Raw genomic sequence first — 57,671 nt, 5'->3', positions numbered from 1 at the left:
GATGAGTAAGTTCTGTTTATGCTCCTAAAGAAATGGAATAACAACGTTCGGTCTTTAGTCCATTTTTGGCGTACTTAAAGTTACTCATTCTTTTCGCGTTGTTCGCTGTTAATCCCCGTGATGTATTACGAGACAAATTCCACCATATCTCAAAGGTCTGATGAAATTATGTTTAGATTGAAATAAGCAATTAGAATATATGCAATTTATTTATCTTATTGAAACTATAAAGTTTATCTATTGAGGTGAGTGAGAAGAAACGGCACAATGTTCTGATAAAAAATGCAAGTAGCAGAACAGCAAACGTTAGTTTCACAATTAAATTTGAGAGAAACAATTGAGTAATGACAATCAACTTATAGTACGGCTATCGAGGGTCTACACACCAATTTCGTAAAAGACAATATTTTGTCTGTTGGATGCATAATCACCAAGATTTAGTTGCATAAAGTTAGAACAGTCGATAAAGCAATACTTTTTGCTTTAGAGCTTAGTTCCAATCTGACTGGTATTAAACTGAGCTATTTTGGGTCGAGAACTGATGAACCTATCAATCGAATGCTAGGTGTACCGCCTTTGTTACTTAAAGAGATTAAGGTCAAATTCAAAGGCGAGAAAACAAGCTCTGGAAGAGTGTTACAGGCCGATATATAAGTAAAAGTAACAATCTGTTTAATAGGAATTCGCAACGTGCGGCGTTTTTACTGTGCGTTGGTTTTAGCGATTAAAGGGGTATGCGGCGACTTTGGTATTCTGCTGCTCACTCCTTTACGGACGTTATATTTACGAAGCAAAAGGAGAGTCCAGATGGGGTTTTTAGATAATGTAGGAAAAGTGTTAGGTATTGTTGCGGATACTGCGGGAAAAGTCGCAGAAAGAGAGCGCAAGAAACAAAGCGCTATTAACCGAGGAAGAATGAGGAAAACAGACCAAATTAAGGGGTCTTCCTCTAACATTCCGCAAGAACCAGGAATGTATCGCCACGTTAATAAACAGACGGGTGAGATTGATTATGTTGGTCAAACTGACAATTTGAGAGTTCGTCAACAACAGCATGCCCGAGATGGAAAACTAAACACATCTACACACGACGTTCATTATTCTGTCGCAAGGAATTCAGCTACTAAAGACGATTTATGTGAAACAGAAAAAGACCATATCAAAAGAAATAAACCATCTGGAAACAAAACCAAAGGCGGTAATGGGAAAAGGTAAAATATAACAAACGCTTCAAGACTAATTCGAAACGCGTAGTATATTTTTCATGCATTGACTTTAGCGGCTAAATGGGAGTGGGTAGCGTCAGTATTGAGTTGCTCACTCCTCAATAGGGTGTTGAGCGATTTTAATTTTACATTCGGAGGTGGCTTTAATGAAAGAAAGAAAAGCTAGTCTAAAGATAGGGGCGAGGTTAACTCTATTTCTAGTGTCCTACATGCCTTTGTTTGTAATTATGGTTTTTGGTCAGTTTTATAAATATAGCAACTACCTTAATTGGGGAGGGTTCAATTGGGATTCATTGTATGTTTTTATAAAATACTTTGGAGCTGCGACTATACTAATAATGCTATCTTTATATGGCTCTATAGGTCTGAAGGTATTGCTGACAAACATTGAACGTCGAGCTAAAGTCAATGGTAATTTAGTTAATATCGATGATATAGAAAACAAAAATAGTGATTCAATATCATATTTGTTTACATATATTATACCTTTTGTATTCCAAGATTTATCAAGTTTGATAAATGTTGTTTCTGTAACTATTTTATTAGTCGTTACCTTTTTAATTTATTCAAACTCTTCAATGTTACTGATAAACCCAACAATAAGCATGAGGTATTCACTTTATATGATTGAATACACTGACTCTGATGAAGGTAAGAAGAAAAAAGGAATGATTATTTCAAGGAATAAGTACCTTGAAGAAGATGACCAAGTGAAAATAAAAAAGATCGGTCATAAGTTATTTTTTGCAGTTGATATAGGAGGCAATGATGCCAGCTAAAAAGAAAATAAATGATATCTTAGATATTATTGGTGATCAGAACGTAACGTTCAGGTTGTTCTTTATCACTCGACATATTAAAGATGGCGTCAAAAAGTCAACAAAAGTCATAGATAAGTTCCAATTCAAAGCAAATAGCATAGACATGTCTCCCGATGTTAGCTCTTTTTTCTCAAAAAATGCGCGAACTCAACTTAAAAAGTTGACCGAGAAGGAAGGATATGAACTTGAATCATACAATGTCATTACAGATGATCTGGGGGATAAGCTTTATACCTACGCACTAAATAACACTCTATCATTTTCTGATGTTGTGTTTAATCAATTGCTTAAAAATAAGGTTGGTGCAATTGCCTCATTAAAGGATGTGAAAAGTGACCTTTGGGCATATTGTTTACAAATCAATACTGTAAACGATGCAGCCTATCTGTTTCGTAAAATGAGTTCAGGAAAAGTAACCACTGACGAAGCTCAAACGAAAATGGAAAAATTATCATCCTGGTTCGATTCAACTGACTCCGAATTGAAAACTGTCAACAGTGAGACCGTCAGTTTTGATGACAAAATAGATTGCATATACTTTAAGTCGGAATTCCTAGTTTTAAGAAAGTCTGGATTTGAACAAATAGTAGGTTTGGAAGAAGAGTTCAAAAATGTTGCTAACGATGTTATTTCTGTTATTGAGTCAACCAACCTAGTAGAAGGTTTAGAACATATTAAGGTCAACCTAAGCAAAAGTAGAGCGTTGCTCAAAACTTTGGCAAATATTGGCAAAAAAGGAAATCACTCTGGTTTCAATAAAGAAGAAATTGAAAAGATGAAAAATGCTCTGAAGCTCTTTGAAGGTAAAGAGCTCAAATTCTCATCAGAAGGGAAGTTAGTATTAGAGAACAGTATAGACGTTGGCTACTTTGTTAAACTTCTAAATGACTATTATAAAGTGGGTGTCATTACCGGGAAGTATTATGGAACAAATAGCGGTAATGTGATCGAACCTGCATAAAATTGCTTAACTAAATGTTTAAGTTTGAATCGCTACTCGTTTCATTTTTGAGATGTGTTGCGTTTAGTGTTTAAGGTTGTATGCGGCGGCTACGGTATTGCGTTGCTCACATCTTAATGTAATAGCGTTGGAAAAATGGCATTTGTAATAGCAAATACAGCAACTAAAAATCAGGTGCTTTACGCATTTGAACCCAATATTTCAGTGGACAATGTAGTTTTTAAGACTGTCCGACTTGAGCACGTGGAGTATGATCACGCTGGTCACATATTGGTTGACTCGAAAACCCTTAACGAATTTGAAGCTTTGGGTGTTCCAATATTTGAAAAAAAATCATCGGCTAAACAGTTTTTAGTAGGTCTAAATTTAGTGGGTAAGGCAAAGTATGTTGGTATCCGCTATAAACGCGCTTTTGAACATCAGCACACATATCTAAACTCATTCTCAAGTTGGACAGAACTTAACCGCTAAACTTGAGTTTCGCTATAGCAAAGCGTTTAACAGTTATCCACAACGCATGGCATTTTTACAACGTGTTGACTCAAGCGTTAAGGGTATCCCGCGGCGGTATTGGTATTATGTTACTCACCCTTTAACAGGGAATTTTAGTGAAAATGGGCTTTGCCGAGAGTGTCTCCAATTGCGACTCTCAAATACCAAGAGATAAGTACCTCGTTATAACTAATAAAGCACCTGATCAGCGATTGTCCAAAACTAAGTTTGACAGGTCTAACCCAAAAACAAAGGCGAACCAATCGGTTCGCCTTTTTCTATTTAGATTCTACAAAAATTAATCTTCGTAGTTATCGATGCTTGGGCACGAGCAGATTAGGTTACGGTCGCCGTATACGTTATCTACACGGTTTACTGTTGGCCAGTACTTCCAAGATTTGGTTGCTTTAGAAGGGAAGCAGCCAAGTTCACGAGAGTAAGGGCGATCCCATTCATCTTTCGCTAGGTCAACTTGAGTGTGTGGCGCGTTAACAAGTGGGTTGTTATCTAGCGGCCATTCACCGTTCTTAACCTTCGTCATCTCTTCACGGATTGCGATCATCGCATCACAGAAGCGGTCTAGCTCTTCTAGGTCTTCCGATTCTGTTGGCTCAACCATTAGCGTGCCAGCTACAGGGAACGACATAGTTGGTGCGTGGAAACCGTAGTCCATTAGACGCTTCGCGATGTCTTCTTCGCTGATGCCTGTTTCTTCTTTTAGTGGACGAATGTCGATAATACATTCGTGCGCTACACGGCCGTTTGAGCCACGGTAAAGAACAGGGTAGTGAGGGCGCAGTTGCTCCATCACGTAGTTCGCGTTCAGAATCGCTACTTTCGTTGCGTCTGTTAGGCCGGCTTCGCCCATCATTGCGATGTAAGCCCAAGAGATAGGCAGGATAGACGCGCTACCCATATCCGCTGCGGATACTGCGAAGTTTTCGCCGTCTGCGCCGTTTTCAATGTGACCCGGTAGGAAAGGCGCTAGGTGCGATTTCACACCGATAGGACCCATACCCGGACCGCCACCACCGTGTGGGATACAGAAGGTTTTGTGTAGGTTTAGGTGAGAAACGTCAGAGCCAATAAAGCCCGGCGTTGTTAGACCAACCTGTGCGTTCATGTTTGCGCCGTCTAGGTAAACCTGACCGCCTGCTGCATGAACCATTTCACATACTTCTTTCACTTGCTCTTCGTATACGCCGTGCGTAGAAGGGTAAGTGATCATGATGCTTGATAGGTTGTCTTTGTGCTTCTCGATTTTCGCTGCTAGGTCGTCGATGTCGATGTTACCTTCTTCATCACACTTAACCACAACCACTTTCATTGACACCATAGACGCTGTGGCAGGGTTAGTACCGTGCGCAGAGCTTGGGATCAAACATACGTTGCGGTGACCTTCGCCACGGCTTTCGTGGTAGCGTTGAATCGCGATAAGACCTGCGTACTCACCCGATGCACCAGAGTTTGGTTGTAGTGAGAATGCGTCGTAGCCTGTGATTTCACATAGCTTCTCTTTAAGATCTTTTGCTAGCGCTGCGTAACCGGCTGCTTGTTCTGCTGGTGCGAACGGGTGGATCGAACCAAACTCAGGCCATGTTACTGGAATCATCTCTGCTGCTGCGTTCAGCTTCATCGTACAGCTGCCCAGTGGGATCATGCCGTGCGTTAGCGAGAAGTCTTTATTCTCTAGCTGTTTTAGGTAACGCATCATCTGTGTTTCGCTGTGGTGCGTGTTAAACACAGGGTGCGTTAGGTATTCTGTTGTGCGGCGCAGTGCTTCTGGAATCGCAGCAAACTCGTTGCCTGCAATTTCCGTTGATAGTGCTGCCACTTCTTCTTTCACACCGAATACTGCAAATAGGGCTTCTACGTCTGCCACTGTTGTGGTTTCGTCGAAGCTTACACCTAGCTGAGTACCCAACTTACGTAGGTTGATGTCTGCGGCTAGTGCTTTCGCGTATAGGTCTTCAGTTTGAGCACCAGTATTGATGGTAATGGTGTCGAAGAAGCTGTTGTGAGCAAGCTCGAAGCCGCCTTTCGTTAGGCCGGCAGCTAGGATGGTTGTCATGTGGTGCGTACGACGAGCAATCGTGCGTAGACCTTCCGCGCCGTGGTAAACCGCGTAGAAAGACGCCATGTTCGCTAGTAGAGCTTGAGCGGTACAGATGTTTGATGTCGCTTTTTCACGACGGATGTGCTGCTCACGGGTTTGCATTGCCATGCGAAGAGCTTGGTTGCCGTTGGTATCGATAGAAACACCGATAACACGACCTGGCATGGTACGCTTGTGCTTGTCACGCGTTGCCATGAAGGCTGCGTGTGGACCGCCGTAACCCATAGGAACGCCGAAACGTTGTGCTGAGCCGATTGCAACGTCTGCGCCCATTTCACCTGCAGGTTTCAGTAGGGCAGAAGCCAATAGGTCAGTCGCTACGGTTACTAGCGTTTTGTTCGCTTGCGCTTTTGCGATGATGTCCGTTAGGTCACGAACTTCACCCGTTGTGCCTGGGTATTGAACTAGCGCGCCGAATACGTCTTGCTCTGGTAGTGATTCTAGAGAACCAACTAGGACTTCAAAGCCGATGAATTTCGCACGAGTTTTTACTACTTCGATGGTTTGTGGGTGAACGTCGTCAGCAACGAAGAATACGTTACTCTTGCTCTTACCCGCACGCTTACAAAGTGTCATCGCTTCTGCGGCTGCCGTTGCTTCATCGAGCAAGGACGCGTTCGCGATTTCCATACCAGTAAGATCCATCACCATTTGTTGGTAGTTTAGAAGTGCTTCTAGACGACCTTGTGAGATCTCTGGTTGGTAAGGGGTGTAAGCGGTGTACCAGCCCGGGTTTTCCATCACGTTACGTAGAATTACGTTTGGCGTGAAGGTGTTGTAGTAACCCTGACCAATGAATGTACGTTTAACTTGGTTTTGATCGGCGAACTTACGCATTGCTGCCAGCATGTCTGCTTCGCTTTTCGCTTCTGCCAAGCTCATTGGCTGCTCTAGGCGGATTTGTGCTGGTACGGTTTCGTCGATAAGCGAATCTAGGCTAACTGCGTTGATCGCTTCCAACATTTTCTGTTGGTCAGATTTGTTTGGTCCGTTGTGGCGAGCAACGAACTCGTTTTGTGTGCTGAGGCTTTGAAGTAATTCAGTCATTGTCCTTTACCTACTCCTTGGCTCGGGTAACGGATTTGCGTTACTGATAAATTAAATTATACGTCCGAACCTAGAAAAAAAGCTGTCCACTAATCGTTATGCTAGGGGACAGCTTTCGTCTCATCCTAATTACTCTTCTTCGATAGAGCTTAGGTATTCTTCCGCATCTTTTAAGTCATCCAACTCAGATGGGTTTGAAAGCTTCACTTTCACAATCCAACCACCTTCGTATGGTTCTTCGTTGATTAGCTCTGGGCTGTCTTCTAGCTCTTCGTTGATTTCAACTACTTCGCCAGTGATTGGTGAGTAGATGTCTGAAGCTGCTTTTACTGACTCAACCAAAGAAAAGCTTTCGCCCGCTTCGACTTCATCTTCCACGTCTGGTAGGTCAACGAAAACTACGTCACCTAGCATCTCTTGAGCGTGCTCTGAAATACCGATAGTTACTGTGCCGTCACCGTTGTCACGTACCCACTCGTGGCTATCTGTAAACTTCAGTGTTTTGTCCATTGCTTAATCTCCAAATAACTTGTCAGGATAGTTTCTGATTTAATAAATCTTTTATTGGTAAAGAGGGTAACGACTGCAAAGCTCTTTCACTTGCTTGCGTACGCGTTTTTCTACTTCTGCGTCACCTTCAGGGTTGTTCACCAAACCGTCCAGTACGTCACCAATCCAATTACCGATGAGTTTGAATTCTTCAGCGCCAAAGCCGCGGCTTGTACCCGCAGGCGTTCCTAAACGGATGCCCGATGTAATCATAGGCTTCTCTGTGTCGAATGGGATGCCATTTTTGTTACACGTGATACCTGCACGCTCTAGTGCTTCTTCTGCTTTGTTACCTTTCAAGCCTTTAGGGCGAAGGTCAACCAGCATTAGGTGCGTGTCTGTACCACCGGTTACGATGTCGCAACCGCGAGTTTGCAATACTTCCGCCAGAACTTTTGCGTTGTTGATCACTGAATCAATATAAGTTTTGAATTCAGGACCAAGCGCCTCACCGAACGCCACTGCTTTAGAAGCAATCACGTGCATCAGTGGGCCGCCTTGTAGACCTGGGAATACCGCTGAGTTGATTTTCTTAATGATGTCTTCGTGGTTGGTCAGAATCATACCGCCACGTGGACCACGCAATGTTTTGTGCGTTGTGGTTGTAACAACGTGTGCGTGAGGAAGCGGGCTAGGGTGCGCGCCTGTCGCGATAAGACCGGCGATGTGTGCCATGTCGACCATAAGAATCGCATTTACTTCATCTGCGATTTCACGGAATTTTGCGAAGTCGATAGTACGTGGAATAGCACTACCACCTGCGATGATCATTTTAGGTTGGTGCTCAATTGCCAGTTGGCGAACGTCTTCGTAGTTGATTTCTAGTGTTTCGCGGTCAACGCCGTATTGAACTGCATTAAACCATTTACCAGAAAGTGCAGGGCGAGCACCGTGTGTTAGGTGGCCACCTGCGTCTAGAGACATACCAAGAATGGTGTCGCCAGGCTGAAGTAGCGCCAGTTTTACTGCGCCGTTTGCTTGTGCGCCTGAGTGTGGTTGAACGTTTGCGTATTCACAATTGAAAAGTTTTTTTGCGCGTTCGATAGCAATGGCTTCCACTGTATCTACGTGCTCACAACCACCATAGTAACGGCGACCTGGGTAACCTTCAGCGTATTTGTTTGTTAGGCATGTGCCTTGAGCTTGCATTACCGCTTTAGAAACGATGTTCTCAGAAGCGATAAGTTCGATTTGTTCGTTTTGGCGAGCGAATTCTGCCTGAATTCCAGCAAAGACAGCGTCATCTGTCGCAGAGAGGTTGGTAGAGAAAAAGTTTTCCAAGCTGTGGTTAGGGTAACTCTTGTTCATGGTAGTTGACCTTCCAAATCTGAAAATGAACCCGCAGTAGAAATAGTTGTTTGATTGCGATGGTGGCTCATTTGTCCTCAAAACAGCTGAACTGCATAGCAGAACAGAGTGAACTTTCGGCCCGAATAAGTGGGCAAAACTCCGTCGGATTGTGGTTTCTCTTGTCCAATCTCTTACGGAAATGTGCATCTCTACATCTAACAAGTTGGTAACATAGCGCTTGCGGCACGAACAATCAACCAAAAATTTCCTATAGGAAACGAGATTTCTGGTTTTGTTAACAAGAGCACGCTTTAATTAACTCGGTGGACTTTTATCCACTATAGGGTTCATGCACAATGCTAATAGGAAGGAATAAAGGATATTTACAGAGGGATTTATGGCAGAAAGTATTTACGATGAATACCCGTCAATGACGTTGGCGAAAGAGCAGCAAGACCAGAATATTGAACCGCTTAAGCTCGGTCAGCGCATTAAAGATATCCGCTCTAAACTTGGTATTACGTTAGAAGAGGCGAGCCAACGAACTGGCCTTGCGCGTTCTACGCTAAGTAAGATCGAGAACGAACAGATTTCTCCAACGTTCCAAGCGATGCAAAAATTAGCGCATGGCTTACAAATTGATATGCCACAACTGTTTGAACCGCCTAGAAAAAAGGTAGCGACAGGGCGTAGAGATGTGACCAAGAAAAAAGAGGGTAAACCACACCCAACCCAAACCTACGAACACGAGCTGTTGGCGACTCAACTTTCCAATAAGAAAATGATGCCTTTTAAGAGCCAAATCCGTGCCCGTAGTTTTGACGAATACAAAGACTGGGTTCGTCATGATGGGGAAGAGTTTTTACTCATCTTATCAGGTGAGGTGATGTTTTATTCTGAGTTCTATGAGCCTGTTGTATTAAGCGAAGGCGACAGTGTGTATTACGATGCGAACATGGGGCATATGTTGACCAGTGTGAGTGAGGAAGACGCGCACATTTTGTGGGTGACTGCCAAATAGTGATAAATAGTTGTAAATTTCCTATAGTGAAAGCAAACGTTTGCTATCGGTTTTGAATGCGTTATGATGGCGCTCTGTTGATGATATCTCACTCAACAGAGCGCCTTTTTTGTGCGTTTTGTTGTGATTGAAATGTTAAAAGTCACACTTTTGAAAGTCGAGCGATGTCTTGTTCGTGCAAAATTGAATCAAGCGTGTTTATTATTGGAAACATTATTCGATGCGAATGCCGACAGCATTCTCGGGTCTATCTAAATGGAGACGAAAATGACTCAAGAACTTCTGAAAACACCACTGCATGCACTTCATGTTGAAGTAGGCGCAAAGATGGTCCCGTTCGCGGGTTACGACATGCCAGTTCAATACCCACTAGGCGTAAAGAAAGAACACTTACACACTCGTGATGCAGCAGGTCTGTTCGATGTTTCTCACATGGGTCAACTTCGTTTGATTGGTGATGGCGCAGCAGCGTTCTTAGAGACACTGGTTCCGGTTGATATTGTTGACCTAGGTGCGGGCAAGCAACGTTATGCTTTCTTTACTAATGAGCAGGGCGGCATCATGGACGACTTGATGGTGGCTAACCTTGGCGATCACCTGTTTGTTGTCGTGAACGCAGCATGTAAAGAGCAAGACATTGCACACCTTCAGGCGCATCTTCCTTCTGGCATCGAGCTAGAGATCATTGATGACCGTGCACTGCTTGCGATTCAAGGCCCTAAAGCGGCAGAAGTACTGGCGCGTTTCGCACCAGAAGTAGCAGAGATGCTGTTTATGGATGTCCGCAAAGTTGAACTGCTAGGCGTTGAGTGCATTGTTTCTCGTAGCGGTTACACTGGCGAAGACGGTTACGAAATCTCTGTTCCTGCGGACAAAGCAGAAGAGCTAGCTCGTAAACTCACAGGTGAAGAAGAAGTAGAGTGGATTGGCCTTGGTGCTCGTGACTCACTTCGTCTTGAATGTGGCCTGTGTCTGTACGGTCATGACCTAGACACAACAACAACGCCTGTTGAAGCAAGCCTACTATGGGGCATCCAAAAAGTACGTCGCGCTGATGGCGAGCGTGCAGGTGGTTTCCCTGGTGCAGATATCATTCTTAAGCAAATCGAAACGAAAGATGTTGCACGTAAGCGTATTGGCTTGGTTGGTCAAACTAAAGCGCCAGTTCGTGAAGGTGCTGAGCTGTTTGATGCAGACGGCAACAAGATTGGCGTGGTAACCAGTGGTACAGCAGGCCCTAACGCAGGTAAGCCAGTATCAATGGGTTACGTACGTGCCGATCTAGCGGCTATCGGTACAGAGCTGTTTGCAGAAGTACGCGGTAAGATGCTACCAATGACGGTAGAAAAAATGCCGTTCGTACCACAACGCTATTACCGTGGTTAATTACCTTATTTTATTGATTTAGCGAGCCAAAGCGAGACTAGGAATCTACCACCCACGCGCTGTTTAACTGCAGTGACGCGTTTAGGAATAAGTAACTATGAAGTAGGTTCCATTCGTTTCCTCTCTGAATCGATAAACACAAACAAAAATGCCGAGCAATGTGCTCGGCATTTTTTATGTTCTTTTGAAAGCTCAACTTATGCAGTGAGTTCTTCGATAGGGCAACACATTTCAATCACAACTTCACTCAGCTTGCTTGGGTGAATCATGTCTTCTTTGTTCACGCTAAACTGGCTTGCCATGATGGTGTTGAACAATTCCCAGTGGTTGATCAGCATTTTCTCGCGATTGTCTGCATCTTCTGGCCACGTCTCTTGCATCATAGGCGCTAGGCTAATCGCACCATGTGCAAACACCAGCATTTGCCACTTTGATTCCCATTGGTCAATACGATGCTCTGGGTATTCCACGTTGTAGTCAGCAAATAGGTCAGTAAAGATCGCCGCGAACTCATCTTTTGATCTTAAGAAGTATTGCAGTAATGCATCGTCGCCTTGGCGAATCGCATCGGCAATCATTTGAACTGGGTGCGGGTTAACGAGTGCAAACGCCAGCATTCTTACCATGAACAAGTAGATTTTTTGATTCGATGGCGTATTCGCTGGCATTTCGCTTACCAACTGCGCCATGTAGCTTTGCATGAATTCGTCCATGCCATCGCTGACGGCTTGCCAGATCTTCTCTTTGCTGCCGAAGTGGTGGCGAATCAAACTATGGGACACACCAGCTTTCTCACTGATGTTTCGAAGCGAGACACGTTCGTACCCTAACTCACAGAACATATCTGCCGCGACTCTTAGAATCAGGCACTTAGTTTGCTCAGCGGCTTCAGCACTTCTACGGCCTTGCTTTCTTTCTGTCATAGTTCGAATTTTCCCGAATATTAATCAACGCGCCTATTTTTACCAGAAACCGGACAGTTTGCCTAATTATTTTATTATCCACGTGGAAAATATGTTGATCATTTTTTCGTTATACATATACTGCACACCTGTGTAGTAAATATAAAGTCGATGGAGAAAGCCAGTGCGAAAACAATACTTAAAGCGCACATTTGTCGGAGCTGCGGTGGCATTGAGCCTCGCCACGATGCTGACAGGGTGTAACAAAGCCGTATCAGAACCGTCTGAGCCATTAATCAAACCTGTAAAATTACTTGCTGTTAATGATCTGACTGTTGCCGATTCCGATGCATTCCTTGCACGAATAGATGCAACGTACAGAGCCCAACTTTCATTTCAGGTAGGTGGCGAAATTGAGAAGTTGATCGTGAGAATGGGTGAAGAGGTGAAGCAGGGCGGTGTACTTGCAACGCTAGACCCAAAAGACTTGCAGTTAGCTCTTGATGCATCACAAGCGCAGTACGCATTAGCGAAAACCCAATGGGAACGCTCGAAAAGTTTGTACAACAAGAAGCTGATCAGTACAGACAGTTACGACCAACAAGAAACGCAATACAAAGCGGCACTGGCAAACTTAGAGCAAGCTAAAACCGATTTGAGCTACACAGAGATTCACGCGCCGTTTGATGGTGTGGTGTCTTATACCTACGTGAAGCCATACCAAGTGGTTGCTGCTAAGCAAGAAATCCTAAACCTAATCGACAACACCACTTTAGATGTGTCGTTTACTTTGCCTGTGACTTACGCCGAAGCGGTGTCATTGAACTCACTTAAAGACGCAGAGATGTGGGTGACGATGGACAGCGAACCAAACAACCGCATCCAAGGCAAATTCAAAGAAATCTCTACTCAACCCAATGCCGACACCAACAGCTACGAAGCGATCGTGACAATTACTCGTCCTTCTGATCGTAACTTGCTAACGGGCATGACAGGCCAAGTACACATTGCGAAGCAAAACGTATCGAACGCGATGATGCTGCCAAATGCGGCTTGGGTGTCGAAAAACGGCGCTCATGGTGAAGTTTGGGTAATGGACAGCGATACACAGCAAGTGAATAAAGTGACCTTGTCACTGAATGCGAACGGTGCTGTGGAGTCGGGTCTAGACAAGAATGATTACGTTGTTATTGCAGGTGTTGAACGCCTAGTGGAAGGCCAAGTAGTGAAAGCTTGGGTTCGTGAGGAAGGTATCTAATGAAACGTTCATTATTCACAGTATCGGCTATCGCACTGGCGGTACTCACCGGTTGTAACAGCACAGACGAAGTGACCGCAGAGCAACCTTTGTATGTCTCTACGGTTGCTGTTGATGTTCCAGTAAAAAGCCAATACCGCACATTCAAAGGCCAAGTCGTGCCAGCGGAACAAACGCCAATTGCATTCCGTCGCGCAGGCGAAGTTCAGCATGTGCTAGTCAAAGCGGGTGACACGGTTAAAGAAGGCCAGATGATAGCTAAGCTAGACGACAGTAAAGAGAAGCAAGCAGTAAACGATGCAGAAGCACAATACACGCTCGCGATTCGTCAGCTTAAGCGTGGTGAAGAGCTGCATAACCGCCAAATGATTTCTAAAGCGGAGTTGGATGAGCTAACGGCAAACAAAGAGCTGGCGGAAGCAAACTTCTACAACGCGACAAACCAATTGAACTACACACGTTTGTTCGCACCGTTTGCGGGCAAGGTTTCTGATGTATTCAAAGAGCGATTTGAGCGTGTTGCGATTGGTGAGCCGGTTTTAAACCTGTACCAAAGCGACAAAGTGTACGTTCGTATCGAACTGTCAGACAACGTGCTTGCGATGGTAAACCCAAATACACAAAGCATGAGCTACCAACCTCAAGCAACGTTCTCAGGTGACGCGAAATCTTATGCGTTGGATTACTTGGAGCACACCAGTGAGCCAAATGCTCAAACGCAAACCTACCAAATGTATTTAACCATGCCACAACCTGAGGAAGAGATTCTGCCGGGTACTAGCGTAAGTGTTGCAGTAGACATGGTGGCAGCGGGCATTACTTCCATTGATGGCTACAACATCCCAATGACTGCATTACAAGCGGGCAATCAAGATGGTGAGTTTTTTGTTTGGAAATTGAATGGTGACGCTGTCACTAAAGTGGAAGTAACCATCGACCAAGTTAATGGCGAAGGTGCGATTGTGTCATCAGGTGTTGCTCAAGGCGATGTATTAGTGAATTCCAGCTTACGCAAACTGCGAGAAGGTAAGCATGTGGATGTGGTGGAGAAACAACAATAATGAGCATTGCTGAATACTCAATTAAGAACAAAGTCATCAGCTGGCTGTTCATCGTTATTCTAGCGATCGGCGGCGTGACGTCGTTCCTAGAACTTGGTCGATTGGAAGACCCGGCATTTACCATCAAAGATGCGATGGTGATTGCGACTTATCCTGGTGCGACTTCTAAAGAAGTAGAAGAAGAGCTGACGTATCCGCTTGAGAAAGAGATTCGTAAGCTGCCTTATATCGATAAGATTACGTCGACGTCCTCAAGTGGTATGTCACAGATTATGGTGAGCATGAAGATGGACTACGGTCCGGATGAACTGCCACAAATCTGGGATGAAATGCGCCGTAAAATCAACGATCTGCAACCAACTTTGCCGCAAGGCGTTCAATCTCTGCAAATTATTGATGACTTTGGTGACGTGTACGGCGTAATGCTGATGCTAACGGGTGATGACTACGATTACGTAGAACTGAAACGTTATGCAGACCAACTTACGCGTGAACTCGAACTGATTGATGGTGTGGGTAAAGTTGACATCGCTGGCGACCAACAAGAGATGTTGTTTGTTGAGATTTCATTGGATCGCTTAGCGGCTCTGAACCTCGACATGAATGTAATCTCTGGCTTACTGAACCAACAGAACAATGTGGTCTCTGCAGGTGAAGTAATGGTAAACGGCGAGAGCCTTATTATTCGCCCAAGCGGTACGTTAAACACCGTAGAAGCACTAGAAAACCTGATTATTCATGGTCGTGATACGGGTAATCTGATTCGCTTGAAAGACGTTGCAACCATCAGCCGTGGCATTCAAGAAAAACCGGGCAATGTGCTGCTGTACAACGGTAAGAAAGCGATCAACATCGGTATTTCGTTTGCCTCTGGTGTAAACGTAGTAGAAGTCGGTCAACGTATTGAAGCTGAACTAGCAAGCCTTGAGACCATCAAGCCCGCTGGTATCGATATGAACTACTTCTACAACCAATCACAAGAAGTAGACGATTCAGTTAAAGCGTTTGTTATTAGCTTGGCAGAAGCGGTTGCTATCGTAATCATCGTACTGCTGTTCACTATGGGTTTACGCAGTGGCGTGATCATCGGTTTGGTGTTGTTGTTGACGGTATTCGGTACCTTCATCTTGATGAACTACAACAACATTGAACTACACCGTATCTCACTTGGCGCGCTGATCATTGCACTCGGTATGCTGGTGGATAACGCTATTGTGGTGGTTGAGGGGATATTGGTTGGTCTTAAGAAAGGGCGAACCAAGGTTCAAGCTGCAACAGATATCGTAAAACAAACTCAGTGGCCGCTGCTTGGTGCGACAGTCATTGCTATTACTGCGTTTGCGCCTATCGGTCTGTCTCAAGATGCGACTGGTGAGTTCATGGGCTCTCTGTTCTGGGTTCTGTGTTTCTCGCTATTCTTGAGTTGGATTACGGCGATTACGCTAACGCCATTCCTAGCTGATCTTCTATTGAAAGAAGAAGACAAGAACGCAGATGCAGAAGACGAAGACCCATACAAAGGTTGGTTGTTCGTCGCGTTTGGTGCGTCTCTTAAACTTGCGCTTCGTTTCCGTTGGTTAACGGTAGCAGGCATGGTCGCGCTGCTAGTTGGTGCTGTGGTTGCGTTTGGAAGTGTGAAACAACAGTTCTTCCCGCCGTCAAACACGCCGATGTTCTACGTTGATATGTGGATGCCAGAGGGCACTGACATTCGCGAGACCATCAAGAAAGCGGAAGAAGTTGAAAGCTACATCCGTACTCAAGACAACATTGATTTTGTTTCAGCGTCGATTGGTCAAGGTTTGCAGCGTTTCGCTCTGACTTACCAACCAGAGAAGAGCTACGAAGCCTACGCACAGTTCCAAGTTCGTACTACGGACCGTGAGAACATGTTTGAGCTTCTTCATAAGCTCGACGACAACCTAGCGAAGACGTTCGACAAGCCAACGTTCCAGTTCAAGTTGATGGAATTCGGCCCGTCACCAGCGTCTAAGATTGAAGCGCGTATTACTGGCCCAGATCCACAAGTGCTACGTGAGCTTGCGGTACAAGTAGAAGATATTCTTCATACTGACCCGGGTGCTCGTAACATCCGTCACGACTGGCGTGAGCGTACTAAAGAGCTAGTGCCTGTTTTCAACGAATCTAAAGCACGTCGCCTTGGTATCTCGAAAGAAGATCTTTCAAGCACACTGCAAATGGCGTTTGGTGGTAGCACACTTGGCTTCCTTCGCGATGGTACGCACATTCTGCCTATCATGACGCGTTTGCCAGAAGCGGAGCGTGTGGATTTTGAATCACTGCAGAACGTAAACATCTGGAGTCCATCGCTGCAAAGCTACATCCCAGTTGATCAAGTGATTGATGGCGTGAAACTGGATTGGGATGAGCCACTGATTCAGCGTCGTGACCGTAAACGTACTCTAACGGTGCTCGCCGACCACGATGTATTGAGTGATGACACTGCAGCAAGTTTATTTGCTCGTGTTCAACCAAAAGTGATGGCACTGCATATTCCAGAAGGTTACGAAATCACGTGGGGTGGTGAGTACGAATCATCGAAAGATGCACAAGAAGGTCTGTTTGGCTCATTGCCAATGGGTTACTTATTGATGTTCATCATTACGATGCTGCTGTTTAACTCACTGAAGAAGCCATTGGTTATTTGGTTCACTGTACCGCTGTCTATCATCGGTGTGGCATTTGGTCTTCTGACGACAAACATGCCATTTAGCTTTACCGCGTTCCTTGGTCTATTGAGCTTGAGCGGTATGATTCTGAAAAACGGTATCGTACTTCTTGACCAGATTAACCTAGAGCTAGCATCAGGTAAGGATCCTTACTTAGCGATTGTCGACAGTGCGATTAGCCGTGTTCGACCAGTAAGTATGGCGGCGCTGACCACCATCCTAGGTATGATTCCATTGGTGTTTGATGCGTTCTTTGGCTCAATGGCTATTACGATTATGGCAGGCCTTGGTTTTGCTACAGTATTGACTCTGATTGTTGTACCAGTCATGTTTGCAATTCTGTTTAAGATCAAACCAACCACTGCATAAGGGACTTCCTGGCTTTATTTATTGTCAGATTCCTGCCAAGCCCTGAGGGTATTCCTCAGGGCTTTTTTGATCCGAGAGAATTAAGATGCGAGATACGAGAAGATAATGGAGCCGAGAATCTAGAAGCGGGAAGAAGATGAAGTTGGACAAGAAGGGCTGGTGGTTTCGTGTACACCTAACTGATTTTTATGATTTTCTTACAAGCGATTGATAAATCATGCGTATACTAAGAACACATCATCATTAAAAGAGCGAACGCAAATGAACAATCGCGGATTACACGGACTCTTCCTGTTAGGTTCTCTAACGCTTATTGGCTGTTCTACGACAGACGGCGTTTCTTCAAATACCACGGCAACAGAAGCGCCTGTGGAAGTGAAAAGTGCCGATGCGGCAACAATCGCAACTTGGATTGACCAAAGCATTCTTAACCCAGAAGGGCTTTCTTTAGCAAACGACAAGATCAAATACCAATTGGGTTCTGCTGACTTAAACAGTGACGGTATGGCAGAACACTTTGTGTTGTTCCAAGATCGTTACTTCTGCGGCAGTGGTGGCTGTACTGGGTACATATTCGATAACAGTGGTAAAGTGCTTAGCCGCATGTCAGTAACCAGAACGCCGATTGCTCTTATCGACAACTACAGCAACGGTTGGCAAGATTTTGTTGTGTGGAGCAATGGCGCATACCGCCAGATGAGCTTTAATGGTGACTCTTACCCAAGTAACCCATCTGTCGAGCCAAAATACGACCATAACACCCAAGTGCAAACAGCAATCGCGTATGTGATGGCAACCGAGCTTTACCAACAAGACGGTTACGACATTCTGCCTGTCGATGATAAAGAGATCTGGACGCCAGCGAACGTTTATCACTTTACCTTTAAGCATCATGGCGATCCGCACAGTGTGTACAATGCAACGGTGAACTTGAGCAGCGGTGATGTGGATATCGAGTCTGAACCAATGCAATAAATTGTCGGTTTAAACACTGCCAACTTGAACAAGAAAAGGGCGAACACTTATCATAAGCGTTCGCCCTTTGTGGTTTCTATGTGTTTGCTTTTATTTCTATTGTTTTTGGAGCTTAGGCTGCTTTAGAACCTAGCCAGTTTAGAATTTATAGGTAGCGCCCGCATAGAAAGAGCCAATCTGTACGTCTGTATCCAAACTTGACCCTTTCGGTTTTACTGTGAAATGGTCCATCTCATACGCCGCGCGAAAGGTGATGTTTTCTAATTGAATTGGCGTGTATTCCAGACCTGCACCGATACGTAGGGACAAATCATCTTCATTGTCTGTCGTCGGAATATCAACAGACATATAACCCAAACCAAAGGTTGCGAAAGGGCGCAGACCATTATTGAACGAGTAACCAATATTCGCCGCTACCGAGACGTTGCTCGCACCTAAATCATAAGCCGTATCTACGATCTTAAAATCACCATAATTGGTGTACTGCGCTTCAACGGCAACGATACGGTTGAACTGATAACCACCAATGATTTTGAACGCGGTGCCGTTGTCATCCACTTTTGTAAATGGGTTATCGTCACTAAACGTGTTGTTACCCACACCGCCTCCAAGATAAAAACCTGAGACATCTTGTGAACCATTTGCTTGAGCACAAACGCTAAAAAGAGCGGATAAAAGGATGATTGTGTTTTTCATAGTTACCTCTGTATGACTGTCTGCCTTGTTATATTTAAAACGGTGTTCATTATCTAAATGAGGCGCTGAAAAACTAAACAAAAAGCAAACAAAAACCAAATAATTCCCTTTGATTTAGTCACTTAGGTAATTGTGTGTTTTTTGTGTGATTGGAAGGTATGCATAACAAGAAATCGATGTTTGAATCCTTGATTACGTCCAAACTGGACGCTTTATGCTGGTGTGATGAGATTGATTTGGTTTTTCGAATGGTTTGAGAAACCTAACCTATAATTCAAGGAGTTGAGAAAGTAGTGAGCCTGTATGCATAGAATCTATTTCGCCAATTTAATCCTCGATCCGACGACAAGGAAACTGTCCAATTCAGACGGCGATGATGTTCCCCTAAGACCGCTGCCATACCAAGTATTGAACTTGCTGATAGAAAAGCAGGGCGTGCATGTGACTCGTGAGGCGTTGTTCGAAACCTGTTGGGATGGCTCCGTCGTTACCGATCAAGCTTTGACCAATGTGATTTCCGGTTTAAGAAAGAAACTGGCTCAGTTGAACGCACAAGGCGTACAGATTAAAACGGTAAGTAAGATTGGTTATTTACTGGAAGTTGATGCGGATGTGAAACCCATCAAACAGAAAGTTGAGATACCGGAACTTCAAACACTCGAAATTGATGATGTTGAGCCTCAAGTCAAAGGGGCGCCCAAACAAGAAGTTGAATCGCGAGACAAGGCATTTAGCTTAACTCCGATACTGATGACGGCTTTCCTGCTTATCGCGATTGCCTCTGTGCTTTATTTCCGTCCGTTTGTGCCACATCCTGATTTTCTTGATGATTCGGATTACCAACACTTTTCTGTGTCTGAAACGGACTTCTACTTTTACGATCAAAATCATGATGAGTTAGATCTTTCGGCTTTGGCAAAGAGCCTCAATGATGAAGTGTTTCCAGTGTGTCCGGCCATCGTGTATTTGCGCGTATCTGAATCGGCTTACCAAGAAGGGGCGCATATTCTGCGTGCGTTTGCGTTCGCCAAAAACAGCAATAAGAACGTCAACTACATTAAGTTTTCTCTCGATATCGACACCTTGAAAGAAACGGTCTTAGAGAGCATGAGCAGGGCGGATGCAATATGCAAATAAGCAAACTCCTCGTCCTCAATGTTGCATTGGCAATTGGCCTAGTGGGTGTGGTTGTTCACCAAAAGTATTTTCAATCGGATGAAATTACTGGTTCTCGCTGGGCGTGTGCAACGTTTGAAGAAGACTTTATTACCAGAGGTTACCGCCGTTATGAAAACATCAGTGACCGTTCTGTCGTGGTGTTTAGCTCGGATAGAGACATGTACATTTTCCAGAAAGGGTCGCTGCTGACAAAAAAGGGCGAAAGCAAAGAATATGAACTGGTTTACAACGGCAAGTATCAAGTGGATGGTCATGCGCTTACCGTGGATTATAAGAAAGTAAGTTGGAATGAACAGCCAACGGAGAGTGAAGTGTTTGTAAGAGACATGAACTCATACGTGGGCACAAAAACGGACTTCATCTACAAAGTGGAGGACGAGCAACTGTTCTTTTTCAATCAGAGCGAAACAGAAGAGAGTAACTTTATCTGCTATCGGATTTAGCGCCCGTTAGACTCCGCTTCTTGCCCAATAAAAAACACCTCCCAATGCCGAGGCCAGAGGGAGGTGTCGAATGCCAAATCGAGGGAGGCATTGTTAATCGTTGCTTAGAGCCGTCTAAGCGAGTTAGTCACGATTAAGCAGCTGCTTCTTGTTTCGCTTCTGCTTTGTTCTTTAGGAACGCGTAAGTGAAACCTGTTACCGCTGTACCTGCTGCGATTGCTACCAAGTACATTAGCACTGGTGAGATTGCGTTAGGGATAAGCAGTACGAACAAACCACCGTGTGGTGCCATCAGTTTTGCACCGAACAGCATTGATAGAGCACCTGTTAGTGCGCCACCTGCCATACATGATGGGATTACGCGCATTGGATCTTTCGCTGCGAATGGGATTGCACCTTCAGAGATGAAGCACAGACCAAGAACGAATGATGCTTTACCTGCTTCACGCTCGCTTTGCTCGAACTTGTTCTTAGCAATGAACGTCGCAAGACCCATACCTAGTGCCGGTGTCATACCTGCTGCCATGATTGCAGCCATTGGCGCGTAAGTTTGTGAAGCCAATAGACCTACACCGAATGCGTAAGCGGCTTTGTTTACTGGACCACCTAGGTCGAAACACATCATCGCGCCAAGGATAATACCCAGTAGAACCGCACTGTCTGAACCCATGTTGTTTAGGAAATCAGTTAGGCCACTCATGATGCCAGATACTGGACCACCCACGATGTAAATCATCACGAGACCCGTGAACAATGTCGCCACGAACGGGATGATAAGGATAGGTTTAAGTGCTTCCATTGATTGTGGAAGTTTTACTTTATCCGCAAGGAACTTAGCAGCGTAACCTGCAATGAAACCTGCTGCGATACCACCAAGGAAACCTGCGCCAGTCGAGCTTGCTAGCATACCGCCAACGAGACCCGGAGCCAGACCCGGACGGTCAGCAATAGAGAAAGCGATGTAACCAGCAAGAACTGGAATCATCAATGCGAATGCAGAGCCACCACCGATGTTCATTAGCGCTGCTGCTAGCGTGCCTTCTTCTTTAAACGCTTCGATACCAAATACGAAGGATAGGGCGATGATCAAACCACCGGCAACCACAACTGGAAGCATGTGAGATACACCTGTCATTAGGTGTTTGTACGCGCCTTTCTTCTCTTCTGTCGCTGATGATGCGCTAGAAGAACCAGAGTGTTGGTATACGCTTGCTTGTTCAAACGCTTTGTCCATTTCTTCCGCTGTTTTCTTCAGTGCTGGACCTGTTTTAGTGCGGTACATCTTCTTGCCGTTAAAGCGGTCAAGAGGTACTTCGATGTCTGCTGCGATGATGACCAAATCTGCGTCTGCGATTTCTTGGTCAGTCAGTTGGTTTTTCGCACCTACTGAGCCACGCGTTTCCACTTTGATTTGGTGACCACGACGTTTGCCTTCTTCTTCTAGCGCTTCTGCTGCCATAAAGGTGTGTGCGACGCCGGTTGGACATGCTGTGATAGCAACAATCTTCTTAGTTGCAGATGCGCTTTCTGCTGGTGCTGCTACTTGCGCCGCAACTGTGGTTGCTTGCTCTAGCGTTGCTGCACTTTCAACCGCAGTTTGTAAGAAAGCGGATGCGTCTTTCGCTACGGTGCTGATATCTGCTTGGTAGACTTTTTTACCTACGAAACGAGAAGTATCAACTGGAGTGTTAGCCGCAATTACGATCGCTTCTGCTTGTTCAATGTCAGCGTCTGTCAGCAGTGTTGGTTCAACCACGCTTGATTGGCATTCAATCTTTGCGTTCCAACCCAGCTTCGCCGCTGCTTGTTCTAGTAGACCTGCCGCAATGATGCTGTTCGCAACACCACTTGGACAAGCTGTAATAATGGCAATATTCATACTGATAACCTTCTGTTCCTTAGTTTTTGTCTAAGTTCGTATTAGGGTAAAGCTCGGTTACTTGCGTTTGGAGCTTGATGTTCTCCAGTTCTTCCTGACTGGTTAGGCCAACGCCAACTTGGCTCACTGCTAGGGCAGAAAGCGCAGTAGCGAAGCGCAGTAAATCGTTTTTCGGCATCACTTGCATGTGACCCCAGCACAAGCCAGCAACAAGCGTGTCGCCAGCGCCAACAGTGCTTACTACATTCATTCGTGGTGGTTGTGCGCGTAGCCATTCACCTTGGTTAAGCCACATCACGCCGTCTGCACCCATAGAAACTACGATGTTCTCAATGCCTTTATCGCTCAGCGTTTGCGCTGCTTCTTGGCATTGTTCTGGCGTTGAAAGGTGCTCGCCAACAAAGTCACTTAGCTCTTCGTCGTTTGGTTTGATCAACCAAGGATGAGCATCGATGCCTGCGCGTAGTGCTGCTTTGCTGCTATCGAACAAGACTTTCTTGCCTTGCTGATGCAGCTTCTCAATCCATGCCGCGCATTGCTCTGCAGTAACACCACCCGGTAGGCTGCCTGCCAATACAAAGTAATCGTGTGTTTCTGCAAGGCGGAATAGGGTTTCTTCAAAGCGCGCGATTTCTTCTGCCGTAACTTGAACGCCAGGGAAGTTGATGTCGCTTACTTGGCCATCTGCTTCAACCAGTTTCACGTTGATACGAGTTGCGCCTTCGACTTCAACGAACTCATTTTTAACCTTGATATCGCTGAATAGCTGGTGGAAGAGCTCTGGGTTGTCTTTGCCAAGAAAGCCCGTCACTGTTACTTCTGCACCTAGGTCACTAAGTACTTTCGCTACGTTTACGCCTTTACCTGCCGCGTGTAGGTTGCTCTTTTCAACTAGGCTGACAGAACCCACTTTAATTGAGTCCAGCGAACCTGTTAGATCAAGGGCAGGGTTAAGCGTGATGGTAACGGCTTTGTTTGTTTTCAATACTGTCATTCTCTCGCCCCTTAACCTTCGCCAAGACCAGATGCGATTGCTTTGCCGATCGACTCAAGCGCTTGTGCAGCATCTGGACCTTCAGCAGAGAATTGAAGCTGGTGGCCGTGTTTCACGCCTAGCGCGATAACTTTCATTAGGCTCTTCGCGTTTACCGCTTTGCCGTCGCCATCTAGGTTTGCCACACGAATGGTAGATTCGAATTTCTTCGCTTCAGCAACTAGCATTGCGCCAGGACGAGCGTGTAGGCCGTGAGCGTTTTTGATTTTGAAGATTGCTGTGTTGCCATCCTCAGCCGCTTCTGTTGCCATTTCTTCGCCTTTGAACAGTGCAAGGATCTGTTCAGCAGAAGCATCAAGTAATTTGCTGTGTTCGTTGTTAAACACAAGCTTTGAAATCGTGCTTAAGATAGATTGGTGAGCATTGTTGCAAGCTGCGAACGCAACTAGAGCACGTACTTTCTCGCCTTCAAATTCACAATCATTGGCTGTTGATACAAAAGAAACACCAGTACGAGTTACTTGCTTATCACTACCCACTAGCCATAGACCTTGGCCTAGATGCGTTGGCGTTTTTGTTACTAGGTCTGCAACGAACTCTGTACCTGCACAACCTGTGTTTTTAAGTAGGCCGCCAGCAACTGCGCTCATTTGAATCATGTCACTTGCTGGGAATAGCAATTGAATGAGAGAAGCATCGAAATCCGCTTCTAACTGAACGTCGCCATGAAGTAGGGCAATGATGTCGTCTTCGTTTTTCGCATTGCGTAGACGCTCTTCAACGCCGTCCGCACCCAGTACTTTTGTTAGCTGCTTAAGAATGCCCAAGTGCTCGTCTGATTTCGCCGCAATACCGATAGCAACGTAAACTGTGTTGCCGTCGCCCCATTCAACGCCTTCTGGGAAGTGGTGAACAGCAACACCCGTGGTTTTCACCATTGAGCGCGTGTCAGTTGTGCCGTGTGGAATCGCGATACCGTTACCTAGAAACGTAGAGTTCTGGTTTTCACGATTTAGCATGCCTTCTACATAGCCTTGTTCAACCAGACCTTTGTCTGTCAGGCTCTGAGCGATGCTTTTGATCGCTTCAAACTTATCTGTAGCGGATTGAGATAGGGTAATGTCGTTCTTACTTAGCTTAAGCATGGTGCTTCTCCAGCCTTAAGGTATCTATTTCTAATTCATCTTGGCTACGCAGTACTTTGTTTGCGTAACGCCGTTTATCTATGGTTGCTGAACGTGTCTTTGTTCGTCATTTCTCTATTAGAGACGGTTTTGCTTAACAACAATTTGCTGAACAAAAGAAACTGAATCGATTCAGCACTTGGTCAAATTTTTTAAAACACTCAGCGAAACTGTTTTTAAAATCGAAACTTAACCACTCAGTGTCTCAATGCTTTTAAAGCCTAGCAAAGGGAGACGCTATTGCTTGATTTTGGTGATTCTCGTCAATTTTTGAGTTTTGCTGAATCCTTTCAGCTTTTATACTGAATCGGTTCAGCATATAATTCAACTTATCGAAGGATCGTTGATGTATTAATATGATCCCGCGCACAGAATAGGGCTTAGAATATGACACTGGATGAAATAGCGAAATTAGCTGGGGTTTCAAAGACCACGGCAAGCTATGTGATTAACGGAAAAGCGCAGAAATACCGCATCAGCGAAAAGACTCAAAAGAAAGTCATGGCGGTGGTTGAGCAGTACAATTACAAACCGGATCACGCCGCATCTTCTTTAAGAGCGGGCAACTCACGTTCGTTCGGTTTGATCATTCCAGATTTAGAGAACACCAGTTACGCACGTTTAGCAAAACTGATTGAACAGAACTCGCGCAAAGCGGGCTACCAAATTTTGATTGGCTGTTCTGATGATGATCCGCAAACGGAGCAAAAGGTTGCAGAGGCGCTTGTGAGTCGTCGTATTGATGCACTATTCGTTGCGAGCAGTATGCCAGCAGCGAGCGAGTATTACCTAAAGCTTCAAAACTCAGGTACGCCCGTTATCGCACTTGACCGTCCTATGGATGATGAGCACTTCTGTTGTGTGATCAGCGAAGATTTCGATGCGGCGTTTGAGCTAACCGAATCGGTATTGTCTTCAGAGATTGATTCGATTGGTTTGATTGGTGCGTTAGAAGAACTGCAAGTCTCTAAAGAGCGTGAACTTGGTTTCCGTTCGGCTTGTCAGCGAGGTAGCACTGGTGTTTTGGTTGGCTATGGTCAGCACTTCTCGCGTGAAGAAGGCAAGAAGGTGCTCGAAGGTTGGATCGAAAAGGGCAAGTTGCCGGATGCTGTGGTGACCATGTCTTACACCTTATTAGAAGGCGTATTGGATGTGATGTTAGAAAAGCCAGAGTTGATGGGCAAAGTACGTTTGGCTACCTTCGGTGATAACCGCTTGCTTGATTTTCTTCCAATCAAAATCAACTCACTTCCGCAGCAGTTTGAGCTGATTGCCGACAGCGCAATGGAGTTGGCGCTTAATGCCTCAGCTAAACGCTATAAAGCGGGTGTAGAGTTGATTCCGCGTAAGATTGTAAAGCGCCACACCGACACTAAAGCTTAATTTCTACCGTCAGCGCCACAAATGCGTGGTCGCTGGCGTTTTTATCTCTCTCAAAAGACGGATTGATTAAGTGTGCATCCAGCACTTGGTAGTTCGTGACTTCTGCTATTGATACATCGGCGTGCGCATCAAACTCTTGCGACAACAAGATGTAATCCAACACGTTTCCTTTCGCAAAGTGGTAGTGCGTTGCTGGTCTTGACTCCAATGAGGGTGTTACTTGCAATTCCCATCCGTCATTGAGCTGTAAATCAGTGACGCTGTCACCGTAATGCTCAGTCAAAACATTGTTAACGCTGGTTGAAGTAATGCCTTGGTTCATATCACCCATTAATACTGTTGGCATTGGGTTCAAAGCGTATTGCCTTTGCATTGCGTCACGAAGCATTGCCGCTTCCCAACCACGTTGTTGCGTAGATAGCCAACGGGCAATCGGTCTGCTCGCTTGTTCTGGAGTGGTTGAATCGGCAGGGCGCTGTGACTTCAGATGTGTGACGTACACAGAGAGATGACCAATAATTGGGTGAACAACGCAGGCACGAACAGGTTTTCTGCTAAAAGGTGGCGCGTCGATATCACCAAAGGCAATGAGCGTGTCTTTATCGAACGTTACCGCTTCAAAGCTCTCAATCGGAAAGCGCGAGGCCACTGCAACGAGTGGGCGAGAATAAATGTAATCGCCTTCAATGTGCGGCGTATCGACACAAGCAAAGTGTTCATAACCGATTTCAGCAAAGAAGGTTTTGGTTTCTTCGATGCTGAATACTTCTTGTAAGCCGATGATGTCGGGATTAAGTTGTTCGAACTGCGATTTGGTCCAAGCGAGTTTGTCTTGCCAATCGTCGCGAGAGTAAATGTTCTCGAAGTCGTAATACGCGCCAGGTGGTGCAACAAAGTTAAACAGGTTGGCGGTGGCAAAGGTAATGTGGTTCTTATTAGACAAAATATCGCTCGTTCAAGGAGTTATTGGGTGAGTATATACCCAATTGGACAAGATGAGTGAAGATCACGTTTCTATTTGTACGCATTCCGTTTAAACTCCGTTCATCAAGAAAAATGAGTAACGAACATGACCCAAGATTACGAACACGAAGAGTATTTAGAAGGCGAAGAGATTGAGATCGAAGCGATCGGTATCGACGTTGACGCGCACCCAATTGAGCTGTACAAGCTTTTCAAAATCGCGAACTTGGTGAGTGGTGGTGGTGAAGCAAAACACATCATCGAAGAAGGTTACGTTGCCGTAAACGGTGAGCTTGAAACTCGTAAACGTCGCAAAATGTACGACGGCGATTTCTTCGAATTCAACCAAGAATACTATGTTGTTGTATGTGACGCGCCAGTAACTGAACCTGAAACTGCCGAAGAAAAAGCAGAGAAGAAGGCGAAGAAAGAAGCGCAAGCGGCACGTAAAGAAAAGTCTCGCTCGAAAAAGAACGACAAGCCAAGCGCTAAAGGGCCTAAATCTACCGGTCGTAAAGCCGCACACAAAGAGCGTAAAGCACAAAAAGAAGCATTGTCTCAATCAGCTAAGAAAGGCAAGAAAGAGGAAAAGCCACAGGTTGCACGCGATCCTAAGAGTGGTCGTAACTCTATCGACTTCTTCTAAGCGATTCGTTTCGATATTAAAATCGACGTAAACAGAAAAGCGCCGCCTTGGTGAGTAACCTTGGCGGCGCTTTTGTATCTAAAACATTTTAATCTGTATCTGTGGTATCGCGTTTAATGTAGCACTTTGGCTGTTTCTTTTTGCTCAGTCCAATGGTGAATCGAGTGTGGCTTCGCCAGATAAAAGCCTTGGTAGTAATCCAAGTTCAGTGCTTGCATGGCTGAAAGCTGTGTATTTTCTTCGACACCTTCGATGACCACTTTTGCGTTCATCTCTTCAGCAAGCTCTACTGCATTGGCGATCGCTAATGTGTCACCAGAGCAATAATCGAGTAGGTAAGAGCGATCTATTTTGATGATGTCTGGGCAAAGCTGCTTAACACGTGACATATCTGAATGGTGAGAGCCAAAATCATCAATCGCAAACAAGAAGCCGTTTGCTCTCATGAGTTGCACTGCTTGAATCAAAAGTTCTGTATCACCACAAGATTCCTCAACGACTTCAAAGACCACATCAGAAGGTTCCATACCTAACTCAAACAGCCGTTTGTAGAGCAGGCCATTGTCTTTAAAGCCCATGTCTTTGGTCAGCGTCAGCAAGGTTTGTGGCATGACGTTAAGAAACAGCTTGATTGGTGATCCTGCAAAGTGACAAGCAAAGTTACGGATATGAATCGCACGGGAGAGAAATTCAATACAAAGTCGGAAGTAAGCATCGATGCTGGCATCAGCAAAGAAGAGATCCGGTCGAATATTCGTGCCATCTGCACCACGAATACGCAGCAGGGCTTCCATCCCGATCATTTGTTGGTGTTTATCAAAAATTGGCTGATAAACACTGTGGAAAGTATATTGATTGAGCACAACGTAGTATTCGCCAAGGCTGTCCTGCCTTATGTACTGCTCGTAATCGGACTGCTTCTTTAACTCCATGAAAAACGCCAAAAAATTAGCATGAAAACGACTGTAACAGGATGGAATTCCTATTTGAAGCGCTACGCTGTCTTATTTTTGAAGCCTATTGAGTTAATTTGAAATAGATTCCGATTTTTTCTCGATGTATCTAAAAAACATTGATAGACCGAAACAAATCAGGAAGTAAACGAAGCCGACAATTAGCCAGATTTCGAAAATGTAACCTGATGAGTTCGCCATCTCTGTGCCGACAAAGGTCATTTCTTGAATCGAGATCAGCGAAACGATAGAGGTGTCTTTAACCAGTGAAATGGTTTGTCCTGCAAGTGCAGGTGTAATCGCTTTAAGCACTTGTGGTGCGATGATGAAACGGTATTTCACCCAACGAGATAAACCAAGTGAGTCTGCCGCTTCCCACTGGCCTTTATCGACGCTTTGCAAGCCCGCACGAACTACCTCAGCAATGTAGGCAGAAGAGAGCAAACCCACACAAAGCACGCCGGATGCAAGGTTTTCCCATAGGTTAGCAGGGCCAAAGAAGAAGTGCTGAACCGCATTAGGTTCGCCGCGATAGTTACGAAGAAGATCTTCCAAGCCAAGTAATGGGATTAACTGGTTAGAGATGAAAAAGTAGAAGATGAAGACGAACACCAAAGGTGGAATGTTTCGTACCAATTGAATAAATGCGTTAGCAGGCGTTCGCAACCAAACTGTATCTGAAAAACGCGCTACCCCAAGCAATGTACCTAATACGAGAGCAAAAATGATGCCCCAAAGGCTTAAGCGCAGCGTTGAGATTAGACCTTGGAAGAAATACGGCAAGCCACCATCTGCTCTTGGGGTGAACAAGAGGTCGATTGCTTCTTTCCAATGCCAGATGTAGTTTACGCCAACGGTAGAACGATGATAGAGCCAAACCCCAGCCAACGCGCAGATGGCAAGCAGTACCCAATCGAGTAGGTTAAAACGACTCAAGAAGAAGCCTGATTTTGCTTTGGTTGGTGCAACGCGAGTGGTGGTTTGTCCGCTCAAGGTTTAACTCCGATAGTAGAGAAGAAAACCGACCCACAGTACGAGTCGGTGTTATTAATTATTGCGACGATTAAGGTTACTGACCTTGTGCAACTTGGTCTTGCCAATCTAGCGTTGAGAACCAGTATTCGTAACGCTCATCTAGCCAACCGTCTTGGGTGCGAGCTTCAATCCACTCGTTAAAGAAGGCTTTTTTATCTTCTTCGCCTAGGCGAACCGCGAATGCCTCGTTACCTTTGGATAGACGCTCAGTAAATGGAATGAACAGTTTGTCTGCATGCTTGATTGCTTCATGTTCCGGTTTCGGGCTTGATGCAATTACTGCGTGTGCGTTGCCGTTCAATACTTCTTGGAATGCTTGTGCATCGTCATCAAACTGAAGGATCTTCGCTTTAGGGAAAGTCTCACGCGCTACTTGCACTGTGAACGCGCCACGACGAGCGGCGATTTTCACACGGCGAGAATCAAAGTCTGAAAACTCACTAAAGCCCGCCGCTAGCTCTTTGTTTGCTGCTACTTGAACGCCTGAGTGCGAGTAAGGTTCAGTAAACAATACGCTCTTTGAACGTTCTGGCGTAATCGACATGCCGCCAATGATTACGTCGAATTTCTTAGCAAGAAGAGCAGGGATGATGCCGTCCCACGCTGTCGGTACAAACTCAACTTTTAAGCCTGTATCCGCTGCGAGTCGCTTCGCCACATCGATTTCAAAACCAATCAACTCACCTTGTTTATTACGCATTGCCCAAGGTACAAATGTCGACATACCAACGCGCAGCGTGCCACGCTCTTTGATTTGATCAACGTTTGGTGTTGTTGCTTCTTCATTGGCTAATGAAGGTAAAGCAATTGCAAGCCCTAATAATGCAGTAATGGTCGCTTTGAATAACTTCATGTTATCTCCTTATAATTTGCGCCAACTGGCTCCTAGTTTGTGTTCTAGCCAAGCGGATAAGCCAGAAAGTGATAGTGTGAGAGCAAGGTAGATTGCTGCCACAGTAAACCAGATCTCGAACGGCATCGCCGTCTCAGATACGATGTTTCTTGCCTCGGTTGTCAGGTCGAATATTGCCATCACACTGACGATTGAAGAGTTCTTAATCAGTGACACCACTTCATTAGTCAACGGTGGTAAAGTGCGTTGAAGTACCTGAGGAAGAATCACGTCTTTGTAGGCAAACAAAGGTGATAAGCCTAAGGTTTTGGCTGCTTCAAACTGACCTTTTGGAATGCTGTTTAAGCCCGCACGGAAGATCTCTGCGGTATAAGCGCCTTGGAACAGTGACAGTGCTAAAACAGCGGTACTGAATCTATCTAACCCAATGACGGGGCCAAACACGAAATAGAGTAGGTATATTTGCACCAGTAATGGGGTGTTGCGAATCAACTCAACATAAGCGGTGCCGATCGCGTTACCAACTTTGGAGTTGCTGAGTCGCAAGAGGGCGGTGACGAAGCCTATCACTAATGTGAAGAAAAGACTGATGGCCGAAATCTTTAAGGTGACGATAAGACCATCGACCAATTCTGCAGGCCACCACTCACCATCTTCGTAAACGGCGATGTAATCGGGTACACGTTCCCATTGCCATTGGTACCCCATCGCTTGTGCGCCGGAATCGAGTACCCACACGATCGCTATCAAAAGAATGGCGATTTGTAATATGGCTTGTAAAACAGATTTTAGGATTCGAATTACCATAGGCTAGTAGCTCAGAATCTGATTCAAAAACGCTTGGGTTCGTGGATGCTGCGGTGTTTCGAAAAGGGCTACTGGGGAGTTCATCTCGATGATTTCACCTTCGTCCATAAACACCACTCGATTCGCCACTTTTTTAGCAAAGCCCATTTCGTGCGTCACACAAATCATGGTCATGCCGCTTTGTGCGAGTTCCACCATTACGTCTAGCACTTCGTTGATCATCTCAGGATCGAGTGCCGAAGTCGGTTCATCAAACAACAATAGATCGGGCTCCATGCAAAGGGAACGCGCGATAGCAACACGTTGCTGCTGACCACCAGAAAGTTGAATCGGATACTTATTGGCTTGCTCTTCGATGTTCACACGCTTGAGATAATGCATTGCACGTTCTTCGGCTTCTTGTTTGGATAGCTTTAACGTGCGGATAGGAGCAAGAGTGAGGTTTTCTAACACGGTAAGATGTGGAAACAGATGAAAGTGCTGGAACACCATGCCGACTTTGCCAGGTTTTTGAGCTTTAGAATCGGCTGGTTGTTCGAAGACGCTGAGTTCACCTTCTTGGATGGATTCTAAGTGGTTGATACAACGAATGAGTGTTGATTTACCTGAACCGGAAGGGCCACAAACAACAACGATTTCACCGGTATGTACTGAAAAATTAATGTCTTTGAGGGCGTGATATTCACCATACCACTTGTTTACGCCGCTGAACTCAACAACGATATTTTTCTCTTTCAAGGCTGCCAACTTTTAGAATAAATTTCTTTCTACAATAACAAGTTATTAACCGTATTGCACCTGTTAATCAAGCATAAACTGTCCAACTGGTGAGCAAATAACTCGTGATAAAACTAACCGATAATATAGTCAGTTTTAGAGGAAACGGATCACTATGGCGAACACGGACATCGTGATTAAATATTGGGCGGAATAGTAGGTGGTCATGACAACTTGTCGAGAGAAAATCGACGTGCCACCGAAGCGTTCAAACGCCAAAACCGCACCGGATAAAGTAAAGACAAAGCTGCCTAAAACTGCAAATGCGGAAGATTGGGTTTTACCACTGGCATAGTATTCCATCGACATCCACAACATGGCCATGAGGACGAAGATGTAACTGGCGACAGACCATTTCTCTTTCCCCAAATCGGGTTTAAAAAAGAAATAAGCGCAGAGACCGACGCCGAATACCGCAAAAGGCAACCAAGGTGTAAAGTGCCAAGCTGCCATATTAATGAAGCCTAAGGCGTAACAAATTAATGCTAGGCAAAATAGCTTAATACCGAGAATGAACTTGTCTTTCGGGTGCATCATGACTAAGTCACCGATAAGCGAAATGGACAGACCGGCGATGATCCACTGAGTGTAGGGAAGGTGATTTGAAGGTGATAGGAGTAGCATTCCAATCATGGCGACGATCGGAAGCGGTTTGGTCAAAAAGAATAGCCACTTTGGGCCAGTCTTAATACTGATGATATGTATCAACGCACAAGCTATGACAATCAGCCACATACGAATAACTCTTGAATAGACGACTAAACGCTCATCTTTTTATGAGCAAGCTAAAAAATGACACTTCGAATAGTAAGCACTTGGTTTGTTTTTGGTCATCGGCTTACATAACAACATCGAACCATCGCTTATTTGTTAGTTTTCTAGCAGAAAAGTTCAATATTTATCGAGTTGTCAATGTTGCGCTAAATTAACATAAAAAAACGGCATTGTGTCCGCGTAGACACAATGCCGTCAAAAAAGGCAGTAATTTAATAGATCGAGTCGTTATGCAACGGCAAGTTCTAGAATTTTACGGCTGTTTTCTAGGTCGATTGCTTGGTTTTCGCCAAGAACCGTCATGCCGTGTTTGTTCAGTTGATCAATCACAGCATCGATAGCTGCTTGACGGTCATCACCGTAACCTTCCAGTTGAGTCGCGACTTCTAGTTGATGGTAGAAAGCTTCAATCGATTGGATTGTGCGTTCTGCCAAATCTTCACCTTCTGCCAAGCCAAATACGTTACGACCCATTTGCTCAAGCTTAGGACGTTTGAATTCCATTTGGTTGCGAAGTAGAGATGGTTGAATGATCGCTAGTGAACGAGCGTGGTCTACGTGCCATAGTGCAGTCAGCTCGTGGCCAATCATGTGCGTTGCCCAATCTTGAGGAACGCCGCTACCGATTAGACCGTTCAATGCTTGGTTTGCTGTCCACATTAGGTTCGCACGCCATTGGTCGTTATCGCGCTGCGCGAACTGATCACCCAATACTTTTAGGTTTTTAAGTAGCGCTTCTGCGTAACCGTCTTGAACCATTGCGCCAGTTGGCAGCGTTAGGTATTGCTCACATACGTGTACCCATGCATCAACTAGACCGTTAATAAGCTGACGCTCTGGTAGAGTTTTCATTACGTCTGGATCAAGCACAGCAAATTTTGGTTGAACAGCAGGCGCTAGAAATGCCAATTTGTCTTGGGTTTCTTTCTTAGTGATTACTGCGCCCATGTTTGACTCAGAACCTGTTGCTGGCAAAGTAAGAATCGCAGCAAGCGGTGTTGCTTCTGTTACTTGATGTTTGCCTACCATGATGTCCCAACCGTCACCGTCGTATTTTGCAGATGCAGCAACGTACTTAGAACCATCGATAACTGAACCACCACCAACAGCCAGGATAAAGTCAACGTTTTGCTCTTTTACGATAGCAACTGCTTTATCTAGCGTCTCTTTTGTTGGGTTTGGCTCTACACCTGAAAACTCAAGCCATTCACGGCCTTCTAATGCTTGTGCTACTTGGTCGTAAACACCGTTCTTTTTAATAGAACCACCACCGTAGATAACGAGCACTTTTTGATCGGCAGGGATCGCTTCTTTGATTGCTGCGATTTGGCCTTGGCCGAAGAAGATTTGAGTTGGGTTGACGTATGAAAAGTTCATTATTAGACCTCTTGCTTCCAATGTGAGGAGAGTGAATACATGCATATTAGTACGCGATTGTGAGAACGAGTAGGCCGATTTCTGCAAATTTATTGCCTATTTCTACAAATATGCGTTTCTTATGCTGGAACTGTAATCAGAACTCCAAGTATAGTGCGTGCATAACTATTGGAGTGACAAGATGAAGACACTTGCTGAGATCATGCAGCAATACGCCACTAAATTTGGTTTAGACGATTTAGAGGGCATCAAAGAAACCGCCATTGATGGGGTATGGTTCTACCGCAGTAGCAAAGGGAACAATCGCCAACCGTTTGTGTACCAGTCTGGCATCATCGTTTTGGGACAAGGCTACAAGAACATTCACATTGGCCAAACACCAGTACGTTATGGCCCAGATGACTATTTGGTTGTCGGTGTACCCATGCCACTTGAGTGTGAAGCGATTGCTGTTGATGATGAGCCTTTATTGGGAATCTCCATCGACATTTCTCCCGCCATGCTGCAAAAGCTGGTCAAGAAGTTGGAATCACAACGTTTCAGTAATGTTTGTGAGGATGACACTCGCTGTGGGTTGAAATCGGTACGCATGAACGACCAAATGTTGGATGCGTGCAAGCGCCTTATGACGGCATTGTGTAGCGATCTTGAAGTCGCGATGCTTGGTGACATGCTGTTAGAAGAAATTGTGTATCGCACGCTGGTGAGTGAATCCGGTCATGTACTGTTTGAGCTCGCACACCAAGAAGGTTCTTACGCAAGGGTAGCAAAAGCGCTAAACCGCGTTCATCAGGAATACCACGAACAACTCAATGTACAAACCTTGGCGGAAGAAGCGAACATGAGTGTCTCTGCATTCCACCAAGCGTTTAGAAGTGTGACTCTAGAGTCGCCTTTGCAATACATCAAAAAGGTGCGTTTAAACAAGGCACGAGAATTGATTCAGTTAGAAGGTCGCCGAGTGAACGATGCTGCGCGCCTTGTGGGTTACAGCAGCCCATCACAGTTCAGTCGAGAGTACAAGCGCCACTTCAACGAAACACCCAGATCAACAAAGGCTTAGTGATCTTTATTTCAAAAGTAGGACTTTTTTTATCTTTTTTAATAATTTGCGATCGACATATTTATTTGGGTAATGAAATTAGTTGTTGGTGCAAAATAAGGTGTTAATTGTTGCAATCATTTAGTGGATTCTTGAGAGGTGCTGCTGAAAATTTATAAATACATAGTGTGAAATGCTGCACTTGTACTTAAGTTATTTTACGTCGAAACAAAAGTAACTATACGTGTTAGTTAAGCGTATTTTGTATTGTATTAACAATAACTTAAGGAAGAGCAATATGCACCTTAGAAGTGGGAAAGCAGTGAAGAGTGCCTTTACACTCAGTACATTAACTGCGTCTTGTCTAATGGCCTTCAACAGCTATGCAGCGGTTGATTGTGCACCTCTAGAAGTTTGGGATTCGTCGAAGGTTTATAACGGCGGTGATCAAGTTCAGCACGAAGGTAACGCTTATAAAGCGCGCTACTGGACTCAAAACAATAATCCAGCGCAAGCAGGTGAATGGGGAGAGTGGGAAAATCTAGGTGCTTGTAGTGGCACTGGCCCTGTAGATCCACCAGTTAATGAAGTGCCTACTGTGACGTTAACATCGCCTAGTGCTTCGGCTTCTATCACTGCTGGAGATGTTGTAAATCTTGCCGCAGACGCTGCTGACACGGATGGTTCAATTAGTAAGGTTGAATTCTTTGTTGATGGCGCATTGGTCGGTACCTCTACCGCAGCACCTTTCACTGCTTCATGGACGGCGACTGAAGGTGCGCACGAATTCTCGACTAAAGCGTATGATGATAAAAACGCTGTGAGTGTTGCGAGTGCCGTAACGCTTACAGTAAACGCAGGTCAACCAGGTAATGAAGCGCCGACTGTAGATGTCGCTCTTTCAGCGACTTCTGTTGAACTAGGCGCGACGGTTACCGTTACAGCAAATGCCGCTGATGCGGATGGTACAGTGGCGAAAGTTGAATTCTTCGCTGCCGGTTCTCTTGTTGGTACAGCAACAACAGCACCATACGCGGTAGATTTCACGCCAGCACAAGCGGGCAGTGTTTCTATTTACGCGAAAGCGACGGACGATGCAGGCGCAACAACAGATTCTTCTCTTGTATCTCTAACAGTGAATGGCGGTGCAATTACATCGAACTGTCGTCCTGACGGTCTTTACCAAACGGCTGGTGTCGATGTTCCTTACTGTACAATTTACGATGAAGAAGGTCGTGAGTTAATGGGTGCAGATCACCCACGTCGTGTGATTGGTTACTTCACTAGCTGGCGAAGTGGTGATGACCCACAAGCCGCTTACTTAGTAAAAGACATTCCATGGGATCAACTTACACACATTAACTACGCGTTCGTCAGTATTGGTTCAGACGGCAAAGTAAACGTAGGTGATGTGACAGACCCAACGAACCCTGCAACAGGTAAAACTTGGCCGGGCGTAGAAGTAGATCCAGCACTTGGCTTTAAAGGTCACTTCGGTGCGCTAGCAACTTACAAGCAAAAACATGATGTTAAAACACTGATTTCAATTGGTGGTTGGGCTGAAACTGGCGGTCACTTCGGTGCTGATGGCAACCGCGTAGCTGACGGTGGTTTCTACACCATGACGACCAACGCAGATGGTTCGATTAACCATGCGGGTATCGAGAAGTTTGCTACGTCTGCTGTTGAAATGATGCGTACCTACAAATTCGACGGCCTAGACATCGACTACGAGTACCCAACATCAATGGCGGGCGCTGGTAACCCTTACGATAAAGACTTTATGGAACCGCGTCGTCCATACCTATGGGCTTCTTACCAAGAGTTAATGAAAGTTCTGCGTGAGAAATTGGATGCGGCATCTGCCCAAGATGGCATCCACTACATGCTGACTATCGCCGCGCCTTCTTCTGGTTACCTACTGCGTGGTATGGAAACGTTCGACGTCACTAAGTACCTCGATTACGTGAACATCATGACTTACGATTTGCATGGTGCTTGGAACGACCACGTTGGTCACAACGCGGCATTGTTCGATACGGGTAAAGACTCTGAGCTTGCTCAATGGAACGTGTACGGCACGGCTGCTTACGGCGGTATTGGTTACTTGAACACTGACTGGGCTTACCATTACTTCCGTGGCTCTATGCCAGCAGGTCGTATTAACATTGGTGTGCCTTACTACACCCGTGGTTGGCAAGGTGTAACTGGTGGTGATAACGGTCTGTGGGGCCGCGCGGCACTTCCTAATCAATCAGAGTGTGCTCCAGGTACTGGCGAAGGTGAGAAGAACAACTGTGGTCACGGCGCTATCGGTATCGATAACATGTGGCATGATACTGACCCTAAAGGCAACGAAATGGGCGCAGGTTCAAACCCAATGTGGCACGCGAAGAACCTAGAGAAGGGCATTTGGGGTTCTTACGCTCAAGCTTATGGTCTTGACCCTGTAAATGATCCTTCCGATAAGTTTGTCGGTTCTTACACGCGTCATTACGATGATGTTGCTGTAGCCCCTTGGCTATGGAATGCTGAGAAGAGCGTATTCCTATCAACAGAGGACAAAGCGTCTGTTGAAGTGAAAGCGGACTACGTTATCGACAAAGAAATCGGCGGTATCATGTTCTGGGAGCTAGCAGGTGACTATAACTGTTACGTACTAGACGCGAACGGTAACCGTACGACGATTGATGCAACAGAACAAGCTTGTGCTGCGGGTAATGGTGAATACCATATGGGTAACACTATGACTAAAGCGATTTACGACAAGTTTAAGTCTGCAACGCCTTACGGTAACAAGATCGCAACTGGTGCAATTCCAACAGAAGCAGTAGATATTGCTGTTAGTGTTGGTGGTTTCAAAGTTGGTGACCAAAACTACCCAATCAACCCTAAGATCACGTTCACAAACAACACGGGTCAAGCGATTCCTGGTGGTACAGAATTCCAGTTCGACATTCCTGTATCTGCTCCGGATAACGCGAAAGACCAGTCTGGCGGCGGTCTAAGTGTGATTGCTTCTGGTCATACTCGTGCGAACAACATTGGTGGTTTGGATGGTGTAATGCACCGCGTATCTTTCTCGCTACCAGCATGGAAAGACCTACCAGCGGGCGGCACTTACGAACTTGATATGGTTTACTACCTACCAATCTCTGGCCCAGCTAACTACACGGTAATTTCTGGCGGTAAAGAGTTTGCGTTCAAGTTTGAACAACCAGACCTACCAATTGGCGACCTAAACTCTGGTACTGGCGGCGGCGGTGGTACTGAGCCGGGTACATGTGATACTACGGGTCTAGTTACTTACCCAGATCTTCCGCAAACAGATTGGCAAGGTAACCCAAGCCACGCTAACCAAGGTGAAAAAGTGATTCACAATGGTGTGGTATACCAAGCGAACTGGTGGACTGCGTCAGAGCCGGGTAGCGATGGTAGCTGGTCTACAGTATGTAATGTCTAATTCAGATTAGTTGGATAGTAAAAGCGCGCGATTCACATCGCGCGCTTTTTATTTGGTGCATTTGTGGGAATTGCCATGACGAATAGCTAAGTGCAAAGGTTAGAACTCATAGCCTTCTGGAATCACAACAATGCCTTTTTCTGACACATGGAATCGTTTTGCGTCTTCAATTTTGTTCATGCCGATTTGAGTGTGCGGCGGGATGCGAACATGTTTATCGATGATACAACTTACCAACTGACAACCTTCACCAACTTCGACATCGTCAAAGATAATACTGTCGACTACTGTCGCGCTGTCATGGATACGCACATTCGATGCAATAACCGAGTGTTGGACTGAACCACCTGAGTTGATTACGCCGTTTGCAATGATGGAGTTAATGAAAATACCTTCATTACCAGTCGCAGAAGATACCGTTCTTGCTGGTGGAAACTGAGCTTCGTAGGTGCGAATCGCCCAGTTTGGTTGGTATAAGTTCATTGGTGGGACGGGTTCTAACAAGTCCATATTGGCTTCATAGAAAGAATCAATGGTACCGACATCGCGCCAGTAACAGTCTTTGTCTACACGTCCTTTACTACCACAGAATTTGTAAGCATAAACTGATTGAGAATCGATGAGTTTTGGAATGATGTCTTTGCCAAAGTCGTGACTTGAATCTTCGAGTTTTGCGTCCTCTTCGAGCGCATCTTGCAAAACGTCCATATCGAAGATGTAAATCCCCATAGACGCTAGACTCTGAGTTGGGTCGTTAGGAATAGTAGGTGGGTTCTTAGGCTTCTCGACAAAGGACTCGACTAAACCGTTCTCTTTAATGCCCATTACGCCAAACGCAGTCGCTTCTTCGACAGGCACATCCATACATGCGACCGTTAACTTCGCGCCGTTTTCTTTGTGCTCTTCCAGCATTGCTGCGTAGTCCATGCGATAAATGTGGTCACCGGACAGAACGACGACATACTTAGCGTCATTTCGAGATAACAGCCACATGTTGTGGTAAATGGCATCTGCCGTGCCTTCATACCATGCACCACCTTTGCGCATTTGAGGTGGAACTGCAGTGATGTATTCACCAAGTTCGGGATTGAAGATCGACCAACCATCTCGTAAGTGCTTTTGCAGCGAGTGCGATTTGTATTGAGTTAACACTAATATCTTTCTTAAACCTGAATGAAGACAATTAGTTAGCGTGAAATCAATGATGCGATATTTACCGCCAAATGGAACGGCTGGTTTGGCTCTATCATCGGTAAGAGGGCTCAACCTTGATCCCATACCGCCAGCTAAGATTACTGCGAGTGCGTCTTGCATAATGTTCCCTTTCCCTTATGTTACGTACATCGAAAGCAACTTAAAGCCTGAGGAGTTAGCCAACTGCTGGTGGCTTTCGAGTGACGTTGTTGAGTGTCCTTTGAACTTATAAATGGTTGTGCTATATAACGTAGTACAAGATTCGAGCCATTGGATTTTGTTAATAAAATCAATGCCCTTTAGAGGTGGGGTATTATTTATTGCACTATATTAGGGAGTGAGGAAATTGTTGCTGCACCGAATTGGTGAAATGAAGTGAATACTCTAATTTTGTGGCTTCAGTTTACAGTGTAAAGGGTCTTAAAAACAATAAATTAGCGGTCATTTAAAATGAAAACAGGAGCACCATGGCTCCTGTTTGTTTTAGATAAACGTTTCACACTATGAAAGGCCGATAATATTGCCTTGATCGTCAAGATCGAGATTCATGAACGCGGGTTTATCCGGTAAACCAGGCATGGTCATAACATTACCTGAAAGCGCGTAAACAAAACCCGCACCTGCACATAAACGAAGCTCACGAATAGGAACGCTAAAGCCACTTGGCGCTCCTTTTACAGCTGAATCAGTGGTAATGGAGAGCGGCGTTTTCGCAATGCATACCGCTAGTTCATCAAAGCCCAATTGTTCAAAGTGCTTTAGCTGTTGCGTCGCGAGTTGACTCATTTCAATGTTTGCAGCGCCGTAACCTGCTTCGCAAACGGCCATGAGTTTCTCTTTTAGAGTTTGCTCTTTGCGGTAAAGAGGGCGGAAATCCGAAGCTTGTTCACACGTTTCAACAACGTGTTGCGCTAGTTCTACGGCTCCTTCACCACCTTGACCAAATGCTGTGCTGACGGCCACCTTAACTTCAGGGTTAAATTCGTGAATCAACGCCTTAAGCGCAGCCAATTCTTCCTGAGAATCTTGTGGGAATTGGTTTATGGCAACCACCGCTGGGATACCGTATTTGTGGACATTGTTAATGTGCCACTTTAAGTTTTCAAACCCTGCTTCAAGCGCCCCTTGGTCCGGATTAAAAATTGAATCCGGAATAGCCATACCCGGGCGTAGATCATAGTGACCTGAGTTTGCTTTTAAACCACGTAACGTAGCGACAATCACGACACAATCTGGTGCACGACCTGCTGCAGACGCTTTGATATTACACGCTTTCTCGAATCCCATGTCTGAGCCAAAACCTGCCTCAGTGACAACGTAACTAGAGAGCTTTAGTGCTATTTGGTCTGCGATGATGGAAGAGTTACCGTGGGCGATGTTTGCAAATGGGCCTGCGTGGATCAGGGTTGGCACACCTTCTAGCGTTTGCATCAAAGTAGGGGCAATGGTTTCTTTTAGCGTGACAGCCATTGCTCCGGCAACTTGTAAGTCTTCAGTTGTCACTGGTAGGCCGTCTAAGTTGTAAGCCACGACGATACGGCCAATGCGTTGGCGCAAATCTTTTAAGTCTTTAGCTAAAGCGAGGATCGCCATTAGCTCAGAAGCGGCAGAGATATCAAAACCTTCTTCACGTTCAAACCCATTGATGGTTTTGCCTTCTTCATTGAGACCAATCTTAACCATGCGCAGTGCACGGTCGTTATGGTCCATCACGCGTTTCCAAGTGATTTTTTCGACGTCGATCTTTAGCGCTTTTAAGCCAGTACGAGTTTCGAATGCCTCGTAGCCTTCACGTTGTTCATGATAAAGGCGAGCATCTAATGCGGCAGAGGCCAAGTTATGTGCCGCTGTTACCGCATGAATATCACCAGTGAGATGTAGGTTTAACTCATCCATTGGTGCAACTTGGGAGTAACCACCACCTGCAGCGCCACCTTTGACACCAAAGACTGGCCCCATTGATGGTTGACGGATACACGCCATTACAGATTGGTTGATCTTAGATAAACCTTGAGAAAGGCCGATTGTGGTTACGGTTTTACCTTCACCCAGAGGGGTAGGTGTGATTGCAGTGACCAACACCAACTTGCCGTCTTGATTTGCGTTTAAGCGATCAAGACATTGGGGATGAACTTTAGCTTTGTGTTTTCCGTGTGTATCGAACTCTTGTGGTAAAAGACCGGCATTCGCAGCAACGGTAGCGATAGAAGACAACGGTGTGTTTCGGCAAATTTCAATATCAGACTGCATGGATACTCCAAAAAAATGGCTAACACGTGGCGTTCAACATCAAGCAAGCAAAAGACTTAGCAGGTGTTGCGCAAACGTTTGCGCGAGAATAATACTGGTAAAAAACGAGGTGTAAAGCAGTTCGTGCGCCTTAGCGTGCTACATCATAACAAAAACCACTAATTACTGCGCTAGATCAAAACAAAAAGGCCACCAAATGGTGACCTTCGCATATTTATTGCTCTAAGTACTTGGTTCTTAGCGATCCCAGTAGGTTTCTTCTAGGCTATCTTCACGCTCTGGTAGTGCTCTTGATAGGCGAGGAGAGTGCTGAGTTAACACCTCGTAGCTTACACGGTTTGCGTACTTACAGATCTGAGATAGAGAAGAGTAAGTTAGGCAGCGTACTTCGTGTTTTTCAGAATTTGGCACTTCCTTATGGTGGAACGAGTTCGCCGCCATGTCGTGTAGAAGCGCTGACAATGCTGCATCACCGGCACCGTTGGTGTTCTTGATCTCAAGTGGACCACCAAGGTAAGGGCCAATGTGTGAGTACACTTTCATTGGGTTTTGGCAATCGTCTTTACGCATTGCACGGCTAAACTCAAACTTGTTGAACTCTTCAATCGAGCCTTCAAGAATATCGTGCGTCGTTTCGCGTTTCACTTTCTCATCAGTGTAACCCGCCATGTAAAGACCGTCAGGACCTGCAGTACAAAGAACTAGGTCTACCCATTCCAGCGCTTTATTCGCTGCTGCAAGTGGATCGCCTTCGCCAGTCAGTGCTGCGCCTTCTTCTTCGTTCATGGCAACAACAGATACGTTCTCGCGAATGTACTCTTGCCACCATTCAGCGTTGCCTTCGATCACATATTTAGTACCAAGCGTCAGTACTACAGGGACTTCGTGCTTCTTAGCAAACTCAATCGCACGTTGAACGGCTTGAGGCATTTGATCTTCTTCTTTACCACGCATTAGGTAAGAAGATACAACCAGAGCAGATGCTTTGGTAAATACTTCTTCTGGAATGCTCTCAGGAGAGAGTTTGTTCATGTGACCTTCATTGATCGCGAAAGTGCGTTCGCCATCGTGAGTGATCAGCGTGTAACAACGACCAATTGGACCATCTACGGTTTGTAGGTGGTTTAGGTTCATACGAGAAGAGGTACGGCATAGGTAACGGTAAGCGAAAGAACCAACTTGAATGTTCTTTGACATAACACCAAGTAGCACTGATTTGCTGTCCGCAAGCACGGAGTAGTTGTGAAGTGTGTTACCGATAGTATCACCTGGGTATTGGTGAGTAATCAGACCTTGTTCTACTAGCTCTTCGTACAGTGCGTCCGCTTTGCTCTCTTCAAGAACGAGAGAATGTCCTTTACTTAGGTTGTATTTTTCTAAAAACGCATCATCTACGCGCGCTTCGATATCTACGATGGTTTGACCCACACCAACGACCGTAGGGCGGTACAATTTCGGTGCTTGTCGAATTTGGTTTACTAATGGATCTCGAGCGTGAGTTGGAAAGTAGTGTTTAGATTTTCGCTGACCAGGAAACTTCATGCTTGTTCTTGAGTGAGAAAAAAAGAGGCGGGATTGTATCACAAAATTTTGAAAATCGTTCCGTTTTCTTGCAAAGAAATTTGCCCGCTGAAAAATTCAACGGGCTGCTGTTTTTACACACAAATTGGGGTTAATTTGTAGGTGTTACAGTCGGTTCCACATAAGCTTTTGTGCCATATAGAGGAACAGTTGATAAGCTATGTTTGAAACTGCCTTCTGTCTCTTTGGTTGTGTAAGACAAGTAAAGTAGCGTTTGGTTTTCTGGATCGTAGATGCGACGTACTTTCATGGTCTTGAAGAAGATGCTTTTTGATTTCTTGAAGACGACTTCACCAGATTTGCTTTTATCAATCTTAGCAATCATCTCTGGCGTGATGTCACCTGTTTGACGACATGAAATAGAACTGTCACTTGGATCAGACAAGCTTAAATTCGCCTCGATAGAAGCAATATGACAGGTTACACCCGTCACGACTTCGTCTTGTAGGTGGCCGATTTTGATGTCTTTCATTGTGAACATACCCAGTGATACGTCACCCACTTCATTATCACTACACCCAGCCAGAACAGTTACCAAACCCAAAGCAAGCAAGCTTTTCTTCATTTTTCATCCCTTAATTAGGCTAATTTATTAATTCAATTTATCAGACGCACACACTTAAAACAAAATTTGGCGTTACCTCAGGAGTTTAGCTAGGTTTGTAAGAGGCTTCATGCTAATGTACCGCTCCAGAACAGATGACGCCTACATTTCTAATCAAAGTCCTGTTTTTCATTCGCTGTAAAACACTAGGCTTGCAGCGCTTAAGGTAAGAAAATGAACCAACAACAATTAGAAAGCATCAACAGAAAAAATGCGTGGTTGCATGATTTAGTAGAAGTCGAATTTCCTACTAAAGAAAGCATTGAAGGGCGAGCCATATATACTCGAATGCTCGACGCTTTAACCTACGATGCTGTCGATAAAACTACGCTTTTAGAAAACGGGCAAGAGTTAACAGGGGACGACATCTTCCTTGTTGATTTTCATAGGCTTACCGTGATGTTTTCGATTCTACAGTCACAACGTTGGTCGGATAAGCACGAGCAGGAAATGATCGTGGAATACTTAACTCAGATCATTTTGACACCTGAGTTTGAGCTTTATGTCGGTTTTAAACAAGGCGAGGCTGTAGCAGCGGCAATTGTCAGCCAATATGAAGGCAACACACTTGTTTCTGACATCAGTGTTTCTCAAAACTTGGATAAATCGCAGTTTGTGTGTGATTTGGCGAAAAAATTGAACGACGATCAAAAGTTGTGTGAAACAATAGTCGTAGAAAATTGATCAATGTCGGTCCCAGTTGGGGATTTGGCATTTAATATGTGCAACAACATTCTTTCTCGGCTGGGCGACACATGGTTATGCGTTTGACGCGTTTATTGGCTCTATTTTTATGCCTAGGGACGGCCGCAGTCAATGCTGACCAAACGGATTGGGAAATCAAAAAAGTACTGGTTTTACATTCGTATGAGCCTTCATATCAATGGACCAATGACATTCAACGTGGTGTCGAAGAGGGCTTTGAGCAAACCAACAGCGAAGTCAAACTGTCGATCGAATACCTAGATGCCAAGCGCGTGCACTCAGATGGCTATTTTCAAAACATGGCCAACTATCTGCAGCTCAAATATCAAAACTACAAGTTTGACGGCATCATCATCTCGGACGACGCTGCATTAGAATTTTCTAAACGTTACTTACCAAACGACGAGCGCGCTGTGCCTTTGGTGGCCGTTGGCATCAATAACACACAAGCGACGCTAGACTCTTTAAGCACTTCCGGTAGTATCTTGTATGAACAAGATAAAGTTATCGAAAACATCAAGCTCATCATTAAGCTACGTCCTCAGATAAAGAACTTGTATTATCTCGCCGACAGAAGCATGACATCGGAACTGGTTCATGCTCGTGTTGTAGAAGAGATGAAGAAGTTTCCTCAAATCAATTTGATTGAGCTTCGGGATGAACCTTTGGCAGAAGCTGCGGATAGGCTCTCAAAGATCAATCCGAATGATGCCGTACTGCTGACTCATTTCAACACAGAAGCGGAACAAGGCCACTACCATTCATACCAAGAAGTGGCACACGTTATTGGTGCTAAAAGTGTTGCGCCTGTGTTTGTCTTGTGGGAAATGTACTTAGAAGAACCGGGTATCTTAGGTGGATTCTTAAATCGTTCGAAGCAATATGGTCACGAAGCCGCAGAGCTAATGGCTGCCAAGTTGGGTCTATCGATGACCAAAACCGAGAACGAATTGATTTCTGAAGCCGTTTTAGATTTCGTGGCCATTCAGAAATATGGTATCAGTCGCTACGACATTCCTAAATCAGCCCACATTATCAATGCACCTCCTCCTGCAGTTAAAGTTAATATCAAACTGTTGCTCTTTGCTTGTGCGCTGATAGTTCTGCTTTCTTTGGTGATTGTTAGTCAGTTTATGACCATTCGCCAGCGTAAGGTGATCGATCAGAAGAACCGCAAGATAGTGACCTTACAAAAGCGTACCTTGAGCGTTCAAAAGGAGATGATTCACGTTCTTGGCGAGGCGATTGAATTGCGCTCTGGTGAGACAGGACAGCACGTTAAACGTGTTGCTAGATTGTCTGCGACCTTGGCTGAGTTTTGCGGGTTAAGCCATCGGGAAGTTGAGATGATTGAAGTCATCAGCCCAATGCATGACGTTGGTAAGATTTCGGTTCCTGAATCTATCTTGGACAAAAGTGGCAAGTTAGATGAGGCTGAATGGGAAATCATGAAGCGCCATACGGTGAAAGGTTATGAATTGCTGAACAATCGTGAAGGCGAAATCACTAAGTTGGCCGCCATTGTTGCTCATGAACACCATGAGCGTTGGGACGGTACTGGCTATCCGAATGGCCTAAAGGGTGAGGAGATTCATCTCTTTGCACGTATTGTGGCGATTGCCGATGTTTTTGACGCCTTACTGAGTGAACGCTGTTATAAGCGAGCTTGGACGGTGGAAGAAGTTGTGGATCTGTTTACGCGTGAAAAAGGCAAACACTTTGATCCAACGTTGAGCCAATTGTTATTGGATAATTTGGACGACTTTATAGAAGTGCGTTATTTATATCCAGATTACGACGTTTAATCTTTCCTTTTGTACCGAGTGAAGTTTCATATTTCTTAATTTAGGGGCTTCATTCGGTGATCTTGCTTAGAAAATCATTAATTCCTCTTTCTCATTTCTACGAAATGCCAAGTCTGTCGTTTAAACATTTCTAAACTTACCTATCATGTTGATACATATTTAGTACAAATAAATAAGTCAATAAGGCCAAATAAATTGGTCAGCTAAAGTTTTTAAGATATTCAGCGTCGGGGGGAAGGGCGTATGGCTATTAACAATATTAAATGTGTCATCTTTGATTGTGATGGCACGCTAGTAGACAGTGAACGCCTGTGTTGTCAGGCCTTAGTGAACGTCTTTGGCCAATACGGTGCAGAGATGAATTTTAGTGAATGCGTAGAGCACTTCAGAGGCGGTAAGCTTGCCGATATCCTTCGTGACGCTAAAGAGTTGATGAACTTAAATGTTCCGATTGATGTACTAGAGCCGCAATACCGTGACGAGTTACAGAAACTGTTTGTCCGTCATTTAAAACCAATGGACGGTGCGAAACGACTTATCCAGTTTTTAGATTCGCACAATATTGAGTATTGTGTGGCGTCGAATGGACCAAAAGATAAAATCGAATACTCGCTTGAGTTGACGGGATTACTTGATGCGTTTAAAGGCAAAGTGTTCTCTGCGTTTGATGCAAACAGCTGGAAGCCTGAACCAGACTTGATCATGTACAGCGCGATGAATATGGGCTTTTTACCAAGTGATTGCTTATACATTGATGACACACCTAAAGGCGTTGAAGCAGGGCTTAACGCTGGCATAAAAACCGTACAACTATACAACGGCGCATCGATCAACTTGGTCGATGACGAACGTGTTATTCAAATTTCCCATCTAGATGAACTAAAAGAGCAGCTCTTAGGCTGCTCAGTTTAGTGACAAATATTACTCAAACTATGGATGTGTTTAAATTTAGTTTGTAGGTAAGGAGTTTGATGTAAGCACTGGATGGAAGAAAAGTTTTTTGTATGAAACCCGCAAGAGGCACATGTGAATTTTTCACCATCGGATGAAATCAGATATTCATCGCATTGGCAGAGTGGACACTGGAGATCTTCAGTGTCTTTTGTTTTGTTGTAATTATTCATATTGTTCACCAGCAGCAAAATTAAATTGGCAAGATCTAGAATAGCCGAACACCTAACCTTTGAACATTCTTTAGTCGAATTCAGAGAATTATTTCGATTCACTTCAAAGTAAATTAAACAAGCACTCATCGAACACTTGATTTAATTATTTTTTCGCTCGCTTTCCCTCCTCAATCTAATGGTCGCTTCTTGTCCATTGCCGTTAATGGAGCATAAAAAAAGCTCCACATTGGGAGCTTTTTGGGGTGTTCGTGTTTTAGGCTGTTCGGTATCGCTTCAATACTTCGCCAAGGGATTGAGACGCTTTGGTTAAGTTTGCCACACCAGTTGTCGATTGTTCGGCAACTTCACGAATAGTATTGGATTGCGAACGAATGTCAGACAGCTCAGAAGCGATGTCATTCGCGACGGCACTTTGTTCTTCGGCAGACGTTGAAATCTGAATACTCATGTCCATTAATGAACGTGCAGAGTCGGCAATTGCGGTGACGTCACCACCAATCTCATCAATCAACTGGCTGCTTGTTTGTGCTTGTTGAACCGTGCGGTCAGTAATAGACGCAATGTTCTGGCTTTCCGTTTGCAATTTCTCAATCATCGCTTGGATTTCGACGGTTGCTTGTTGCGTGCGGCTAGCAAGGGTACGAACTTCATCTGCGACAACTGCAAAACCACGACCTTGTTCACCAGCGCGCGCAGCTTCAATAGCGGCATTTAGCGCGAGAAGGTTGGTTTGTTCTGATATTGCGTTAATCGTAGTAATCACATCGTTAATCTGTGTCGTGTTTTCGTTCAAACTGCTAACAGATGCGGATGCTTGTTCGATGTAACTCGATAGCGTTTCGATTTCCGAAATGACGCTTTGAACTCGATTGCGGCTATTTTCGATTTGCTGAGCATCTTGATCTGATTGCAAAGTAGCTTGCTGAGAGATACTTGAGACTTCTTTTGCTGAAGCCGTCATCTCTTCCATCGCTGTCGCAACAGAATCTAGCGTCTGGTATTGATGTGCAATTTGCGTTTCACTGAGCTTCATGTCTTGCTCAAACGCAGCGGATGTCTCACTTAACGTGTTGGCATTGTCTTTTACATTGTTGACAAGTTCTGTCAGCGTATCCATTGATTTATCTAGTGCGCAACCAATCGTACCAAACTCATCACGACCCGGATGAAAACCTAGGCGAGAAGTTAAGTCACCTTCACCAATTTTCTGTGTAGTGGTGTATAGCACCCAAAGCGCACCACCAAGGAAAGTCGCAACCCAGTAAGTGAAAAGGGCGAATGGTACCATCCAAAGCAAGCTAAGAAGGAAAGAGGTTAAAGCGTCAGATTTTGCTTGCTCAAATTGGCGTGAAAGGTTTTCTGTCAGTTGGATTGCCTGACCGGAATTCAGCTTCGCATAAACCGTCACGGTGCCGTTGTTGAATTTGGCATCATTAACGTTGCTTACGTTTACCACGCCATTCACACTCGCTACGTTTTGTACTTGAGCTTGAACTATGCCTGAGAGCTTCGCTTCTGCCGCAAGGATAGATTGCTGCTCAAACTGTTGAATATCATTGAAATAACGGCTTCCCGCCACTGAAGTTAAAGTCACTAGGAATAGAAGGAAAATGACCCACATTTTGTCGTTGATAGACATCTTTATAAATAACCTGTCTATCGTTCTAAACTCAACTTCTCTCATTTATAGCTCCATTTGAGATGAAAAGGGGATGAACAAACTTAGAGATATATCGAAACAAAATATGCGATGGTTATCAGCAAAATATGTAACGAGAGGTTGATAGATTTCAAAATATGAGATCTATGATCGCTTATAACGGTACGTCGTCTCCATAAATGACAAAAAACTAAATAAAAACTGACAGTTTGTTAAAGAAAGGATGGGTGCAATTTAATGCAATTGATGAACGAGAGGGTGTTATTAGAGCAAACGTTTACTTATGATTTCTGTCATAGCTTTCTAAAACTTTACTTCTCGCTGTCATGAATGTGTCATATAAAGGCTATAAAAAGGAGTTGCTGTCATCGATGAAGAAAAGAAATGGCAGTAGAGATTGAAGCAAGCAGCTTCAGGAGATGTAAAACAAAGGAGGTCACAATGAGCGACCAATATCAAAACGACGAATGCCTAGAGATGCTAGATGCTCTTGAAATCGGTATTATCCTGTCGGACTACATTGGCTCAGAAGACGAAGCCGAATAAGTACAATTAGTACTCTCATCGCGTCACAACAGACGTTATACTAAGTTCATGTAAGACGAGCCAAAAGGCCACTCACAGCGTCTAATGAACTTTCTAGCCCACCTGCATATTGCAGATCACTGTAATAGCCATTTAATGGGAAACTTGCTTGGAGATTTCGTAAAGGGAGATCCAAGCAAGCAATATCAGACTGATATTTCCAATGGCATCAAACTCCACCGTTTCGTTGATCGCATTACCGACCATCATGCTCTTGTTGAAGAATGTAAACCGCACTTCACAGGTGTTGCTCGACGTTTCGCACCCATTGCACTTGATATGTTTTGGGACCATTGTTTAGCGAAACACTGGCGCACATTCAGCCCGCAATCTTTAGATTCCTTCGTTCGTTATGCGTATTGCGAAGTGAACAAACAAATCTCTGACGACCTTCCTCCGCGATTTTTAATGCTTCACAGCCGAATGTGGAGTGGTGGTTGGCTACAGTCATATCAATACTTAGAAAACATCGAGTTTGCCCTTCATCGGATGTCCCAAAGAAGCCCAAGAATGGCTGACTTAACGACAACGTTCGAAGTTCTGGACAATGAATATGAGCAATTAGAAGTGAAATTTGCTGCGCTATATCAAGATGTGTTGCGTCAATCCGCTGAGTATCATCAACAGTTAATTAATTCATAACGTCTTGACTGCTAAAGGTAGTATGACCAAAGGGGCTCTGGTAAACTCTGCGCTCCAAAAATTATGAGGTTTATCATGTCCGTTAATTTCGCTGATCTTGGCATTGAACAACAGTTGGTTGATACCCTAAGCGGTATGAATATCGTTACCCCGACTCCTGTTCAGGAAAAGTCGATTCCGCATGTGTTGGAAGGTAAAGATCTACTGGCTGCCGCTCAAACCGGTACAGGTAAAACGGCTGCATTTGGTTTGCCGATCATTCAGACGGTTCAGCAAAAGAAACGAAACGGAACACCGCAAGCACTGATTCTCGTACCAACGCGTGAACTTGCCCAGCAAGTCATGGATAACCTGACGCAGTACTCAGAAAACACTGACCTTAAAATTGTTTGTGTTTATGGTGGTACCAGCATTGGTGTACAAAAGAGAAAGCTAGAAGAGGGCGCAGACATTCTGATCGCGACGCCTGGCCGCTTACTTGACCACTTGTTTAACGGCAATGTAAACATCTCTAAAACAGGCGTTCTTGTGCTTGATGAAGCAGACCGCATGTTAGACATGGGCTTCTGGCCAGATCTGCAACGCATTCTTCGTCGTCTACCTCAAGATAAACAGATCATGTTGTTCTCAGCAACATTTGAAAAGCGCATCAAAACCATCGCGTACAAACTGATGGACTCTCCGGTTGAAGTGGAAGTGTCGCCAGCAAACACGACCGCAGAAACCGTTAAACAGATGGTTTATCCAGTTGATAAAAAGCGCAAGCGTGAGCTACTTGCTTACTTAATTGGTTCTCGTAACTGGCAGCAAGTGTTGGTGTTTACTAAAACCAAACAAGGCAGCGATGAGTTGGCCAAAGAGCTTAAGCTGGATGGCATTAAAGCGGTTTCTATCAACGGCGATAAATCACAAGGTGCTCGTCAACGTGCGCTTGATGAATTCAAAGAAGGTAAAGTACGTGCGCTTATCGCGACAGATGTAGCGGCTCGTGGTTTGGACATTCAAGAACTAGAACAAGTAGTGAACTTCGACATGCCGTTCAAAGCCGAAGATTATGTTCACCGCATTGGTCGTACTGGCCGTGCAGGTAAATCTGGTTTGGCCGTTTCTTTGATGAGCCGTGATGAAGAGTATCTATTGCATGCTATAGAAAACCTGCTTGATCAACGTTTGCCGCAAGAATGGTTGGAAGGTTTTGAACCGAGTTTAATCGAAGAGGTTGAACCGGAGCGTAATGGCGGTGGTCGTCGTAAGAGTCGTTCATCAGAAAAACGCAAGATGAAGGCGAAACTGGCGATTCATAAAAACCGTGGTAAGAACCGAAAATAAAAAGATGATGGTATTCATCAGTAACTCTGATTATGCCGTCTTTGCTTCCCGGTAGGCTTCAAGCGTTTGTGGCATTGCCAATAAGTAGCCTTGATACATATCGAAACCGAGCTTTTTCATTAAGTTAAGTTGATGCTCGGTTTCAATTCCTTCTATAACGGTTTTTGAGCGAATATCTTTTGCCAAAGACAACGCTTCCATCAAACAAGAAAAATCACCATTCTCATATCTCAATAACAGCGAACGATCGATTTTAATGATGTTGGGTTTTACACACCTAACGCGTTCTATTGTTGAAGCATCAATGCCGTAATCGTCTATTGCCAATAAATAGCCGTTATCGCTTAGCTCTTTTGTTGCTTTGTATAAGAAGTTTTCGTCGCTCGCATCGAGCTCTACCAATTCCATCACAATCTGTTCACGGCACAAATCCGCTTCAATAATGGACTGCTTTAATAAGTTGCTATAGGAAATGTCTTTTGCGAGCATTTCTGCTGCTTTTGGTAGAACGTTGAGAAAGAGCTTTTTATTGCGAAACTTGGATTGACCAAAGTTACTGATGTGAATGAGACGGCTTAGTCGCTCAACGTTGATTTGATCTTCTGTAGGAATCGTAGTGGATTGAAAGAACTGGTCAGGTCGAATCATTAAGCCATCTTGGTTACTAATACGAACCAAGGCTTCTAGACCGATAATGGAAAGATCTTTTTGATAAATAGGTTGAAACACGCTTCGCAATGTCAGCTGTTTATATTGCGCGATGTACTGACCATCTACTTGTTTTAAAATGCAGCTAAGCAGCTGCGAGATACTCATCATTATTGTTGTAACCTAGACCAAGACACTGTATTGATGCTTAACTGATTGTTGTGCATCTAGTTTTATTTTAGTTTCTTGAATCTAAGCGGGGAGCGTAGGCAAGGCAAGCGAGATAGCTCAACACACTCAGAAATATCGACCCGCCTCAAACAAATCGCTGAATGAACTGATAATCTACCCGTTGCTATTTGATGCTACCACTGTAAAACCGCATACAGCTGAATGTACTTTCTTACCTGTTGTTGTTTATTGGAACGTCGTAAAGGGTGGCCGAATTTGATGTAACAAGGGCTGATCCCAAAACGTGTATCTAATGAATAAGTCAGCTGTGATTTGCTGGTAAACAGGGTAATACCTTGCTCTGTATACTCGTTAATCGGTTCTGGTAATTCTCCCATCCACCAGTGCAACAGCTCACGGCTGGTTTTGCTGCGACTGATCCAATGATCGCTGACTAAAAACAATAGGTCGTTAGGCTGCAGGGCATAACCATATTCACTTTGCCATTCCGTTATCGAAGAGAGCAGGTTCTCTCGGCATGAGTTGCCAGCACTGACTAAATGGTGGCTCAATACCCAAACCGTTCCAATTTCAGATGAGATGCGGTAGTGGTGTGGCAGGTCGGGGGCATCAAGTACTTCAATAGGTTTGATGGTACTGCTATGACCAAAGTGACGAAAAGTGTGCTCCATGCGTCGAGCAAATGCGAGGCCGAGGTGGTGTTCACTCATACCTTGGTTATGTACCGCAGGATAATGCTTCTCACACAGTTTGAGACAATCGTCCTGAAAATCATTGACACTTTGGATGACTAAGTCGAGTAGCAAAGAATATCCCTTAACGGTTAACAAATTGAACGGCGAAAGGTTAGCATAGTCCTTTTAGGATAGACTAATTTAGATAGGCAACTTCTTGATCTAAACATCAAAATTGAGAATAGAGTTCCGCAGGTAAAATATGATCAAACTAGAAAGAGCACAAAAAGAAGCATTGGCGACAGCGATACAAGATTACATGCAAGACGAGTTGGAAGTGGAAATAGGCCAGTTCGACAGTGAGTTTTTGATTGATTTCATCACTGAAAAATTAGCGCCTATCTACTACAACAAGGGCATCGAAGACGCCAAAACCGTGATCGAACGACGCATGTTAGAAATGACGGACGAACTGTATGAGATAGAGCAAGAAGTTCAACTCTAAGTGTCCGATTTTTAAATGGTTTGAAGTTCCTTCTAATTTTTCGAACAAGTTGTTTAAAAAGGTATTATTGGTTTGATGTAAAGGATGGTAAATAATCTGTTGCATACAAGGCAAATAAGTTAATGTTGTGTTTCTTGCTCAACATCAACTTAGGAAGATATCTAGGAACGTGAGATGGAAACACTGGTAAAGAACTACAACGTGCCGGCGAGAGCGATGCATTGGATTTCAGCGCTTTGCATTATCGGCTTGTTTGCTGTGGGTCTGTGGATGGTCGATTTAAGCTACTACAGTGAATGGTACCAAACCGCACCACATTATCACCGCTCTGTGGGCATTTTACTGGCAATACTCACTTTAGGTCGCATCGTGTGGAAACATGTGACGGCGTCACCAAAAGTAGAAGGTAAACCTTACGAGGTAGTTGCAGCAAAAGCCGCACATGGGGTTATGTACCTGTTGCTTATTACTATCTTTGTTTCAGGTTACCTCATCTCAACATCTGATGGTCGCGGTATCGAAGTATTTAACTGGTTTACCGTACCAAGCGCAGGAGAGTTATTCCCTGGTCAATCAGACATTGCAGGTGAAATCCACTTTTATGCAGCTTGGGCTGTGATCCTAATGGCAGGATTGCATGCTGCTGCTGCACTCAAACATCACTTTATCGATAAAGACAACACATTAAGAAAAATGTTAGGAGCTTCAAAATGAAAAAGTCACTTTTCGCTACAGGATTAGCAATCGCTATGGCACTACCGTTTGGTGCTAACGCCGCAGATTATGTTATCGATACTAAAGGTGCCCACGCATCAATCAACTTCAAAGTTAGCCACCTAGGTTACAGTTTCATCAAAGGTCGTTTTAATACATTTTCTGGTGACTTTTCTTTTGATGAAAACAACATCGCTGACTCTAAAGTAAACGTAGTGGTAGATACCACAAGCCTTGATTCAAACCATGCTGAGCGTGACAAGCACATCCGTAGCGGTGACTTCATCGACGCAGGCAAATACAGCGAAGCGACGTTCAAGAGTACAAAAGTTGTAGACAAAGGTGACGGTAAACTAGACGTAACGGGTGACCTTACTCTTCATGGTGTAACGAAACCAATCACAATCGAAGCGGAATTTGTTGGTGCAGGTAACGACCCATGGGGTGGTGAGCGTGCAGGCTTCATCGGTCAAACTCGTCTTGAGCTTGCTGATTTTGAAATTCCTGTAATGGGTTCTTCAAGCTACGTTGATATGGAACTGCACATCGAAGGTGTTAAGAAGTAACTTCTAGTTCTTCACGATTTACTTCGTTCTTTACGACATAAATGAAGAAAGCGCTCTAAATAGAGCGCTTTTTTATTGGTGCCAACTTGTCTTGCTAGTTGCTAGTTGCTAGTTGCTAGTTATTCGTTGTAATAGTCTTATGCAGTTTCTAGTACTTTGTCTTCAACTAGGTTTAGACGTTCGCCGTAAACTGGACGTAGTGCTTTTAGTACCTCGTTACGTGTTACTACACCAACCATCAAACCGTTTTCTAATACAGGAAGTACTTGTGGCTTGCTTACTTTGATGCTCTTAGCACGCTCTTCAAGAGAAAGAGAAGTAAAGCGCGTCGCCATACCCATACTTGTTGTTGGGTAAAGTTGTTCTTTATCGATACATAGGAACTCAACTACATCCACTAAACGGTCACCAGCATCAATCGCTACAACGTCACGGCTCATCAAATCTACTACTTTTTGTTCTTGAGCAGGGATGTAATCTTGGCACCACAACTCAACCATTACGTCGTGCGCTGAGAAGAAACCAACCAAACGATTGTCGATGTCAACAACAGGAGCACTGATTAGATTGTTGTCCAATAGGGTATCTAGTGCAGTTGAAACTGGCATTTCTACGCTCAGAGTAACTGGGCTCGGGTTCATGATTTCTTTTACAATTGATGCGTTTTTCATAGTGCTTTCCTTAACTGACGTTAGTGTTGTAGTGTTTGTAATGGATGAAACTTTTGCTGCTTTTAGTTCTGGTCGACGGTAGATACACCAGTTAGCTAAGCCAACTAACACAGCGCCGCCAACAATGTTGCCCAGAGTCACTGGAATTAAGTTTGCAGTGATAAAGTGGCCAACATTTAGGTCTGCGTATTGAGAAGCCGATACGCCAACCGAAGTCCAGAAAGATTCTGGTGCGAAATTCGCGATTACGATGCCTAGCGGTACCATGAACATGTTTGCTACACAGTGCTCAAAGCCACTGCTGACGAACATTGCCACCGGCATGATGGTCATCGCTGCTTTTGTCATTGCATTTGCAGAACTGAACGTTAGCCAAATAGCAAGACAAACCAATAAGTTACATAGAATGCCCAGTGCAAATGCTTGTACCAATGTGTGGTGTAGCTTGTGCTGTGCAATGTTTAGTGCGTTTAAACCCCATTGACCCGCATCCATCTGGTACAAACCAGCAGCGCTTACCAATGCAAGTAGGAACATCGCACCGATGAAGTTACCTACATAAACCTTGCCCCAAATCGACAACATTTTGCCGAATGAGATTTGTTTGTTTGCCCATGAGATGCTCGAAAGCACTGAGCTGGTAAACAACTCACCACCACAAATGACGATGAGTATCAAACCCATACTGAATGCTAAACCACCTGCAAGACGGCTAAGCCCCCAACCTGCGTCCGCACTACCTGTTGTCACTGTGATGTAAAACAAGAATGCTAAACCGATGAATGCGCCTGCCATAATTGCCAAACCCAGTGTCATGCCGCTGGTTTTGTTTGCTTTGCTAAGGGCAAACTTCTCAGCTTCAGCCATCATTTCTTTTGGTGAGAAATACTGATGATTTTGAGAGCTGGTCACCGCCATATTGACTCCTTAGTTTGTGGTTCCATAGAAACTCCTTGGTTAATGAAATCGAGGCATTTAATGCGCTCGAAAGAGAAGGTGTTATTGTTTTTTGTTGCGGTGTTCCCGAACCGCATATCCAGATTAAGCGGACGAGTGGTACAGGTAAAATTGATAATATTTAGAATTCTCATCAAATTATTTGATAAGTTTTTCAAGGCAGGTAAAATGAACTTCATTGCGTATTAACGCAGTATTTTTGGGGTTGCGAGAGTATGGTGAATACTCGCCAATTAGGGAGGAAACTTTGCGCTACTCACTTAAGCAATTAGCGGTTTTTGACGCAGTTGCAGATACCGGCAGTGTAAGCCAGGCCGCAGATAAACTGGCTCTGACACAATCAGCGACAAGTATGTCGCTCGCTCAGTTAGAAAAAATGCTTGGCAGACCTTTATTTGAAAGGCAAGGCAAGCAAATGGCGTTAACGCATTGGGGGATGTGGTTAAGGCCGAAAGCAAAGCGTTTGTTACAAGACGCACTGCAAATCGAAATGGGATTTTATGAGCAACATTTGCTGAGTGGACACATTCGATTAGGTGCGAGTCAAACGCCGGCAGAACACTTGGTTCCTGACCTTATCAGTATCATTGATAACGACTTTCCAGAGATGCGAATTTCGTTAGGCGTGCAAAGTACGCAAGCAGTCATTG

General features: G+C 44.7%; 49 protein-coding genes (1 of these 49 running past the window's edge). 25 read left to right on the top strand and 24 right to left on the bottom strand.

Annotation, left to right across the window (positions count from 1 at the left end; translation table 11 throughout):
- Window positions 1-807: 807 nt before the first annotated feature.
- The 4 genes from ACLIIY_RS25720 to ACLIIY_RS25705 all read left to right on the top strand — a co-directional run bounded on the left by ACLIIY_RS25720 (window position 808) and on the right by ACLIIY_RS25705 (window position 3,479).
- Window positions 808-1,215, top strand: a complete 408-nt coding sequence (locus ACLIIY_RS25720; protein ID WP_434528783.1) for a hypothetical protein — start codon at window positions 808-810, stop codon at window positions 1,213-1,215.
- Between the two features lie 157 nt (window positions 1,216-1,372).
- Window positions 1,373-2,005, top strand: a complete 633-nt coding sequence (locus ACLIIY_RS25715) for a hypothetical protein (RefSeq protein WP_434528782.1) — start codon at window positions 1,373-1,375, stop codon at window positions 2,003-2,005.
- Window positions 1,992-3,008 (top strand): Kiwa anti-phage protein KwaB-like domain-containing protein, encoded by a 1,017-nt coding sequence (locus ACLIIY_RS25710; protein ID WP_434528781.1) that lies wholly within the window; start codon window positions 1,992-1,994, stop codon window positions 3,006-3,008. The genes ACLIIY_RS25715 and ACLIIY_RS25710 overlap by 14 nt, the downstream gene beginning before the upstream one ends.
- Window positions 3,009-3,143: 135 nt before the next feature.
- Window positions 3,144-3,479, top strand: a complete 336-nt coding sequence (locus tag ACLIIY_RS25705; protein ID WP_434528780.1) for a hypothetical protein — start codon at window positions 3,144-3,146, stop codon at window positions 3,477-3,479.
- 319 nt (window positions 3,480-3,798) lie between these two features.
- On the opposite strand, the gene gcvP is transcribed toward ACLIIY_RS25705, so the two are convergent.
- The 3 genes from gcvP to ACLIIY_RS25690 all read right to left on the bottom strand — a co-directional run bounded on the left by gcvP (window position 3,799) and on the right by ACLIIY_RS25690 (window position 8,520).
- The gene (gene gcvP, locus ACLIIY_RS25700) at window positions 3,799-6,663 is read right to left on the bottom strand and encodes an aminomethyl-transferring glycine dehydrogenase (protein ID WP_434528779.1); all 2,865 of its coding nucleotides are present in this window, start codon (window positions 6,661-6,663) and stop codon (window positions 3,799-3,801) included.
- A gap of 129 nt (window positions 6,664-6,792) precedes the next feature.
- On the bottom strand, window positions 6,793-7,173 hold the full coding sequence (gcvH, locus tag ACLIIY_RS25695; protein ID WP_005451648.1) for a glycine cleavage system protein GcvH: 381 nt from the start codon (window positions 7,171-7,173) through the stop codon (window positions 6,793-6,795).
- A 51-nt stretch (window positions 7,174-7,224) separates the two neighbouring features.
- Window positions 7,225-8,520 carry a serine hydroxymethyltransferase gene (locus ACLIIY_RS25690; protein WP_045477899.1) on the bottom strand — a complete coding sequence of 432 codons (1,296 nt, stop codon included), beginning with the start codon at window positions 8,518-8,520 and terminating at the stop codon, window positions 7,225-7,227.
- Between the two features lie 379 nt (window positions 8,521-8,899).
- On the opposite strand from ACLIIY_RS25690, the gene ACLIIY_RS25685 reads away from it, so the two are divergent.
- Together ACLIIY_RS25685 and gcvT are read left to right on the top strand one after the other, a co-directional pair.
- On the top strand, window positions 8,900-9,523 hold the full coding sequence (locus tag ACLIIY_RS25685; protein ID WP_005431308.1) for a helix-turn-helix domain-containing protein: 624 nt from the start codon (window positions 8,900-8,902) through the stop codon (window positions 9,521-9,523).
- 267 nt (window positions 9,524-9,790) lie between these two features.
- Window positions 9,791-10,909: a glycine cleavage system aminomethyltransferase GcvT gene (gcvT, locus tag ACLIIY_RS25680; protein ID WP_020197065.1), complete on the top strand. Its 1,119-nt coding sequence runs from the start codon at window positions 9,791-9,793 to the stop codon at window positions 10,907-10,909.
- Between the two features lie 197 nt (window positions 10,910-11,106).
- Here the strand turns inward: gcvT and ACLIIY_RS25675 are convergent, their stop codons facing one another.
- Window positions 11,107-11,832: a TetR/AcrR family transcriptional regulator gene (locus ACLIIY_RS25675; RefSeq protein ID WP_005441953.1), complete on the bottom strand. Its 726-nt coding sequence runs from the start codon at window positions 11,830-11,832 to the stop codon at window positions 11,107-11,109.
- 163 nt (window positions 11,833-11,995) lie between these two features.
- On the opposite strand from ACLIIY_RS25675, the gene ACLIIY_RS25670 reads away from it, so the two are divergent.
- The 4 genes from ACLIIY_RS25670 (at window position 11,996) to ACLIIY_RS25655 (ending at window position 18,164) form a co-directional block, all read left to right on the top strand.
- On the top strand, window positions 11,996-13,069 hold the full coding sequence (locus tag ACLIIY_RS25670; RefSeq protein ID WP_434528778.1) for an efflux RND transporter periplasmic adaptor subunit: 1,074 nt from the start codon (window positions 11,996-11,998) through the stop codon (window positions 13,067-13,069).
- Window positions 13,069-14,130, top strand: a complete 1,062-nt coding sequence (locus ACLIIY_RS25665) for an efflux RND transporter periplasmic adaptor subunit (RefSeq protein WP_005441949.1) — start codon at window positions 13,069-13,071, stop codon at window positions 14,128-14,130. Before ACLIIY_RS25670 ends, ACLIIY_RS25665 begins: the two co-directional genes overlap by 1 nt.
- Window positions 14,130-17,189: an efflux RND transporter permease subunit gene (locus tag ACLIIY_RS25660; RefSeq protein ID WP_005441947.1), complete on the top strand. Its 3,060-nt coding sequence runs from the start codon at window positions 14,130-14,132 to the stop codon at window positions 17,187-17,189. The genes ACLIIY_RS25665 and ACLIIY_RS25660 overlap by 1 nt, the downstream gene beginning before the upstream one ends.
- A gap of 261 nt (window positions 17,190-17,450) precedes the next feature.
- On the top strand, window positions 17,451-18,164 hold the full coding sequence (locus ACLIIY_RS25655) for a hypothetical protein (RefSeq protein ID WP_434528777.1): 714 nt from the start codon (window positions 17,451-17,453) through the stop codon (window positions 18,162-18,164).
- Window positions 18,165-18,302: 138 nt separating this feature from the next.
- Here ACLIIY_RS25655 and ACLIIY_RS25650 read toward each other — a convergent pair whose 3' ends face one another.
- Complete coding sequence (locus ACLIIY_RS25650) at window positions 18,303-18,860, bottom strand: porin family protein (protein WP_038894860.1); 558 nt, start codon at window positions 18,858-18,860, stop codon at window positions 18,303-18,305.
- 303 nt (window positions 18,861-19,163) lie between these two features.
- Here ACLIIY_RS25650 and ACLIIY_RS25645 point away from each other — a divergent pair, with 303 nt between their 5' ends.
- Together ACLIIY_RS25645 and ACLIIY_RS25640 are read left to right on the top strand one after the other, a co-directional pair.
- Complete coding sequence (locus tag ACLIIY_RS25645; RefSeq protein WP_434528776.1) at window positions 19,164-19,997, top strand: winged helix-turn-helix domain-containing protein; 834 nt, start codon at window positions 19,164-19,166, stop codon at window positions 19,995-19,997.
- Window positions 19,988-20,482, top strand: coding sequence for a hypothetical protein (locus tag ACLIIY_RS25640; RefSeq protein WP_434528775.1), 495 nt, complete (start codon window positions 19,988-19,990; stop codon window positions 20,480-20,482). The genes ACLIIY_RS25645 and ACLIIY_RS25640 overlap by 10 nt, the downstream gene beginning before the upstream one ends.
- A gap of 133 nt (window positions 20,483-20,615) precedes the next feature.
- Here ACLIIY_RS25640 and fruA read toward each other — a convergent pair whose 3' ends face one another.
- Genes fruA through fruB form a run of 3 tightly spaced genes read right to left on the bottom strand, consistent with a single transcriptional unit; the run spans window position 20,616 to window position 24,500 of the window.
- A complete protein-coding gene (fruA, locus tag ACLIIY_RS25635; RefSeq protein WP_122070502.1) occupies window positions 20,616-22,361 on the bottom strand; it encodes a PTS fructose transporter subunit IIBC in 1,746 nt (581 codons plus the stop codon).
- Window positions 22,362-22,380: 19 nt separating this feature from the next.
- Window positions 22,381-23,355, bottom strand: coding sequence for a 1-phosphofructokinase (gene pfkB / locus ACLIIY_RS25630; RefSeq protein WP_434528774.1), 975 nt, complete (start codon window positions 23,353-23,355; stop codon window positions 22,381-22,383).
- An 11-nt stretch (window positions 23,356-23,366) separates the two neighbouring features.
- The gene (fruB, locus tag ACLIIY_RS25625) at window positions 23,367-24,500 is read right to left on the bottom strand and encodes a fused PTS fructose transporter subunit IIA/HPr protein (RefSeq protein WP_005441930.1); all 1,134 of its coding nucleotides are present in this window, start codon (window positions 24,498-24,500) and stop codon (window positions 23,367-23,369) included.
- Between the two features lie 426 nt (window positions 24,501-24,926).
- On the opposite strand from fruB, the gene cra reads away from it, so the two are divergent.
- A complete protein-coding gene (cra, locus tag ACLIIY_RS25620) occupies window positions 24,927-25,922 on the top strand; it encodes a catabolite repressor/activator (protein ID WP_434528773.1) in 996 nt (331 codons plus the stop codon).
- Here cra and ACLIIY_RS25615 read toward each other — a convergent pair.
- Window positions 25,912-26,865 carry an endonuclease/exonuclease/phosphatase family protein gene (locus ACLIIY_RS25615; protein WP_434528772.1) on the bottom strand — a complete coding sequence of 318 codons (954 nt, stop codon included), beginning with the start codon at window positions 26,863-26,865 and terminating at the stop codon, window positions 25,912-25,914. The genes cra and ACLIIY_RS25615 overlap by 11 nt on opposite strands.
- Window positions 26,866-26,991: 126 nt before the next feature.
- On the opposite strand from ACLIIY_RS25615, the gene ACLIIY_RS25610 reads away from it, so the two are divergent.
- A complete protein-coding gene (locus ACLIIY_RS25610) occupies window positions 26,992-27,531 on the top strand; it encodes an RNA-binding S4 domain-containing protein (RefSeq protein WP_005441925.1) in 540 nt (179 codons plus the stop codon).
- Between the two features lie 113 nt (window positions 27,532-27,644).
- Here the strand turns inward: ACLIIY_RS25610 and ACLIIY_RS25605 are convergent, their stop codons facing one another.
- From ACLIIY_RS25605 to ACLIIY_RS25575, 7 genes are all read right to left on the bottom strand, one after another.
- Complete coding sequence (locus tag ACLIIY_RS25605) at window positions 27,645-28,463, bottom strand: EAL domain-containing protein (protein ID WP_434528771.1); 819 nt, start codon at window positions 28,461-28,463, stop codon at window positions 27,645-27,647.
- Window positions 28,464-28,556: 93 nt separating this feature from the next.
- The gene (locus ACLIIY_RS25600) at window positions 28,557-29,477 is read right to left on the bottom strand and encodes an amino acid ABC transporter permease (RefSeq protein ID WP_258491294.1); all 921 of its coding nucleotides are present in this window, start codon (window positions 29,475-29,477) and stop codon (window positions 28,557-28,559) included.
- A gap of 76 nt (window positions 29,478-29,553) precedes the next feature.
- Window positions 29,554-30,372 carry a transporter substrate-binding domain-containing protein gene (locus ACLIIY_RS25595; protein WP_434528770.1) on the bottom strand — a complete coding sequence of 273 codons (819 nt, stop codon included), beginning with the start codon at window positions 30,370-30,372 and terminating at the stop codon, window positions 29,554-29,556.
- Between the two features lie 9 nt (window positions 30,373-30,381).
- Complete coding sequence (locus ACLIIY_RS25590) at window positions 30,382-31,179, bottom strand: amino acid ABC transporter permease (RefSeq protein ID WP_434528769.1); 798 nt, start codon at window positions 31,177-31,179, stop codon at window positions 30,382-30,384.
- 3 nt (window positions 31,180-31,182) lie between these two features.
- Complete coding sequence (locus ACLIIY_RS25585) at window positions 31,183-31,917, bottom strand: amino acid ABC transporter ATP-binding protein (RefSeq protein WP_009704483.1); 735 nt, start codon at window positions 31,915-31,917, stop codon at window positions 31,183-31,185.
- A gap of 135 nt (window positions 31,918-32,052) precedes the next feature.
- A complete protein-coding gene (locus tag ACLIIY_RS25580) occupies window positions 32,053-32,691 on the bottom strand; it encodes a lysoplasmalogenase (RefSeq protein WP_038894845.1) in 639 nt (212 codons plus the stop codon).
- Between the two features lie 267 nt (window positions 32,692-32,958).
- Window positions 32,959-34,107 carry an iron-containing alcohol dehydrogenase gene (locus ACLIIY_RS25575; RefSeq protein ID WP_434528768.1) on the bottom strand — a complete coding sequence of 383 codons (1,149 nt, stop codon included), beginning with the start codon at window positions 34,105-34,107 and terminating at the stop codon, window positions 32,959-32,961.
- A gap of 181 nt (window positions 34,108-34,288) precedes the next feature.
- Between ACLIIY_RS25575 and ACLIIY_RS25570 the strand changes: the two genes are divergently transcribed.
- Together ACLIIY_RS25570 and ACLIIY_RS25565 are read left to right on the top strand one after the other, a co-directional pair.
- Window positions 34,289-35,170 (top strand): AraC family transcriptional regulator, encoded by an 882-nt coding sequence (locus tag ACLIIY_RS25570; protein ID WP_020197048.1) that lies wholly within the window; start codon window positions 34,289-34,291, stop codon window positions 35,168-35,170.
- 277 nt (window positions 35,171-35,447) lie between these two features.
- Entirely contained in the window at window positions 35,448-38,612 is a 3,165-nt protein-coding gene (locus ACLIIY_RS25565) for a chitinase C-terminal domain-containing protein (RefSeq protein ID WP_434528767.1), read from the top strand.
- 99 nt (window positions 38,613-38,711) lie between these two features.
- Here the strand turns inward: ACLIIY_RS25565 and glgC are convergent, their stop codons facing one another.
- The 4 genes from glgC to ACLIIY_RS25545 form a co-directional block, all read right to left on the bottom strand.
- Window positions 38,712-39,926, bottom strand: a complete 1,215-nt coding sequence (gene glgC, locus ACLIIY_RS25560) for a glucose-1-phosphate adenylyltransferase (protein WP_264406014.1) — start codon at window positions 39,924-39,926, stop codon at window positions 38,712-38,714.
- A gap of 381 nt (window positions 39,927-40,307) precedes the next feature.
- Complete coding sequence (locus tag ACLIIY_RS25555) at window positions 40,308-42,056, bottom strand: formate--tetrahydrofolate ligase (RefSeq protein ID WP_434528766.1); 1,749 nt, start codon at window positions 42,054-42,056, stop codon at window positions 40,308-40,310.
- Window positions 42,057-42,293: 237 nt separating this feature from the next.
- Complete coding sequence (locus tag ACLIIY_RS25550; RefSeq protein WP_009704476.1) at window positions 42,294-43,598, bottom strand: inosine/guanosine kinase; 1,305 nt, start codon at window positions 43,596-43,598, stop codon at window positions 42,294-42,296.
- Window positions 43,599-43,728: 130 nt separating this feature from the next.
- Complete coding sequence (locus ACLIIY_RS25545; protein ID WP_005441905.1) at window positions 43,729-44,202, bottom strand: CreA family protein; 474 nt, start codon at window positions 44,200-44,202, stop codon at window positions 43,729-43,731.
- A 213-nt stretch (window positions 44,203-44,415) separates the two neighbouring features.
- On the opposite strand from ACLIIY_RS25545, the gene ACLIIY_RS25540 reads away from it, so the two are divergent.
- From ACLIIY_RS25540 to ACLIIY_RS25530, 3 genes are all read left to right on the top strand, one after another.
- Entirely contained in the window at window positions 44,416-44,925 is a 510-nt protein-coding gene (locus ACLIIY_RS25540) for a flavodoxin (RefSeq protein ID WP_434528765.1), read from the top strand.
- Window positions 44,926-44,996: 71 nt separating this feature from the next.
- Window positions 44,997-46,751 carry an HD domain-containing phosphohydrolase gene (locus ACLIIY_RS25535; RefSeq protein WP_434529526.1) on the top strand — a complete coding sequence of 585 codons (1,755 nt, stop codon included), beginning with the start codon at window positions 44,997-44,999 and terminating at the stop codon, window positions 46,749-46,751.
- A 243-nt stretch (window positions 46,752-46,994) separates the two neighbouring features.
- Complete coding sequence (locus ACLIIY_RS25530; protein ID WP_434528764.1) at window positions 46,995-47,663, top strand: HAD-IA family hydrolase; 669 nt, start codon at window positions 46,995-46,997, stop codon at window positions 47,661-47,663.
- Window positions 47,664-48,131: 468 nt separating this feature from the next.
- On the opposite strand, the gene ACLIIY_RS25525 is transcribed toward ACLIIY_RS25530, so the two are convergent.
- Window positions 48,132-49,562: a methyl-accepting chemotaxis protein gene (locus ACLIIY_RS25525; protein WP_434528763.1), complete on the bottom strand. Its 1,431-nt coding sequence runs from the start codon at window positions 49,560-49,562 to the stop codon at window positions 48,132-48,134.
- Window positions 49,563-50,168: 606 nt separating this feature from the next.
- On the opposite strand from ACLIIY_RS25525, the gene ACLIIY_RS25520 reads away from it, so the two are divergent.
- Window positions 50,169-50,765: an ACP phosphodiesterase gene (locus ACLIIY_RS25520; RefSeq protein ID WP_434528762.1), complete on the top strand. Its 597-nt coding sequence runs from the start codon at window positions 50,169-50,171 to the stop codon at window positions 50,763-50,765.
- A 75-nt stretch (window positions 50,766-50,840) separates the two neighbouring features.
- Window positions 50,841-52,094, top strand: coding sequence for a DEAD/DEAH box helicase (locus tag ACLIIY_RS25515; RefSeq protein WP_334421879.1), 1,254 nt, complete (start codon window positions 50,841-50,843; stop codon window positions 52,092-52,094).
- Window positions 52,095-52,124: 30 nt separating this feature from the next.
- Here ACLIIY_RS25515 and ACLIIY_RS25510 read toward each other — a convergent pair whose 3' ends face one another.
- Complete coding sequence (locus ACLIIY_RS25510) at window positions 52,125-52,913, bottom strand: EAL domain-containing protein (protein WP_005441895.1); 789 nt, start codon at window positions 52,911-52,913, stop codon at window positions 52,125-52,127.
- Between the two features lie 194 nt (window positions 52,914-53,107).
- Complete coding sequence (locus ACLIIY_RS25505; RefSeq protein ID WP_434528761.1) at window positions 53,108-53,740, bottom strand: hypothetical protein; 633 nt, start codon at window positions 53,738-53,740, stop codon at window positions 53,108-53,110.
- Between the two features lie 130 nt (window positions 53,741-53,870).
- Here ACLIIY_RS25505 and ACLIIY_RS25500 point away from each other — a divergent pair, with 130 nt between their 5' ends.
- From ACLIIY_RS25500 to ACLIIY_RS25490, 3 genes are all read left to right on the top strand, one after another.
- Window positions 53,871-54,113, top strand: coding sequence for a DUF2164 domain-containing protein (locus ACLIIY_RS25500; RefSeq protein WP_005441892.1), 243 nt, complete (start codon window positions 53,871-53,873; stop codon window positions 54,111-54,113).
- Window positions 54,114-54,287: 174 nt separating this feature from the next.
- Window positions 54,288-54,827 (top strand): cytochrome b, encoded by a 540-nt coding sequence (locus ACLIIY_RS25495; RefSeq protein ID WP_005441891.1) that lies wholly within the window; start codon window positions 54,288-54,290, stop codon window positions 54,825-54,827.
- The gene (locus tag ACLIIY_RS25490) at window positions 54,824-55,393 is read left to right on the top strand and encodes a YceI family protein (protein WP_009704468.1); all 570 of its coding nucleotides are present in this window, start codon (window positions 54,824-54,826) and stop codon (window positions 55,391-55,393) included. The genes ACLIIY_RS25495 and ACLIIY_RS25490 overlap by 4 nt, the downstream gene beginning before the upstream one ends.
- Window positions 55,394-55,530: 137 nt before the next feature.
- On the opposite strand, the gene focA is transcribed toward ACLIIY_RS25490, so the two are convergent.
- Complete coding sequence (focA, locus tag ACLIIY_RS25485; protein ID WP_331404855.1) at window positions 55,531-56,982, bottom strand: formate transporter FocA; 1,452 nt, start codon at window positions 56,980-56,982, stop codon at window positions 55,531-55,533.
- A gap of 286 nt (window positions 56,983-57,268) precedes the next feature.
- Here focA and ACLIIY_RS25480 point away from each other — a divergent pair, with 286 nt between their 5' ends.
- Window positions 57,269-57,671: the 5' portion of a LysR substrate-binding domain-containing protein gene (locus ACLIIY_RS25480; protein ID WP_005441888.1), read on the top strand. Its footprint extends 503 nt past the window's final position; 403 of the gene's 906 nt are visible here — the first part of the coding sequence; the start codon lies at window positions 57,269-57,271; its stop codon lies beyond the right edge, outside the window.

Origin of the sequence: Vibrio sp. K4, from assembly GCF_051122595.1 — a bacterium.
Classification (GTDB): Bacteria; Pseudomonadota; Gammaproteobacteria; order Enterobacterales; family Vibrionaceae; genus Vibrio; species Vibrio owensii.
Note: the sequence above shows the minus strand (reverse complement) of the source record. Positions and strands in the feature narration are given on the sequence as shown.

Excerpts from the sequence above, each read along its gene's own strand:
- ACLIIY_RS25720 (WP_434528783.1), top strand. The coding sequence starts at position 808 with ATGGGGTTTTTAGATAATGTAGGAAAAGTGTTAGGTATTGTTGCGGAT.
- ACLIIY_RS25715 (WP_434528782.1), top strand. The coding sequence starts at position 1,373 with ATGAAAGAAAGAAAAGCTAGTCTAAAGATAGGGGCGAGGTTAACTCTA.
- ACLIIY_RS25710 (WP_434528781.1), top strand. The coding sequence starts at position 1,992 with ATGATGCCAGCTAAAAAGAAAATAAATGATATCTTAGATATTATTGGT.
- ACLIIY_RS25705 (WP_434528780.1), top strand. The coding sequence starts at position 3,144 with ATGGCATTTGTAATAGCAAATACAGCAACTAAAAATCAGGTGCTTTAC.
- gcvP (WP_434528779.1), bottom strand. The coding sequence starts at position 6,663 with ATGACTGAATTACTTCAAAGCCTCAGCACACAAAACGAGTTCGTTGCT.
- gcvH (WP_005451648.1), bottom strand. The coding sequence starts at position 7,173 with ATGGACAAAACACTGAAGTTTACAGATAGCCACGAGTGGGTACGTGAC.
- ACLIIY_RS25690 (WP_045477899.1), bottom strand. The coding sequence starts at position 8,520 with ATGAACAAGAGTTACCCTAACCACAGCTTGGAAAACTTTTTCTCTACC.
- ACLIIY_RS25685 (WP_005431308.1), top strand. The coding sequence starts at position 8,900 with ATGGCAGAAAGTATTTACGATGAATACCCGTCAATGACGTTGGCGAAA.
- gcvT (WP_020197065.1), top strand. The coding sequence starts at position 9,791 with ATGACTCAAGAACTTCTGAAAACACCACTGCATGCACTTCATGTTGAA.
- ACLIIY_RS25675 (WP_005441953.1), bottom strand. The coding sequence starts at position 11,832 with ATGACAGAAAGAAAGCAAGGCCGTAGAAGTGCTGAAGCCGCTGAGCAA.
- ACLIIY_RS25665 (WP_005441949.1), top strand. The coding sequence starts at position 13,069 with ATGAAACGTTCATTATTCACAGTATCGGCTATCGCACTGGCGGTACTC.
- ACLIIY_RS25660 (WP_005441947.1), top strand. The coding sequence starts at position 14,130 with ATGAGCATTGCTGAATACTCAATTAAGAACAAAGTCATCAGCTGGCTG.
- ACLIIY_RS25655 (WP_434528777.1), top strand. The coding sequence starts at position 17,451 with ATGAACAATCGCGGATTACACGGACTCTTCCTGTTAGGTTCTCTAACG.
- ACLIIY_RS25650 (WP_038894860.1), bottom strand. The coding sequence starts at position 18,860 with ATGAAAAACACAATCATCCTTTTATCCGCTCTTTTTAGCGTTTGTGCT.
- ACLIIY_RS25645 (WP_434528776.1), top strand. The coding sequence starts at position 19,164 with ATGCATAGAATCTATTTCGCCAATTTAATCCTCGATCCGACGACAAGG.
- ACLIIY_RS25640 (WP_434528775.1), top strand. The coding sequence starts at position 19,988 with ATGCAAATAAGCAAACTCCTCGTCCTCAATGTTGCATTGGCAATTGGC.
- fruA (WP_122070502.1), bottom strand. The coding sequence starts at position 22,361 with ATGAATATTGCCATTATTACAGCTTGTCCAAGTGGTGTTGCGAACAGC.
- pfkB (WP_434528774.1), bottom strand. The coding sequence starts at position 23,355 with ATGACAGTATTGAAAACAAACAAAGCCGTTACCATCACGCTTAACCCT.
- fruB (WP_005441930.1), bottom strand. The coding sequence starts at position 24,500 with ATGCTTAAGCTAAGTAAGAACGACATTACCCTATCTCAATCCGCTACA.
- cra (WP_434528773.1), top strand. The coding sequence starts at position 24,927 with ATGACACTGGATGAAATAGCGAAATTAGCTGGGGTTTCAAAGACCACG.
- ACLIIY_RS25610 (WP_005441925.1), top strand. The coding sequence starts at position 26,992 with ATGACCCAAGATTACGAACACGAAGAGTATTTAGAAGGCGAAGAGATT.
- ACLIIY_RS25605 (WP_434528771.1), bottom strand. The coding sequence starts at position 28,463 with ATGGAGTTAAAGAAGCAGTCCGATTACGAGCAGTACATAAGGCAGGAC.
- ACLIIY_RS25595 (WP_434528770.1), bottom strand. The coding sequence starts at position 30,372 with ATGAAGTTATTCAAAGCGACCATTACTGCATTATTAGGGCTTGCAATT.
- ACLIIY_RS25590 (WP_434528769.1), bottom strand. The coding sequence starts at position 31,179 with ATGGTAATTCGAATCCTAAAATCTGTTTTACAAGCCATATTACAAATC.
- ACLIIY_RS25580 (WP_038894845.1), bottom strand. The coding sequence starts at position 32,691 with ATGTGGCTGATTGTCATAGCTTGTGCGTTGATACATATCATCAGTATT.
- ACLIIY_RS25575 (WP_434528768.1), bottom strand. The coding sequence starts at position 34,107 with ATGAACTTTTCATACGTCAACCCAACTCAAATCTTCTTCGGCCAAGGC.
- ACLIIY_RS25570 (WP_020197048.1), top strand. The coding sequence starts at position 34,289 with ATGAAGACACTTGCTGAGATCATGCAGCAATACGCCACTAAATTTGGT.
- ACLIIY_RS25565 (WP_434528767.1), top strand. The coding sequence starts at position 35,448 with ATGCACCTTAGAAGTGGGAAAGCAGTGAAGAGTGCCTTTACACTCAGT.
- glgC (WP_264406014.1), bottom strand. The coding sequence starts at position 39,926 with ATGCAAGACGCACTCGCAGTAATCTTAGCTGGCGGTATGGGATCAAGG.
- ACLIIY_RS25555 (WP_434528766.1), bottom strand. The coding sequence starts at position 42,056 with ATGCAGTCTGATATTGAAATTTGCCGAAACACACCGTTGTCTTCTATC.
- ACLIIY_RS25550 (WP_009704476.1), bottom strand. The coding sequence starts at position 43,598 with ATGAAGTTTCCTGGTCAGCGAAAATCTAAACACTACTTTCCAACTCAC.
- ACLIIY_RS25545 (WP_005441905.1), bottom strand. The coding sequence starts at position 44,202 with ATGAAGAAAAGCTTGCTTGCTTTGGGTTTGGTAACTGTTCTGGCTGGG.
- ACLIIY_RS25540 (WP_434528765.1), top strand. The coding sequence starts at position 44,416 with ATGAACCAACAACAATTAGAAAGCATCAACAGAAAAAATGCGTGGTTG.
- ACLIIY_RS25535 (WP_434529526.1), top strand. The coding sequence starts at position 44,997 with ATGGTTATGCGTTTGACGCGTTTATTGGCTCTATTTTTATGCCTAGGG.
- ACLIIY_RS25530 (WP_434528764.1), top strand. The coding sequence starts at position 46,995 with ATGGCTATTAACAATATTAAATGTGTCATCTTTGATTGTGATGGCACG.
- ACLIIY_RS25525 (WP_434528763.1), bottom strand. The coding sequence starts at position 49,562 with ATGAGAGAAGTTGAGTTTAGAACGATAGACAGGTTATTTATAAAGATG.
- ACLIIY_RS25520 (WP_434528762.1), top strand. The coding sequence starts at position 50,169 with ATGAACTTTCTAGCCCACCTGCATATTGCAGATCACTGTAATAGCCAT.
- ACLIIY_RS25515 (WP_334421879.1), top strand. The coding sequence starts at position 50,841 with ATGTCCGTTAATTTCGCTGATCTTGGCATTGAACAACAGTTGGTTGAT.
- ACLIIY_RS25510 (WP_005441895.1), bottom strand. The coding sequence starts at position 52,913 with ATGATGAGTATCTCGCAGCTGCTTAGCTGCATTTTAAAACAAGTAGAT.
- ACLIIY_RS25500 (WP_005441892.1), top strand. The coding sequence starts at position 53,871 with ATGATCAAACTAGAAAGAGCACAAAAAGAAGCATTGGCGACAGCGATA.
- ACLIIY_RS25495 (WP_005441891.1), top strand. The coding sequence starts at position 54,288 with ATGGAAACACTGGTAAAGAACTACAACGTGCCGGCGAGAGCGATGCAT.
- ACLIIY_RS25490 (WP_009704468.1), top strand. The coding sequence starts at position 54,824 with ATGAAAAAGTCACTTTTCGCTACAGGATTAGCAATCGCTATGGCACTA.
- focA (WP_331404855.1), bottom strand. The coding sequence starts at position 56,982 with ATGGCGGTGACCAGCTCTCAAAATCATCAGTATTTCTCACCAAAAGAA.